The sequence below is a fragment of the Marinobacterium lutimaris genome, from assembly GCF_900108065.1.
GTDB classification, from domain to species: domain Bacteria; phylum Pseudomonadota; class Gammaproteobacteria; order Pseudomonadales; family Balneatricaceae; genus Marinobacterium_D; species Marinobacterium_D lutimaris.
The window spans coordinates 343,485-400,572 of the sequence record NZ_FNVQ01000005.1 but is presented as its reverse complement, the minus strand read 5'-3'; the positions used below and the strand labels follow the sequence as shown (position 1 = coordinate 400,572).

Genomic DNA, 57,088 nt, shown 5'->3' with positions numbered 1-57,088 from the left:
AGGTTGGTCAGCGTTTCATCGTATTGTGCAAGCCATTTGTCCCGGTAGCTCAGGTCCATGCGCAGGAAGAAGTCTTTCTCGGCGCGGCGCAGCTGCAGCATATCGATCAGTTGCTGGGAGCTATAACGGTCGATCGCTTCTTCAAAAGCGTGGATCGAGGCACGCAGGGAACCACGCAGACCGTCGGTGGGTGTCAGGCCGATCTGGGTGCGCAGCCCTACCGACTCGATGAACAGCTCTCTGTATCTCTCCATGTGAGAGACCAGCGTCGTCAATGAGGTGGCATCAATATCCAGGCTTTCCAGCTGGCCCAAAAGCGTTTTTGCCGACTCACCGCCTTCGGCAAAGGCTTTGTTGAACTGTTCGACCGATTCCGGCTTGCCGTATAGAACGAAGTCCTTGGCGTAGCCGCGGATCTGCTGCTTTTTGCCATCGAGGCGGGTGAGGGAGTTCTCCGTTTGCCGTAACTGGTCCAGTTGGCCTATCGAATAATATTGAAAACCGACAAAGCCGAGGATGCCGGCCAGGATGATCGCTCCCAGCATGGCTAGCTTGGATTTGATGGTTAGCATGTTGCGGACACTCCTTCACGGATGGATATAGTTATTGGTATGCAGTTCTATCCATGAACTAAAAGAGCTGATTGCTCTGATCGCTGTTTGCCTCTTTCAATGTAGTGAAGGCTGGGGATCCTTGCGGGGTGTTTTTGTCGTATTTATTGCTATCGGCCGAACTGGAGAAAACTTCAGCCTGAGGGTAGTGCGTGCGAAGAGGTTTAAAAAGGAGTGGCAGGGGATTGGCAGCCTTGGCTGCCCTGCGTTGGTGACCGCTACGGCGAGTAAACCGGCCTGGGGTTAAAGCTCGGCAGCGGGAGCTGATCTCCCGCTGCATCAGACCGGTTTCAGAGTCAGGCTGCCTTGAACTGGGAAACCGCCATCTGCAGGGCCTGTGCCTGCTCCGAGACCATCAGGCTGGCCTCGGCGTTCTGGTCTACCTGAGAGCTGGCCTGTTCGATGATCATGCTGATCGATTCCACGTTCCGCGTAATTTCAGCGGCCACCGAAGCCTGCTCCTCGGTGGCGGATGCGACCTGGGATGTCATATCGACGATGCTTTGGGCGCTGCTGGTGACGCTTTCCAGCGCGGCGACAGTTTCACCGGCGCGGCTGGCGCCGGCTTCGCTCTCGGTCATGGTTTCATCCATCAGAGCGCCGACATTGCGGGTGCGCGAATGCAGCTTGGTGACCAGCTCTTCGATTCTGGCCGCAGACTGGCGTGAACGGGACGCCAGAGCGCGCACCTCATCGGCAACAACGGAAAAACCGCGGCCGTGCTCGCCCGCTCTTGCTGCTTCGATCGAGGCGTTGAGTGCGAGCAGATTGGTCTGTTCGGAGATATCCTTGATCACATCGAGCATGGTGCCGATCTCGTCGCTATCGGCACGCAGGTGAGCCACCGAGTCCGCTGTTTCCCGGGCTTTGCTGGCCATCTGGTTCAACGATTGAATGCTGGCGCCCACGCGGGTGCGGCTGTCCCGGGCGCCATCTTCCGCAACGATGGCTGCGCCGGCGGTCTGTTCGGTGTTGCTGGCGATCTCCTGCATCGCCGCTTCCATCTGCTGGATGGCGGCGGATACCTGGATCACTTCCGAGCGTTGATGCGCCAGGCCTGTGGCGGTCTCCTCGGTGTTGGCGGAGAGCTCCTCAGCGGCGCTGGCCAGCTGGCCGGAGGTCGCGATGACATGATTGATCAGGCTCTGGAAGGCGCTCATCATCTCGTTGTAGTCACGTGCCATCTCACCGATCTCATCCTTTGATTGCGCCTCATAGCGCAGCGTCAGGTCTTTCTCATCCCGTGAGCGACGCATCAGTGCACCCAGGGCCGAGATCGGTTTGATAATGCTGCGCCCGATCAGCACCGTGGGGCTGGTAATCAGCACCAGGATGATCAGAATGCAGATGGCGGTGACTGTCTTGATCTGTTTTTCGGTAGCAGCGAATTCGGTATCGAGCTGGACGAGCATCTCATGGAGGACCGCGCTGGTGGCGTTCAGCTCGGTTTCCATCGCGCCCAGAATTCCCTGGGAATAATCCAACCCCAGTTTCTGCTGTGCCTCTGTCAGTGCGATGAAGGCGCTCTGATACTGCTCCAGATCTTTGCGCAGCGCCGCTTTCGCGCTGACCGGCAGCGTAGCGGCAGCCAGTTCGTTGAGCAGCTGAGACTGTTGTTCCTGCCACTGCTGCAGGTACTGGGTGTCGCGCCGTATCAGAAAGTCCTTCTCAGTGCGGCGAAGTTCCAGCATTTCGATACGCAGCGCTTGTTCGCCCAGGCTGGCAAGACGGGTTTCAACGTCGTGTATGGCGGAGCGCAGCTCGCCCTGCAGTCCCTCTGCTTCACCAAGACCGATCTGTTTTTTAAGGGTAACGACCTCAGCAAAATGGGCGCTGTAGCTTTCAAGGCCAGACACCAGTGCTGCTAGATGCCGGGTATCTATATCGACATGCTCCATATGCTGGCGCAGGGCGGCGAGGTCCTCGAACAGGCTTGTCTGCAGATTGCCGAAGGTCTCGATAAGCTCCAGCTTGCCGCGGCTGACAAAGTCCTTTTCAGTGTTGAGCAGCTTCAGCTTGTCGATGGTGATGTGATCGACATCTTCGCGCACCTCGGTGAGCTCATCGTGAAGCTGAGTCGAGATGTACTGGATCGCCGTCATCACGGCCAGGGAGGTCACGAGCAATCCCACTAGAAGGATCAGTTTGGATTTGATGGTCATGTAAGAGCACTCAGACAAACTAGTTTTATTAATATTAGTTGTGCAGCGCTAAGTGCGGGTGAACCTTACCCTGGCAGGAAGAGTGTGAGCAGGTCGTTAAGGAAAAGACGTCCCTGGGGTGTAGGAACAATCTTAGTGTCGCAATCTTCCAACAATCCCTTGTGTTTAGCTTCGCGTATTATTGGCGAAAAATTAACCAAGTCAATACCCGTACGTTCGATAAGCAGATTCGCATCGACGCCGTCGGTGAGGCGCATGGCGTTGAGCATAAACTCGAAGCCGAGATCCTCATCTTCCACCCGGTTTTCTCCACCCAGACGACGATCAGGATCCATGTAAGCGGCGGGCTGGCGGATCTTGTGGTGGCGCAGGATCTGGATTTCGCCATCTTCCATGCGAGTCAGCTTGCCGTGTGCACCGGCGCCGATCCCGATGTAGTCCCCAAACTGCCAGTAGTTGATGTTATGACGGGCCTGGCAGCCCTGCTGAGCGTAGGCCGAGATCTCATACTGGTGATAGCCGGACCGTTCCAGAAGCTGCTGGCCGCGCTCCTGGATCTCCCACAGCGCTTCGTCCACAGGCAGTTGCGGCGGGCGGGCGTGAAATTCGGTGTTGGGCTCGATGGTGAGCTGGTACCAGGAGAGGTGATCCGGCTTCAGGTCGATCGCCTGCTGCAGATCGGCCAGCGCCTGCTCCGGGCTCTGGCCCGGCAGGCCGTGCATCAGGTCCAGGTTCAGACGCGGGAAAAGATCACGCGCGTAGCGGGCGGCGGTGATCGCTTCATCGCCATTGTGGATGCGGCCCAGGGCCTTGAGTGAATCGGTATTAAAGCTCTGTACCCCGATCGACAGGCGGTTGACGCCGGCATCCCGGTAACCGCGAAAACGCGCCTGCTCGAAGGTGCCGGGGTTGGCCTCCATGGTGATCTCGATAGCGTCCACGAATGGGATGCGCTGCTCTACCTCATGCAGCAGGCGGGCGATCGCCTCCGGGCTGAACAGGCTGGGCGTGCCGCCGCCGATAAAGATCGACTGCAGCGGACGTCCCTGAACTTCGTCCAGCTCGGCATCGAGATCTGCCAGCAGCGCATCGACATACTCCGTTTCCGGCAGTTCGTCGCGCTGGGCGTGGGAATTAAAATCGCAGTAGGGACATTTACGTACACACCAGGGGATGTGTACGTAGAGGCTCAGAGGCGGCAGTGACATAGATCGCTTTACACTTGCGCCAGGTAGGGGGCGATGGAAGCGATCAGCTGGCGCACCGCTTTACCACGGTGGCTGCGTTCATGTTTCTGCTCCGGTGTCAGCTCAGCGCTGGCGCAGCCGAGTTCCGGTACCAGAAACAGGGGATCGTAACCGAAGCCATTCTGCCCCTGGGGTTCACGCAGAATGGAGCCTTCCCAGGTGCCCTGGCAGATCAGCGGTGTCGGATCTTCGGCGTGACGCATGAACACCAGCACGCACTGGAAACGGGCGGTACGCTCACCATCCGGCACGTCGGCCAGCGCGGCGAGCAGTTTGCGGTTGTTTTCCTCGTCGCTGGCGCCTTCGCCGGCGTAGCGGGCCGAGTAGATGCCCGGCGCGCCACGCAGGGCGTCCACTTCCAGGCCGGAATCATCGGCCAGTGATGGCAGCCCGGTGGCGCGGCAGGCGTTGCGCGCCTTCAGAATCGCGTTCTCGACGAAGCTGAGGCCGGTTTCCTCCACATCCCGCACCGAGAAGTCGTGCTGGGGCACAGCACTGAAATTCAGCGGCGCGAGAATCTGGTTAAACTCTTCCAGTTTGCCGCGGTTGCCGCTGGCGAGGACGATGCGGTTGCTCATGGGGCCTCAGTCTACGTAGAAAGTCTGTTCGAATTGGATGTCGTACGGATCGGCGTTGGCGTCCGGCTGAACCTGGAGGTTGATGGTCAGCTTTTCATCCTCGGTAAAGCGAAAACTGCCGATGTAGTACAGCGCCGTGCCTTCGTCGATCTGCTTGAACTCCAGCTGTTGCGCCTGCTGCAGCAGGTTGGCGGCTTCACCGCTGACTTGCGCGCGAACCGGTGTTTTGCTGCCATCCTCTTCCAGTCGCAGCACCGCCACATTGACCAGCGCGCGGTATTGGCTGCGGGTGATGTTGTACTGCTGGGCCACTTCTGGGGTGATGAAGCTGGAGTTGAAGGCGTTGTAATGGATCTCGTACTTGCCGTCGGAGATCTTCTGTTCGGCCTGGGCGATACCAGCGGTCAACACCAGTGTCAGCACGCCGAGCAGGCGGTAAAGATTACGAAACGGGGCCATGGCTATGCTCCTTGTTAGCTTGAATGGTGCCCAGGTTAGCGTGTGATGCGATAGATGGCGATTTCACCAAGCATGTTCGGCCAGAGCCTGATCCACCAGCGGTCGCGCAGCTTGTGGTCGACCACGGTACGGTCGAGGATCCGGATGTTGTGCTCCACGCACAGACGCTCGAAATCGTCGAACGTACAAAAGTGAATATTGGGTGTGTTGTACCAAGTATAGGGCAGGAACTTGGAGACCGGCATTCTGCCTCTGAACGCCAGGTAGAAGCGGGCGCGCCAGTGGGCGAAGTTCGGGAAGGTGACGATGCACTCCTTGCCGATCCTCAGCATCTCTTCCACGGTCTGGTCGGGGCGATGCATGGTCTGCAGCGCCTGGGTCATCACCACGGTGTCAAAGCTGCTGTCACGGATCGAGGCCAGGCCACGGTCGATATCCTGCTCGACCACGCTGACACCCTTTTCGATACAGGTGGTGATGTTGTCCTGGTCGATCTCCAGGCCGTAGCCGCCGACGTTTTTCTGGCTCTTGAGGTTGGCCAGCAGTTCGCCATCGCCGCAGCCAAGGTCAAGCACCTGGGAGCCGGGGCGAATCCACTCCTGAATAATTTCCAGATCAGCTCGCATGATTGCTCTCCTTGTTCGCTAGCGCTTTGCTCTCGGCATCAACCCGGTTCATGTAGGCGGCGAAAATCGCCATGTAGCGCGGGTTGGGGATCAGGAAAGCATCATGGCCGTGGGCCGATTCGATCTCCGCATAGCTGACCTCTTTCTGTGCCGCCACCAGGGCATCTACGGTTTCCCGGGAGCGCTCCGGTGAGAAGCGCCAGTCGGTGGTAAACGAGACCACCAGGAAGCGACAGGTGGCGTGACTCAGCGCTGCCACCAGATCGTGGCCGTACTCCGCCGCCGGATCGAAATAGTCTAGCGCCTTGGTCATCAGCAGATAGGTGTTGGCGTCGAAGCTGGTGGAGAAGCGCTCGCCCTGGTACTGCAGGTAAGACTCCACCTCGAACTGAGGGTTGTTGAAGTCGAAACTGAGCTTGCCGGCGCGCAGCTCGCGGCCAAATTTCTCACGCATGCCGTCGTCGGACAGGTAGGTGATGTGACCGACCATCCGCGCCAGTGCCAGGCCGGTTTTGGGTACCACGCCGTGTTCGTAGTAGTGGCCGCTGTGGAACATCGGATCCTTGCTGATTGCCTGGCGGGCGACCTCGTTGAAGGCGATGTTCTGCGCCGACAGCTTGGGCGCCGCAGCGATCATCAGGCAGTTACGCAGACGGTCCGGGTAGTCGATCGCCCACTGCATCGCCTGCATGCCACCGAGGCTGCCGCCGATGACCGCGGCCCACTGGGAAACGCCGAGACGATCCGCCAGGCGCACCTGGGAGTTAACCCAGTCCTTGACGGTGAAGATCGGGAAATCGGGGCCATAGGGCTTGCCGGTTTCCGGGTTGATGCTTTTCGGGCCGGTGGAGCCATGACAGCCGCCCAGGTTGTTGAGGGCGACGACAAAGAAACGGTTGGTGTCGATCGGCTTGCCGGGGCCGATGGCGGAATCCCACCAGCCGGGTTTGCGGTCTTCCATGCTGTGGTAGCCGGCGGCATGGTGGTGGCCGGACAGCGCATGGCAGATCAGCACGGCGTTGGAGGCATCGGCATTCAGCTTGCCGTAGGTTTCGATGACCAGGTCGTAGCTTTCCAGCACGCGGCCGCAGCTGAGTGCCAGCGGGGTGTCGAAATGCAGGGTCTCGGGGGTCACCAGGCCGATGGAATCGGCAGGAATATCACTGGGCATTGAACGGCTCTCGATCAGGTTGTCGGGCAAAAACAGTCAGGATGTGGATGAACGGGAGCATCACATCTCGTAATAAAGCCCGCGACAATGGATCAGGAACTTGCTCGTATACACCTTAGTCTCTCTCAATCGGAACGCTGTCCGGTAATCGGGTCGGCCGGTCGATGGCGACCCGCTTCTGGCGACCCAGTTCGCCGCTGATTATGGTTACCGCAGTTTTGGACACACCGAAGGTTTTTGCCAGGAACTTGACCAGCTGCGCATTGGCGCGGCCCTCGATGGGTGGTGCGGTGATGCGGATCTTAACACTCTCGCCGTGCAGACCCGAAATCTCATCTTTCGATGCCTTGGGCTGGAGGTGACAGCTGAGTATCAGCCGGTCACCGTCCCAGCGGTAAAACGTGTTTTCTGTCATCGCCTCAGAAGGTAAACGGAGCCAGCTGAGAGCGCACGATCTGAATGATCAAGAAGATCAGGATCGGGGACAGGTCCAGGCCACCCAGTGATGGAATCACCTTGCGGGCCAGTCCGAACAACGGCTCTGTGATCTGCAGAATCAGCTGCGGCGCCGGGTGGTAGCTGTCCGGTGCGATCCAGCTGATGATCACGGCGCCGATGGTGGCCCAGAAATAGATCAGCAGGATGCCATCGATCAGGGTGCCGGCAGCGAGCAGCAGCATCATCGGGATCGGGGCGCTGGCGCCCTGATAGGCGACGATCGCCAGCAGGGTCAGAAAGTTAACGATCAGCGCCAGAATCAGCGGCGATACGTCGAAGCGGCCTGCCCGTGGCAGCACTTTCTGGATCGGCGCCAGCGGTATGCGGGTCACGCGAACCACGGCCTGGGAGATCGGGTTGTAGTAATCGGCGCCGGCAACCTGCAACAGAAAGCGCAGCGTAAGGATGAAAGCGTAGATCTGGCCGATAGTGTGAATAATCAGAAGGATCGGGTCCTGTCCCATGTCGTATCCTGTTGCACTGGTTGTATTAAGCGAACGGCGGTCAGTATAGAGGTTTCAAAGAGGCGGTTGAACCGCGCCTTATTCCTTGTACGGGCGGTCCCTGTGGGGCCACCCTCTAAGGTCAGTCTTTGCAGAGCTCTTCGGTGAGCGCCTCGGCGCGATCGCGGCAAGCGGTCATCGCCTTCAGAACCATCTCGTCGATACCCTGCTGTTGGAAGCTCAGGATCGCCTGCTCGGTGGTACCCTTCGGCGAGGTCACGTTGCGGCGCAGATCGGCTGGCGCCAGATCGCTTTGGCTGGCCATGCGAGCGGCGCCCAGGGCGGTCTGCAGGGTCAGTTTCAGTGCGGTTTCCGCATCCAGACCCAGTTCCTCGCCGGCCTTGGTCATCGCTTCCATAAACAGGAAATAGTACGCAGGTCCTGAGCCCGATACCGCTGTAACCGCGTCAATCTGTGCTTCGTTATCGACCCAGAGGGTAAGACCTACGGCGGCAAGAATTGCTTCGGTCTGCTGGCGCTGCTGCTCGCTGACCAGGGCGTTGGCGTAAAGACCGCTGGCGCCGGTCTGCACCAGTGCCGGCGTATTGGGCATGCAGCGTACGATGGCGACATCACCGCCAAACCATTTGGACAGGGACTCGGCGTCGATACCGGCGGCCACGGATACCAGCAGAGGTTTATGCTGCTGAACCGTATCGCGATGTGCTTCGGCAACGCTTTTCATCACCTGGGGTTTTACCGCCAGCACAGCGATATCGCAGGCGGCCAGCGCCTCATCGTTATTGGTGGTGGCGTTGAGGCCGCGGGCGGCGTAGGGTGCCAGTTTCTCTTCGCTGCGATCGGTCACCCAGATCTGGTCGACCGGGTAGCCGTTGGCAATCAGGCCTTCGAAGATAGCGCTGGCCATGTTGCCGGCGCCGATAAATGCGATTTTTGCAGTCTGTGTCACAGTAAAATCCTGGTTGTCAGTCGATTGTGGTGGCCGGCTTTGGGGCTCTTGGGCCGAACAGTGCCGTGCCGATACGGACGATGGTGGCGCCCTCTTCGATAGCCGGAATCAGATCGCCGGACATGCCCATGGACAGGGTGTCCAGGTCTGGCAGCTCAGTGCGGATCTGCTCCAGCAGCTGGCGCAGATCGGCAAAGGCACGATGTTGTTCAGCCGGATCATCGGTGGCCGCCGGAATCGCCATCAGGCCACGCAGGCGCACGCCGGGCAGTTCGCTCAATGTTTTGGCCAGAGCCGGCGCCTCATCGGGATCGCAGCCGGATTTGCTCTCCTCGCGGGAGATGTTCACCTGCAGGCAGATATTAAGCGGCGCCATCCCGTCCGGGCGCTGCTCCGACAGGCGCTGGCCGATCTTCAGCCGGTCGACACTGTGCACCCAGTCAAAATGCTCGGCGATGGGGCGTGTCTTATTGGATTGGATGGGGCCGATGAAATGCCATTCAAGCTCCAGGTCAGACAGCGCCTCGATTTTATCCAGCGCTTCCTGCAGATAGTTTTCACCGAAATGGGTCAGACCCTGCTCCACCGCGCTGCGCACTTCGTCGGCGGAGCGGGTCTTGCTGACGGCCAGTAACTGTACGCTGTCGCGTGAGCGACCAGCCTGTTCGCAGGCGGCCTCTATCTGTTGATTGACGCTCTGGATACGATCGGAAATATGACTATTCATCTACCTTTGACCAATCTGATTGGCATGTGTGGGCTATTCTGCTAGAACAGGACTCTCAAGATACAAGCCCCGGGCCGCATTATGGATATTACCGAACTTCTCGCCTTTGCCGTACAGCAGGGCGCCTCCGACCTTCACCTGACCGCCGGCATGCCGCCGCTGATTCGTGTCGATGGTGACGTGCGCCGCATCAAATTGCCGGCTATGGACCACAAGCAGGTCCACACGCTTGTCTACGATATTATGAACGACAAGCAGCGCAAGGAATACGAGGAAAACTTCGAGACCGATTTCTCGTTTGAAGTACCCAAGCTGTCACGTTTCCGTGTCAACGCATTCAACCAGCACCGTGGTGCGGCGGCGGTATTTCGTACCGTTCCGAACAAGGTGCTGACGCTGGATGATCTCGGCATGGGTAAGGTGTTCCGCGACCTGTCGGATCAGCCCCGAGGCCTGGTGCTGGTGACCGGCCCGACCGGCTCCGGTAAGAGTACGACACTGGCAGCGATGATGGATTATGTCAACGACACCCGCACCGACCACATCCTGACCATCGAAGACCCGATCGAATTTGTTCACGAGAGCAAAAAGTGCCTGATCAACCAGCGTGAAGTGCACCGCGATACCCACAGTTTCTCCAACGCCCTGCGCTCGGCGCTGCGTGAAGACCCGGATGTCATCCTGGTGGGTGAGATGCGTGACCTGGAAACCATCCGTCTGGCACTGACCGCGGCGGAAACCGGTCACCTGGTGTTCGGTACCCTGCACACCACCTCGGCGGCGAAAACAATTGACCGTATAATTGACGTGTTCCCGGCGGAAGAGAAAGACATGGTTCGCTCCATGCTGTCGGAATCACTGCAGGGCGTTATCTCCCAGACGCTGCTGAAAAAGCCCAAGGGGGGGCGTGTGGCTGCCCATGAGATTATGATCGGTACCCCTGCGATCCGTAACCTGATCCGCGAGGACAAGGTTGCCCAGATGTACTCAGCAATACAGACCGGCGCCGCCTACGGCATGAAAACCCTGGATCAGTCGCTGCTCGAGCTGTGCCAGAAAGGCCTGATCTCGCGCGATACCGCGCGAGAGAAGGCGAAGAACCCCAGCTCGTTCTGATGCGCTGAAGGAGAATAAAGAGTGGATTTTACGCAACTGCTGAAAGTGATGTCGGAACGTGGGGCATCGGATCTGTTCGTCACCGCCGGCGCCGCTCCGTCGATCAAGGTTGATGGCACCATCAAGCCACTGACCCGCGAAACTCTGAAACCTGCGCAGGCCCGGGCGCTGGTTTACAGCACCATGAATGACAAGCAGCTGGCCGAATTCGAAGGCACCAGCGAGTGTAACTTTGCGATCAGCGCGCCGGGCATTGGCCGCTATCGTGTCAGCGCCTATATGCAGCGCAACTCGCCGGCGATGGTGCTGCGTGCGATCAACGACTACATCCCCTCACTGGAAGAGCTGAACCTGCCGCCGGTGTTGAAGGATCTGGCGATGACCAAACGTGGTCTGATCCTGTTTGTGGGTGGTACCTCCACCGGTAAGTCCACCTCTTTGGCGTCGATGATCGATTACCGCAACATGCATCACGCGGGTCACATCATCACCATCGAGGATCCGATCGAGTATATCCACAAGCACAAGAAGAGCATCATCACCCAGCGTGAAGTGGGGATCGATACCGAATCCTTCGAGATTGCGCTGAAAAACACCCTGCGCCAGGCGCCTGACGTCATCCTGATGGGTGAGATCCGTTCCGCGGATACCATGAAATATGCGCTGCAGTTCGCCGAGACCGGTCACCTCTGTCTGGCAACGCTGCACGCCAACAACGCCAACCAGGCGCTGGACCGCATCATCTCCTTCTTCGGACCTGAGCATCACGATCAGATCTGGATGGATCTGTCGTTGAACCTGAAGGCGATCATTGCCCAGCAGCTGCTGCCCACCGTGGACGGAAAGGGCCGCCGTGCGGCGATCGAAGTGCTGATCAACACCCCGCTGATCCAGGACCTGATCCGCAAGGCGGAGGTTCACGAGATCAAGGACGTGGTGAAAAAGTCCACCAACCTGGGGATGCAGACCTTCGACCAGGCGCTCTATATCCTCTACAAGGATGGCATCATCACCTATGAGACCGCCCTCAGCCACGCAGACTCCGCCAACGATCTGCGCCTGATGATCAAGCTGAACTCCGATACCAACCCGGACCTGGAAACCGACGATATGCCGTCGTTTACGCTCCAGGACGAGGACGACAGCATGAACTATCAGGGCGATGTGGATGTGAAAGGGATGTAAGCTCCCGAACTGCCGCTCAGAAAACGAAAAGGCCGCTGAAATTCAGCGGCCTTTTTCTTTGTTTCGCGGGTGATCCTGCGTTCAACGGCGGTAGATGATCTCGCCACCGAGCAGGGTGATCTGCACCCGTCCCTTCAGCATCTTGCCGGCGAAGGGGGTGTTTTTGCCGCCCGAACGCATCTCGTTGGGGTTCAGCACCCACTCTTCATTGGGATCGAAGATGCAGATATCTGCTTGGGTACCTACCTCCAGCGTACCGTCATCCAGACCGAGTATTCTGGCCGGCCCCAGGGTCAGCTTCTCCACCAGCTGGGACAGTTCCAGCAGTTGCTCCTCAACCAGCTGCAGCGACAGCGGCAGCAGGGTTTCCAGGTTGCTCATGCCCGGCTCGGTAGCGGCGAAGGGCGCCTGCTTGGCGATCGCTTCGTGGGGCTGATGGTCGGAGCAGATCGCCTGCAGCGTATCGGTGACCAGGCCCTGGCGCAGACCGGCGCGATCCAGCTGGCCGCGCAACGGCGGCATCAAGTGGTAGTCGGCATCAAAGCCGCTGACCGATTCGTCGATCAGCAGCAGGTTCTGGATCGAGACGTCGGCACTGACTTTCAGGCCACGTTCGCGGGCGGCTTCGATCAGTCGTACCGAGCGCTCGCAGGAGAGCTGGCCGAAGTGCGCGCGCACGCCGGTCTGCTCCACCAGCATCAGGCAACGGGAGACTTCGATGGTCTCTGCCGCTTCGGAGATGCCGTTCAGGCCCAGGCGAGTGCTGGTAGCGCCTTCATGCATACAGCCGCTGGCGCTCAGCGACGGGTCCTGAGCCTGGAAGATCACCAGCAGGTCGTGGGTCGCGGCGTATTCCAGCGCGCGCAGCAGCACCAGCGTGCTGGCCACCGGTTTGCGGGTGTTGGTAAAGGCGATACAGCCCGAGCTGGCCAGGGCGTGCATTGGTGCCAGCTGCTCACCGGACAGTCCCTGAGTCAGTGCGCCCATCGGCAGTACACGGGCAAGGCCCTGTTCGGCGGCGCGATCCTGAATCAACTCGGCCACGGCAGGGGTATCGACCACCGGTTTGGTGGTGGGCGGTGTTACCAGGGTGGTAATACCACCGGCCGCCGCCGCGGCTGTTTCACTGGCAATACTGCCCTTCTGGGTGTAACCGGGCTCGCGCACATGGGCGCAGAGGTCGATAAAGCCGGGGCAGACCACCAGGCCAGCCGCCTCGATCACTTCGTCGGCTTCAAAGCCTTCCGGCGCTTCTTCGATGGCAAGAATCTCTTCGCCGCGGATATAGAGGTCACCCACCTGATCCAGTTGCTGTGCCGGATCGATCAGCCGGCCACCCCGAATAAGAATGTTCATGCGCTGTTCGGTCCTTAAAGGTTGAGGTTGTCGATATCCGGCTGGGCACGGTTTTTCTCGGCGAGCTGGCCGCTCATGGCCATGGACATCACCGCCATACGCACGGCGATACCGTTGGTGACCTGGTCCAGAATCACCGAGCGCTCACCGTCCGCCACGGCGGATTCGATCTCTACACCACGGTTGATCGGGCCCGGGTGCATGACGATGGCATCCGGCTTGGCGAAGGCCAGCTTGTCGCGGGTAAGACCGTAGAGCTTGTAGAACTCGGACTCGCTCGGCAGCAGGGCGCTGTCCATACGCTCTTTCTGCAGGCGCAGCATCATCACCACATCCACGTCGCGAAGGCCCGAATTCATATCGGTGTAGACCTTGGCGCCAAGAGATTCGATATGGCGCGGCAGCAGTGTCTGCGGCGCGATCACGCGGATCTCTTCGGCGCCGAGGATGCGCAGCGCGTGGATCTGAGAGCGCGCCACGCGGGAGTGCAGAATATCACCGACGATAGCCACCTTGAGCCCTTCGAACTGGCCCTTATGGCGGCGGATGGTGAGCATGTCCAGCATCGCCTGGGTCGGATGCGCATGACGGCCGTCGCCGGCGTTGATCACCGCCACGTCCGGTGTGACCTGCTCAGCGATAAAGTGCGCAGCGCCAGAGTCGGAATGGCGCACCACGAACATGTCCGAGTGCATGGCGCGCATGGTCATCAGCGTATCCTTCAGGGTCTCGCCCTTCTTGGTGGAGGAGGTGCTGATGTTCAGGTTGAGCACGTCGGCAGAGAGACGCTTGGCGGCCAGCTCGAAGGTGGAAAGGGTACGGGTGCTGGCCTCGAAAAACAGGTTCACCACGGTTTTACCGCGCAATAGCGGTACCTTCTTGACCTGCTGGGCGCTCATGTCAACGAAGGAGTCGGCGGTGTCGAGAATCTCGGTCAGCAGCTCCCTGGGCAGCCCTTCGGTGGTCAGAAAGTGGCGCAGCTGGCCGTTTTCGGTCAACTGGATGGGGCATCGGTTTATCGGATCGGACATGGTCTGTTCCCGGCTTTAAGTCAGTCGCGCTGGCGAATGGTCAGGGTAAGAGGGTCGGGGCCGCTCAGCTTGATCGACTGATCCGGCCCCAGCGCCAGGGTGCCGCCGACCACATCGGCCTGGATCGGCAGTTCGCGGCGCTGCAGGTCCAGCAGCGTGATCAGCATCACCGATGCCGGGCGGCCGTAGTCGAACAGCTCGTTCAGGGCGGCGCGGATGGTGCGGCCGGTCATCACCACATCATCCACCAGCAGGATATGGCGGCCCTCAACCGGGCAGGGCAGCTGTGACGGCTGCACCTTGGGGTTCAGACCCACCTGGGTAAAGTCATCGCGGTAGAAGGAGATATCCAGCACGCCTAGGGGCGTTTCCAGATCGAGATCCTGGTGCAGCCGCTCGGCGATCCAGGCGCCGCCGGTGCGGATGCCGATCATCAGCGGGTTTTCGATATCGCGTTGAATAATCTGAGCACGCGTTTCGGCGCTGATCTTCTCCAGCAGCGCTTCGACGCTAAGGGTTCCCGATAGCATAGAGGTCCTCCAGTCGGGTATGACTCGGTATGCGGGTATCACTGGCGAACCAGTCTTCCAGCAGCAGGCGGGCGGCGATGCCGTCCACCGACTCCTGTTTGAAATTGGTGCCGCCGCCGGCGTCCAGATGAATACGCTTGGCTTCGGCAGTAGTGAGGCGTTCGTCGATCAGGAAACAGGGGAGCTGGTAGCGGTCCTGGATGCGGTTGGCAAACTTGCGCGCGCGGCGCGCCATATCGCTGATGCTGCCGTCCATATTCAGCGGCAGGCCGACCACCAGGGTGGCGGGTTGCCAGTCTGCGATCAGGTTATCCAGTGCCTGCCAGTCGGGTTTACCGTCGCGGGCGGCCAGGGGATCCAGTGGTGAGGCGGTCGCGGTGATCGACTGACCTATGGCCACGCCGATGCGGCCGGTGCCAAAGTCGAAGCCCATCACCTGCTGATTGTCTGTGCTCATGAATGCTTATATGTGTTCAGGCATGACCGGCGTGAGCCGTCAGTAGATTCAGATTGATTCCGAGCATGGATGCCGCAGCGTTCAGCCGCTCCTCGGCTGGCATCCGGAATATTATATCGAAATTGAAGGGGCAGCTTAACCAGAGGTTGTTGCTCAATTCCTCTTCCAGTTGACCTGGACCCCAGCCAGCGTAACCCAGAGTGACGATAAATTCGTCCGGGCCTTGGCCGGCGGCGATCGCCTCGAGGATATCGAGTGAGCTGGTGACGCCGATTTCGTCGGTGATCTCCTGGGTATTAAGCCAGGTACCTGCGTTTTGCGGATGGAGGACGAAGCCGCGATCCTGGTGCACCGGCCCGCCATCGTAAACCGGGTGCTGCGCCAGTGAGGCGGGGCCAGAGGGCAGATCCAGATGGTTGAGCAGGTCAGGCAACTGCAAGCCACTGCAGCGGTTGATCACCAGTCCCAGCGCGCCGTAGTCGCCATGTTCGCAGATGTAGGTCAGCGTCTGGGCGAAATTAGGGTCGTCCAGGTGTGGCATGGACAGTAGAAACTGGTTGCGCAGGCGGGTGGGAAGGGCCATAGACTGGGCTACCGGGTAGAGTGAGTGAATACCACGAACCTAACAAAAAATTAGTACACCCGGGCCTGTTTCTCAAATTTCCAGGTGCGGATCACCGCGAGCTTGTCGGCACGTTTGCGCATCTCCACCGGGAAGGGCTGGAAGGGGGCGGCGAGCTGCACGATGCGCACGGCGGCATCGTCGAGGATGGCGTGACCTGAGGATTCGAGGATCTGGATGCGGTCTACGCTGCCATCCGGCTGGATCTCCACCAGTACCCTGAGCACGCCGTAGATCTTGTCGCGACGGGCTTTTTCCGGGTAGTTCAGGTTGCCCACGCTCTCGATCTTGCGGCGCCAGTTATCCAGGTATTGGGCATCGTCGTGGGACAGGGTTGAAGCCGCAGTCAGCCGTAGTACCCGCGGTCGCTTGGCGTAGGCCTGGCGCTCGTTCTCGATCTGCGCCTGCAGGCTGGCAATCTCCAGGCTGCGTGCCAGCAGTGAGGTGGAGGTACCCCGAGTGGGTTGGGGCTTTGAAGCGGCCGTCTGCTCCTGGCTTTCTGCCGCCTTGGGCTGGGCCTTGGCCTCGGTGGTGACCACCTGGCGTTCGCCACTTTGCGCCTGTGGCTGCGGCTGTTGTGCCGGTGGCTCGGGCGTGGGTGGCGTCGGCTTTACCGGCTCGGGATCGGGCGAGGGCGGCGTGGGAGCGGCCTGGGCCGATTGTGGCCGGGGTGTTTCGCTGGTGAAGTTGGCCTCATCGGGCGATGAGGGTACCTCTTTCTCTTCGCTACTGCCGCTGCCCTGCTGGTTGGACTGGGCGATAAAGTCGGCGTCTTCCGGCGCCTCCGCCTGCTCGTACTGCGCCAGGGTGATATCCAGGGTCTGCGGTGGAGGCGGAGGGTCCGGGAAGTCGAAGCTGAGCATCAACAGCAGGACGCCATGAAACGCCGCCGCCAGAAACAGCAGGAGGCCGAAGCGCTCCTTGCTGAGATGGCGCCAGTCGTTGTCGTCGCGCAGTGCCCGCCGTCGTTGCATGCAGTTACTTCTGGGCCAGGGTCTGTTCGATGCAATCCATCAGCTGCATGCCGATATCCAGGCCGAACTGGTTATCCAGTTCACGCAGGCAGGTCGGGCTGGTGACATTGATCTCGGTGAGATAGTCACCGATGACGTCGAGACCGACGAAGTACAGCCCTTTCTCTTTCAGAGTGGGGCCGACCTGTGCGCAGATCCAGCGGTCACGGTCCGACAGCGGACGGCCTTCGCCGCGACCACCGGCGGCCAGGTTGCCACGGGTCTCGCCGGCAGACGGAATACGGGCCAGGGCGTAGGGTACGGGTTCACCGTTGATCATCAGGATGCGCTTGTCGCCATCCTTGATCTCCGGCAGGTATTTCTGCGCCATGATCGTCTGCTGGCCGTGTTCGGTCAGGGTCTCGATAATCACGCCCAGGTTTACGCCATCTTCTTTGATTCGGAAGATCGACGAGCCGCCCATGCCATCCAGCGGCTTGAAGATTACGTCCTGGTGCTCGGCGTGGAAATCGCGCAGCAGCTGGGCGTCGCGGGTGACCAGCACCGGCGGGCAGCACTGCGGGAACTGTGTGGCGAACAGCTTCTCGTTGCAGTCGCGTACCGACTGGGTGCGGTTGACCACCAGCACGCCATCGCGCTCGGCCATGGCGAGCAGATGGGTCGTGTAGAGAAATTCGTTGGTAAATGGCGGGTCCTGACGCATCAGGATCACGTCCATGTCAGCCAGAGGGCGCACGGCATACTCGCCACGCTCAAACCAGTTGTCGGGATCCATGGCGACCTTGAGCGGCGCCATCTTGGCCTGGGCTACGCCGTCACGGCTGAACAGGTGGCTCTGCTCCATGTAGTGCAGTTCCCAGCCCTTGCGCTGTGCGGCGTGCAGCAGGCCGAGGGAGGTGTCTTTCTTGAAGGTGATCGACTCGATGGGGTCCATCACGATGCCGACTTTTATGGTCATCTGAAATTCCTGTCTGTCCGAAACGGAGCGACCAGGCCGGTCAGCCGAGGTCGCCCCATAGATACTGCAATATGGCGGCGGCGGCAACGGGGGCGGTTTCCGTGCGCATCACCCTGGGGCCAAAGGCCACGGGTTGGAAACCGGCAGCGATCGCCTGCTCCACCTCTTCTTCAGTGAGGCCGCCCTCCGGTCCGATCAACAGGGCCACGGATTTTGGTGGCTCGATAGAGGCCAGGGGTTGAGCCGTATGATGGTGCATCACCAGTTTGAGTTCCGCGTCGACCCGGCCAATCCAATCGGTCAGGGCGCTGGGCTCTTCGATAGCGGGTACCCGGCAGCGCTGGCTCTGTTCACAGGCGCTGATCGCGACCTGCTGCCAGTGGCGCTGGCGCTTCTCCTGCCGTTCGTTGTTAAGGCGTACCTCGCAACGTTCGGTAAACAGCGGGTGGATGCGTGTAATACCGAGTTCGCTGCTCTTCTGGATGGCGTAATCCATGCGCTCGCCGCGGGAGATCGCCTGGCCCACCTCAATGGTCAACGGCGACTCGCGGCCCGGGTCCTGTGGCGTGCCGATCTGGGCTGCGGCTCGTTTCTTGGCGACATCGCACAGCTCTGCCGGATATTCGAGGCCGTCGCCGTTGAACAGCGTCAGCGGCGCTCCCTCGGCCAGACGCAGTACCTTGATGCAGTGGTTGAAGGCGTTGTCGTCCAGCTCGATGCGGGTACCTTCGCTCAGCGGCAGATCGAGATAGACGCGGGGGACTCGCATAGTCAGTTCGCTACCTGTAAATAGTTGGGATTATGCCATAGATGGCGCGGCTGCAGAGCCCCTGCTAGTCGATCTCCAGATCGATCTCCAGGTCCTGTTGCAGCATCGTCTCGAACTCCCTGCGCTCCAGCGGATGGCTGAGCAGGTAGCCCTGCACCAGATCGCAGCCCATCTGGCGCAGCAGGTGCAGCTGGTCCTCATGTTCCACGCCCTCGGCGATGACCTGCAGGCGCAGACCATGGGCCATCAGCATGATCGCCTCGACGATCTTGGTGCACTGCGGATTGGAGACGATATCTTCAATAAAGCTCTGGTCGATCTTGATGTGATCGATCGGCAGGTTGCGGATCCGGCTCAGCGACGAGTAACCGGTACCGAAGTCATCGATGGCTACCTTGACGCCCAGTTGACGCACCTGCTCAACCTGCAGCTGAATCCGGTCCATATCCTCGATCAGCACTCCCTCGGTCAGCTCCAGCACCAGGTGCGACAGCAGCCCCGTGTCGCCATGGAAGGTGGTTCTCAGATGTTGTTCCAGATCAGCGCGCAGGAAGCTGATACCGGACAGGTTGATCGCCAGCAGCGGCATGGAAAGCCCCTGTTCCTGCCAGCTGCGCAGCTGTCGCGCCACGGCCTCAAGCACCCACTGGTCGATCCGTTTGACGAGCCCGGTCTGCTCGGCAAAGGGGATAAACACGGCTGGCGATATCAGCCCCTTCTCGGGGTGTCGCCAGCGCAGCAGTACCTCGGCGGAGTTGGCCTGGTTGCTCTGCAGGTCGAAAACCGGCTGGAAAACCAGGTAGAACTGGTCCTCCTCCATCGCCACCTGGATTTCGCGCCAGAGTCCCAGACGCTGGTCCACCGGAGCGCTGGCCAGATTATTGAACCAGTACCAGTCGCGCTCAGCGCGGCGTGCCGCACGCAGGGCTTCTTCGGCACGGCCGACAAGCTGGAACTCCTGGTCGCCATCCTCAGGGTATAGGCTGACGCCGATGCGCCCCTGCAGATTGAAAGGCTGGTCGTCGATGGTGATCGGTGCGGAGATCTCTTCCAGCAGCTCGCGCATCAGCGTACGGATGGCATCGTTGTCGCCGGCCTCGGGGCGTACCAGGGTGAGAGTGTCGTCGCCGTGGCGGCCGAGAATATCATCGACGCGCAGATGGTTGCGCAGCCGGTCGACAATGGTGCGCAGCACCTGGTTGCCGCAATCCGGCCCCCAGCGGGTGGTGATATCCCGCAGCAATACCAGGCGGATCACCAGCACCGCAAGCCGGTTGTTCTGACGTTGCTGGCGGGTGATCTCCCGCTCCAGCGCATCGCCCAGCGACTGGCGGTTGTAGAGGCGGGTCACCGGGTCGAACTCTTCCAGGAAGCGCGCATGCTCGCTGAGGTTGCGCAGGCGCCGGTTCTCTTGGGCGTGGTCCCGCAACTGCTGAATCGCTCGGGCGAGGGCGCCGATCTCATCCTGGCGACGACTGTCCTCTACCTCAATTTCGAGGCGGGCGTTGCTGATCTCCTGGGTGGCCTGAGCCAGTCGGCGCAGTGGGTTGGCGATATTGCGGCTGATCGCCAGCGCCACCAGTAGCGTTGCCAGCAGCAACGCCAGCGTCAGGATGGCGAGACTGAGCAGACGCGAGAACAGCTGTGACTGGATATCGTCCAGGTGCACGCCGGAGCCAAGCAGCCAGTTGCTGTCACTGATGCGCATGAAATAGCTGAGTTTGTCGCTGGCGGGGGTGAGGTTGCCGGACTGGTCGAGCTGGGCCCAGCGGTAGCGCCAGAAGGTCTGATCGCGCTCGGAGATCGCCTGCAAGAGTTCGGGCAGCACCGGGTTGCCTTCGGAGTCACGCAGGTCGGAAAAGCTTTTCCCTTCCAGCGAGGGTCGGCCGACGTTGATCAGCATCTTGCCTTCGTCGGTGAGCAGAAACAGGTAGTTGTTATGGCGATAGCGCGCCGGATCGAGCAGTTCATGGGCGCGGACCAGCAGTTGGGCGTCGTCGATAGCGCCGTTCTGATGCTGGGCGTAGACCTCGTTGAGCTGGCCGCCGACTACTTCAACGATGCTGCGCACCTCGCGCTTGCGGGCGTCGATCAGATCGTTGTGGTGCAGAAATGCGGCAAGCAGGGCGGTGGCCAGGATGCAGAAAAGTGAGAGCGTCACCATCAGCAGCAGCTTGCGACGTATGCTGAGGTTACTCAGTGTTGAGATAGGCTCCTTGGGTTGCATCTCTGTTAGGTCCCGATTCCTGCTGGAGTGACTCTCCATTGCGCCTTGTTCAGGCAGCTATCTTGTTGTTCTCAGATGAAAAAGCCCGGCTTTTGGCCGGGCTTCAGTTTCGCAGTCTAGATCTAATTTAGATCAGAGACCAGCGGCTTCGCGCAATGCGTCGGCCTTGTCGGTTTTTTCCCAGGGAAATGCGGTGAAAGTGTCGTCTCCGACTGTCATTTCATAGGGTTGGCGACCGAAGTGACCGTAGGCTGCGGTCTGTTTGTACATCGGGTGCAGCAGGTCGAGCATACGGGTGATCGCGTAGGGGCGCAGATCGAAATTGTCGCGCACCAGCTCGATAATCTTGTGCTCGGCGATCTTGCCGGTACCGAAGGTGTTGATCGACACGGAGGTCGGTTCGGCTACACCGATGGCGTAGGAAACCTGGATCTCACAGCGATCGGCGAGGCCTGCGGCGACGATGTTCTTGGCCACGTAACGGCCAGCGTAGGCTGCGGAACGGTCCACCTTGGAGGGGTCTTTGCCGGAGAACGCGCCGCCACCGTGCCGGGCCATGCCGCCGTAGGTGTCGACGATGATCTTACGACCGGTCAGACCACAGTCGCCGACCGGGCCGCCGATAACGAAGGTGCCGGTGGGGTTGATGTGGTACTGGGTGTCCTTGTGCAGCAGTTCTGCCGGCAGCACGTGCTTGATGATCAGTTCCTGTACCGCTTCATGCAGATCGGCCTGGGAAACGTCGGGGTTGTGCTGGGTAGACAGCACCACGGCATCGATCGCCACCGGCTTGCCGTTTTCATAGCGGCAGGTCACCTGGGATTTGGCATCCGGGCGCAGCCAGGGCAGCAGGCCTGAGCGGCGCGCTTCAGCCTGACGCTCAACCAGGCGGTGAGAGAAGGTGATCGGTGCCGGCATCAGCACTTCGGTCTCGTTGGAGGCGTAGCCGAACATCAGGCCTTGGTCGCCGGCGCCCTGATCTTCAGGTCTGCTGCGGTCCACGCCCTGGGCGATATCCACCGACTGCTTGCCGATGATGTTGATCACGCCGCAGGTTTCGCCGTCGTAGCCGACGTTGGAAGAGGTGTAACCGATATCACAGATAACATCGCGCACCAGTTTTTCCAGGTCGATCCAGGCGCTGGTGCTGATCTCGCCGGAAACGATGGCGACGCCGGTTTTGACCATGGTCTCGCAGGCCACGCGGGCCAGCTTGTCCTCGGCGATGATCGCATCGAGAACAGCGTCGGAGATCTGGTCGGCGATTTTGTCCGGGTGGCCCTCGGAGACGGACTCGGAGGTAAACAGGCTGTATTCGCTCATCGGTACGCGCAATCCTTAAGGCAGTGAAACGGGATAAAACAGTTAGCTGGGGGCGGAACGGCCGGGTTATTGCTGGCCTGCCCGAAAACGACATTTTAGCGGTCTGCCCGTCCGATTGCATGGGCTCTCGGCTCGCCGGGCGTGAAAATTTTGCTGTATCGGCATGAATTTGGCTCAAATTGTGGCAATTGGATTTGAAGACCGGAGTTATCTGCGCGAAAATTGCGCTGCAAAAATTCGAGCTTCTTACCCGCTAATCCGCAAATTGGGCCAGGCCCAGGAGTAGAGTGAATGTCCTCTCGTCGAGAACTTGCCAACGCAATTCGCGCGTTGAGCATGGATGCCGTTCAGAAAGCCAAGTCCGGTCACCCCGGCGCCCCGATGGGCATGGCGGATATCGCCGAAGTGCTGTGGAACGACTTTCTCAAGCATAACCCGAGCAACCCGCACTGGTTCGACCGCGACCGCTTCGTGCTGTCCAACGGTCACGGTTCAATGCTGCTCTACTCCCTGCTGCACCTGAGCGGCTACGATGTCTCCATCGACGACATCAAAAACTTCCGTCAGCTCGACAGCAAAACCGCCGGCCACCCGGAACTGGGCTACTGCCCGGGCGTTGAAACCACTACTGGCCCGCTGGGGCAGGGCATCACCAATGCCGTGGGTATGGCTATCGCTGAGAAGGTTCTGGCAGGCCAGTTCAACCGCGAAGGTCACGAGATCATCAATCACCACACCTACGCCTTCATGGGCGATGGCTGCCTGATGGAAGGTATCTCCCACGAAGCCTGCTCCCTGGCCGGTACTCTGGGCCTGGGCAAGCTGGTCGCTTTCTGGGATGACAACGGCATCTCCATCGATGGCGAAGTGGAAGGCTGGTTCACCGACGACACCCCGGCCCGCTTCGAAGCCTACGGCTGGCAGGTGATCCGTGGCATCGACGGCCACAACCCGGATCAGATCCGCGATGCCATCGAGCAGGCGCGCGAAGAGAGCGACAAGCCGACCCTGATCTGCTGCAAGACCATCATCGGTTTTGGTTCTCCGAACAAGCAGGGTAAAGAAGACTGCCACGGTGCACCGCTGGGCGAAGACGAGATCGTCCTGGCGCGTAAGGAGCTGAACTGGGCTTACCCGGCGTTCGAAGTGCCGGAAGAGATCTACGCCGACTGGAACGCCCAGGAAGCCGGCTCCCACGCGGAAAACGAGTGGAACGAGCGTCTGGCGGCTTACCGTTCAGCTTTCCCTGAACTGGCCGACGAGCTGCTGCGTCGTCTGTCTGGCGATCTGCCGCACGACTTCGTGGCCAAGGCTGATGCCTGGATCAAGGAAGTGGCCGACAAGGGCGAGAACATCGCTTCCCGCAAGGCGTCCCAGAACTCCCTCAACGCATTTGGCCCGATGCTGCCGGAACTGCTTGGCGGCTCTGCTGACCTGGCCGGTTCCAACCTGACTCTCTGGTCCGGCGCCAAGGGCGTGACCCGTGAAGATGCCAGCGGCAACTACCTGTTCTACGGTGTGCGCGAGTTCGGTATGAGCGCCATCATGAACGGTATCGCTCTGCACGGCGGCTTTATCCCTTACGGCGCGACCTTCCTGGTATTCATGGAATACGCCCGTAACGCGGTGCGCATGGCGGCGCTGATGAAGCAGCGTTCTATCTTCGTTTACACCCACGACTCCATCGGTCTGGGCGAAGATGGTCCGACCCACCAGCCGATCGAACAGATTGCCAACCTGCGTTCTACGCCGAACATGAACACCTGGCGTCCCTGCGATGCGGTCGAATCCGCCATCGCCTGGAAGTCTGCCATTCTGCGTGAAGATGGCCCGAGCGCGCTGATCTTCTCCCGTCAGGGTCTGCCGGCCCAGCCGCGCACCGAAGAGCAGTTCGACGACGTTCTGCGTGGTGGCTATGTCCTCAGCGACTGCGACGGCGAGCCGGAAGTGATCCTGATCGCTACGGGTTCCGAAGTAGGCCTGGCGATGGACTCCGCTGAAGCGCTGCGTGCCGAAAAACGCCGCGTGCGCGTGGTTTCCATGCCCTGCACCGAGCGCTTTGACGCTCAGGACAAGAGCTACCGCGACAGCGTGCTGCCGCCGTCCGTCACCGCCCGTATCGCCATCGAAGCGGCTCACGCCGACTTCTGGTACAAGTACGTGGGCCTTGATGGCGCGATTATCGGTATGCGCAGCTTCGGTGAGTCGGCGCCCGCCGGCGAGCTGTTCAAGCACTTCGGCTTCACCGTCGAGAAAGTGATCGCCAAAGCCAAGGCTTTGATCTGATCAGTTAGCGGGGCGGCCCATACCTGGATGGATGGGCCGCCCCGTTTTGCGTTCTCTCTTTTAGCATTCGGTAAAGGTATCGATGGCGTATCGTGTAGCGATCAACGGCTATGGTCGAATCGGGCAGTGTGTACTGCGCGCACTCTATGAGCGTGGTATGACCGACCGGTTTGAGGTGGTTGCGCTTAATGAACTGTCCGATATCGAGACCCTGGCTTACCTGACGCGCTACGACACCACTCACGGGCGTTTTCCGCTGCCGGTGGACAGGGATGGCGAGTATCTGCTGATCGGTGAAGACCGTATCCGCGTGCTCAGCTACGAGGATCCCCGCGAGCTGCCCTGGGATGAACTCGGCATCGATCTGATCCTGGAATGCTCCGGTTCGTTCAAGAGCCGCGAGATCGCGGAGCAGCATCTGTCGGCCGGCGCCGGTCGACTGCTGTTCTCCCAGCCGGCGCTGCCGGAAGTGGATGCCACCGTGGTGTTCGGGGTAAATCAGGACTCGCTGAAAGCGGAACATCGCATCGTTTCTGCGGCGTCCTGCACCACCAACTGCGTGATTCCGGTGCTGGACCTGCTGGACCGTCACTTCGGTATCGAGTACGGACTGACCACCACCATCCACTCGGCGATGAACGACCAGCCGGTGATCGATGCTTATCATCGCACCGACCTGCGCCTGACGCGCAGTGCGCTGCAGTCGATCATCCCGGTCGATACCGGTTTGGACCGCGGCATAGACCGTCTGCTGCCGCACCTGGCGGGGCGTTTCAGTTGCCGTCATGTGCGGGTGCCGACGATCAATGTCTCGCTGATGGATATGTCGATCAACCTGAAGCGCGATACCAGCGTGGATGAGGTTAATGCCATGCTGCGCAGCGCCACCCGTGAAGGGCCGCTGGCGGGGATTCTGGGCTACACGGACGAGCCGCACGCCTCGGTGGATTTTAATCGTGATCCGCGCTCGGGTGTGGTCGACAGCACCCAGACCTGCCTCGCCGGAGGGCGGATGCTGAAGCTGCTATGCTGGTTCGACAACGAGTGGGCTTTTGCCAACCGCATGCTGGACGTGGCGCAACACTGGATGGATCTGCGCTGAGCTGGCGGTGCTGGCTCAGGGCAAAAATAGAACAACATCTATAAGACTTAATTGACTTAAATTACAGGAATCTGGAATGAGCGTACTGAAAATGGCGGATCTGGATCTGGCAGGCAAGCGCGTGCTGATCCGTGAAGATCTCAACGTACCGGTCAAGGATGGACAGGTAACCTCGGACGCGCGCATCCGCGCCTCGCTGCCAACCATCGAGATGGCACTGAAGGCGGGCGCCAAGGTCATGGTGATGTCTCACCTGGGTCGCCCCACCGAAGGTCAGTACGAAGAGCAGTACTCCCTGGCGCCGGTCGCCAGCCATATCGGCAAAATGCTGGGGCGCGAAGTGCCGCTGGTCAAAGATTGGCTGGATGGCGGTTTCGACCTGGAAGAGGGGGAACTGGTACTGCTGGAAAATGTCCGTTTTAACAACGGCGAAAAGAAAGATGACGAAGCTCTGAGCCAGAAGATGGCGGCGCTGTGCGACATCTACGTGATGGATGCCTTTGGTACCGCTCACCGCGCCCAGGCTTCCACCCACGGTGTCGGCAAGTTCGCACCCGTGGCCTGCGCAGGTCCGCTGCTGGCCAATGAGCTGGATGCCCTGGGCAAGGCGCTGGATAAGCCGGCACGCCCGATGGCCGCCATCGTCGGTGGTTCCAAGGTGTCCACCAAGCTGGAAGTGCTTAACGCTCTGTCCGAGAAGTGCGATCAGCTGATCGTCGGCGGTGGTATCGCCAACACCTTCCTCGCCGCTGCGGGTAAGCCGGTTGGCAAGTCCCTGTGCGAGCATGATCTGATCGATACCGCCAAGGCGCTGATGGAAAAGGTCAGCATCCCGCTGCCGGTGGATGTGGTCGTGGCAACCGAGTTTGCTGAAACCGCGGTCGCGACCATCAAGTCGGTTGATGACGTGGCCGAGGACGATATGATTCTCGATATCGGTCCCCAGTCTGCCGCTAACCTGGCAGAGCTGCTGAAGGAAGCGGGCACCATCATCTGGAACGGCCCGGTTGGCGTATTTGAGTTTGACCAGTTTGGCGAAGGCACCAAAACCCTGTCGCTGGCGATCGCCGGCAGCGCGGGTTTCTCCATCGCTGGCGGTGGCGATACACTGGCGGCCGTGGATAAATACGGCATCGCCGAGCAGGTTTCCTACATCTCCACCGGGGGCGGCGCGTTCCTCGAGTTTGTAGAGGGTAAGGTGCTGCCGGCAGTAGCCATGCTTGAGCAGCGTGCGGCGCAGTAAGGCTGCATTAAGGGCCAGGGCCGCGATAGCGGCCCACCAACGATTTACACGATTTCAAAAGATTAAGGGTGAAATAACATGGCACTGATCTCTATGCGTCAGCTGCTGGACCACGCCGCCGAGTACGGTTATGGCATTCCGGCATTTAACGTCAACAACCTGGAACAGATGCGCGCCATCATGGAAGCCGCATCCAAGACCAACTCTCCGGTGATCGTGCAGGCATCCGCAGGCGCACGTAAGTACGCGGGCTCCAACTTCCTCAAGCACATGATCCTGGCGGCTATCGAAGAGTTTCCTGATGTGCCTGTCTGCATGCACCAGGACCACGGCACCAGCCCGGCGGTCTGCCAGCGCTCCATCGCCCTGGGCTTCTCGTCCGTCATGATGGATGGTTCTCTGGGCACCGACGGTAAAACCCCGACCTCCTACGAGTACAACGTGGACGTGACCCGTCGTACCGTCGAAATGGCGCACGCCTGCGGTGTTTCCGTTGAAGGCGAACTGGGTTGCCTGGGTTCCCTGGAAACCGGTATGGCCGGTGAAGAAGACGGTATCGGCGCCGAGGGCGTACTGTCCCACGACCAGATGCTGACCGACCCGGACGAAGCCGCTGAGTTCGTTAAGGCCACCAACGTGGACGCCCTGGCGATCGCCTGCGGTACCTCCCACGGTGCCTACAAGTTCACCAAGCCGCCCACCGGCGATACCCTGTCCATCGGCCGTATCAAAGAGATCCACGCCCGTATCCCGAACACCCACCTGGTAATGCACGGTTCTTCCTCCGTTCCTCAGGAGTGGCTGGCGATCATCAACGAATACGGTGGTGAGATTCCGGAAACCTACGGTGTACCGGTCGAGCAGATCGTTGAAGGGATCAAGCACGGCGTGCGCAAGGTCAACATCGATACCGACCTGCGTCTGGCCTCTACCGGCGCGGTGCGTCGTTTCATGGCGCAGAACCCGTCCGAGTTCGACCCGCGTAAATTCCTCAAGGAAACCATCGGCGCCATGCGCGATATCTGTATCGACCGCTACGAAGCCTTTGGTACCGCAGGTCACGCCGACAAGATCAAGGCGATTCCGCTGGAAACCATGGCCGAGCATTATGATGCCGGCAAGCTGGACGCCAAGATCAACTGATCGTTGATCGACGCATGATCTCAAGGGCGGCCTCAGGCCGCCCTTTTTCGTCCCCTCATTTCGATTCGTAAAGGAAGCAGCCGTGCGTTACCTGGTGTTTGTGACCCTGCTCTGGGCGTTCTCATTCAGCCTGATTGGCGAATATCTCGCCGGGCGGGTGGACAGTTATTTTGCGGTGCTGACGCGCATACTGCTGGCGGGGGCGCTGTTTCTGCCGCTGCTGCGTCTCAAGGGACTCTCCAATGGATTGATCGCCGGTATCGCGGTCTGCGGCGCGCTGCAGTTTGGCGTCACTTACGTCTGCCTTTACCAGTCGTTCGAGTACCTGAGCGTACCTGAGGTGCTGCTGTTTACCATCACCACGCCGCTCTATGTGGCGTTGATCGACGAGGGGCTGAAAGGGCGGTTTACGGCAGGTCCTTTGATCTCCACAGCCATGGCGGTAGTGGGCGCGGCGATCATCCGTTACGACAATATCTCCAGTGAATTTCTCACCGGCTTCCTGATTCTGCAGCTAGCCAACCTGGCGTTTGCGGCGGGGCAGGTGGGCTATGCCCATCTGGTGAAGCGCTATGCCGTGGAGGGGCCGCTGTACCGCAGTTTTGGTCTGTTCTTTATCGGTGCGCTGATGGTGGTGCTGCCGGCGTTTCTGCTGCTGGGGAACCCGGAGAAACTGCCGCAGACCTCGCTGCAATGGGGAGTGCTGGCCTGGCTGGGGCTGCTGGCCTCGGGGCTGGGCTTCTATCTCTGGAACAAGGGCGCAACGCTGGTGGATGGTGGCACTCTGGGGATCATGAACAATGCGTTGATCCCGGCCGGTCTACTGGTGAATTTAATCATCTGGAACAGGGATGCCGACCTGTTCCGTCTGGCGTTGGGCGGTGCGGTGATTCTGCTGTCGCTCTGGGTCAACCGCTGGTGGAAGCGCCGGTTGCCGGCGCCCGGTATCGCCTGATCTGCTGAACCGCGCCCGCCTAACTCAGGGGCGCGGGTTTACCCAGTGCGAAGCCCTGCAGGTAATCCACGCCCAGCCAGCGCAGTGACTCGGCGAGTTCGTCACTGGAGACGAACTCCGCCACCACCTTGGCACCGGTTTTGTGAGCCAGATCGATGATGCTCTGGGTCACCACCATGCTTTTTTCATCCTCCAGAATGCCGGAGATGATCGAACCGTCGATCTTGATAAAGTCCGGTTGCAGCTCCACCAGGTAGGAAAAGTTGGAGTAGCCGCTGCCAAAGTCATCGATGGCGATGCGGGTATCATAGCGGCGTACCTGGCGGATGAAATCCCGGACTTCGGCGAAGTCCGACAGTGACTCACTTTCGGTGATCTCCAGAGCGATCGGCGGGCCTTCGTATTTGGCCAGGCGCTCCAGGATGTAGCTTCGGGTTGCCTGGTTTTCTATATCCTCGGCGGACAGGTTCACCGATATGCGAAGCTGATGACGACGCGCGGTGCTCAGCACTATATCCAGCATCCGCCGGGTGATAGCGGCGTAATGGCGGGTCTGCTTGATCGTATCGAGGAAGTGGAACGGAGACACAGGCGTGCCGTTGGTATCGATCATGCGAAGCAGCGCCTCGTAGCGGATATCGCTGGCGTCGACGCTGGAAACTATGGGTTGGAAATAGGCGGTGATGCGATCTTCCGCCAGTGCATCCTTGACCTCGTTGATCCAGAACAGGCGGTTCAGGTGCTCTTGCTCGTGATCACTGATGGTGATGATCTGCTCGCGCGCCTTTTCCTGTTTGGCTTTCTGGATTGCGGTTTCAGCCAGAGCCAGCAGGTGATTGTTTCCCCTCGCCATGCCAAAGGAGAGTTCGATATCGATCTCTTCGCCGTTGGCGTTGAATCGGTGTGACTGAATGTCCGTCCGTGCCGCCAGCAGCTGCGCCTCGAAGGCTTCCTGCCGCATTCCGGAGGGCGGTAGGAAGGCAAAGCTGGCGCCATAGAGCCGGTAGCAGCGGATCTCATTTCTGCCCAGAATCTGGGTGAACTGCTCAGCGATTTCGGCGATGAGCCGATCGCCGTGATCGATGCCGTAGTAATCGTTGATCGATTTAAAGTTGCGCAGGTCGGTCAGGGCCAGCAGCTCGGAGTGATCGTTTTCGATATCCTCCAGCAGCTTGGTACGACTCGGCAGGCCGGTCAGTTTGTCGGTACGTTGCTGGGCGACCAGCGCCTTGTTCTCCATCACCTGGGTGATGTCGTTACGGATGCTGATATATTCGTTGATCTCGCCGTGCTCATCCAGAATTGGCACGAGCGTGCTCTGCACGTAATAGCTGCCACCACATTTCTTGCGGTTCTTGATCACCCCGGTCCAAACCTGCTTGGCGCGGATGGTGCGCCAGAGATCTTCAAACAGCGAATCCGGCATATCCGGGTGGCGAAGCACCGCATGGGTTTTGCCAAGTACATCTTCACGCGAATAGCCGCTGATCTGCTCAAACAGATTATTGATATAGGTGATCTTGCCAGAGGAGTCCGTTTTCGAAACGATGGCGGTCTTATCCAGGGCGCTTTTGTACTGTTCGAGCTGTTTCATCGACTGGCGCAGTTCATCCGCCGTGGTGTTGGCCAGGTGGGTCAGCGAGCGTAGGGTGGAGATTTCTCGGGGCGGCGGTTCCCGCAGCGGTGAGCTAGGGAGGACTGTCTCGTCGCTCTCTGATATGGCTACCAGGGTTGTGGTGGAGTTCTGCAGTCGGTTCATGCCCGGCGCATGGAAATACTCACCCTGGGTGACAAATCCGATGGAGGGGGCGGCGTGAGACAGTATCTCCATTTCCGCTCGGCTGCTCTCTTCTGAGAGTTGGCGCCGGCTATGGCAGGTGTAGATATACAGCGCCTCCAGTGGTGCATCGCAGCTAAGCTCGCGGGCCGTGTTGTGTGCGCTGCGCAGTATCTGATCGGCTATCGCTACGGCAAAGCGAACCGTCTGCGAGAAGCGGAATTCACCAGCAAACACCAAGCCGCCGTCATCATCCAGACGTACCGGGGTGCGTGCGATATCGACACCGCTTTCCCGGCTGATCAGCGGGAATACCGTGACGCTGCCGGGCAGAGCTGCGGCTACCTCGTCACCGAGATAGTGGCGATAGGTTTCCAGCACAGGTCTGCCATCCAGTGCATAGATCTTGTTCCCGACGCTGTGGTTTACCTCCATCTCCATGCCGATCGGCGTCCAGTTCAGCAGTTGCCTGGGCGTTACCTGCAGGCTGTTGCCGCGCAACAGGGCGATCACCATGCCCCGGTCGTGGATGCGGTTATCGCAAACGACGAAGGTCTCCTGATAGCGCTGGTTGTCGGCGGCGTTGCCGCCGGTGATCAGCAGCTCGGGAGCAGCTTCCCCTATCCCTTCCAGGAAAGGCTCGGGGTTATCGTTGAGGGCGTTGCCATAAGCGATGAGCAGCTTGGCATCACTGCCATGGAGCTCTTCTCCGAGGAGTCGTCCCTGTTCCTGAGTGATATAGGGCAGATAACGCACATCGACACGCGTGCGTTCGAAACTGGAGAAGGATATCAGCAGTACATCGTCTTCAATGCTGCCGTTGCTGATGCCGCCAGCGGTGGAGGAGCCAATGACCTTGAAGCCGTCGAGCTTTGCCAGCAGGCTGAGCACCGGGGTAAGCCTTTCGCGGTTCAGGGTACCGCAGAACAGCTGGATCAGCCCGCCGGCTTCATAAAGCCTGTGTCGCTCTATAAAGAGTGTCAGCGAGCGGATATCCGAGTAGGTGTGATTCAGAAGAATCATTCAGTGCTTCCATGCAAACGGTAACTCTGCGGAAAGAGGGTGAAGAGTGTAATGAGATCAGGCATTTATAGAACGTTTTCCGCAGTAATTGATAGATCACTTATATGCGATAGAGCAGACTGGTGCAATCGAGACACCTGGAGGGTATCGGCACGAAGCGGGCGATCTGTATAAAAAACACAACGGAAAAGGGCTTTATTTTGCCGCTAGGAGCCGCAATAGCGAGATAACTGAGCGTAGAAAAGAAAAGTGTAGAAAAGAAAGGCGTCTGGGAGGATTCCCAGAATTATTATGGAATTTTCGCCGGTATTTCAGATTGGCAGAGGACCCGCCGGGAGATAGATCGCGAAAGAGCGCGAGACGCTGGTCAGTCGACCAGGCTCGCAATCACGGGCTTAGTGAGCCGGTGATTGCTGGAGCTTGTAAGAAACGCGAGCCTTGCCGCTTTTGTCAGAGGTTTTAAAGAAAGCTTTGCGGAACAGGTTGGCTACGTAAGTTGCACGTTCAGCGCGGGCGCGTTCGATGTAGTAGTCCACGTCGATCATGTCGAGTTCGTTGTATTTCAGTTCGAATTCAGGGTTTGAATTGCTCATTTAATGTCTCCGATTTTCGTCTTCGGGTTGATCAATTTTCAACCGCAATACTAAAGTCGAAGGTGGCTGTGGGCAAACGACCCTTTTTCAGTCTATAGTTGAGAAAATCTAATTTGTCGCAAGGAGCTGATCATCAGACGCCTGCCCCCACTCAATGCCCTGCGCGTTTTCGAAGCGGCCGCCAGACACGGCAGTTTTAACAAAGCGGCGGAGGAACTTTGCGTAACGCCCTCGGCGGTCAGCCATCAGCTCAAGTCGCTTGAGGAATTCTTGGGCCAGAAGCTGTTTCGTCGGGAAAAACGCCAGGTCTACCTGACCGGCGCCGGCGAGCGTTATCTCGGCTCGGTACAGCTGGCGCTGGACGAGGTGGAGAGCGCCACCCGGCGGCTCATGACCGCGACTAATACGTCTGCCGTCAATATCAGCGTGGCGCCTTTCTTCCTGACCCGCTGGCTGGTGCCGCGTATTACCCGTTTCCAGCAGCGCTTCCCCGATGTGGAGCTGCGCTTCAGCTCCACCATGGGCTATATCGACTTTGAGCACTCCGATACTGATATGGCGGTTTATTACGGCCGTGGTAACTGGGAAGGGGTCGAGTCGCACCTGCTGCGTAATATCGTGCAGACGCCGGTGTTTGCACCCTCGTTTCTGGAGGGAGATAAAGCGATCAACACGCCGGAGGATATGGTCAACCACACCTTGATCTATATTTCAGGTCGACGTCATGAGTGGAACCGGGCGCTGCGTGAGATTGGCGTCAGTCTGTCTGCCGCTACGCGCACCATGTCATTCTCCAGCACCTCGCTGGCGGTATCCGCGGCGATTGAAGGTATAGGCATCGCCCTGGCTGACCGGGTACTGGTAGAACGTGAGATCGAAACCGGTAAGCTGGCGGCGCCGTTTGAGCTGGCTTTCGATACCCAGAATGCCTTCTATCTTGTCTATAAAGAAAAACGGGCTCTCACTTACGGCATGCGCGCGTTTCGTGACTGGATCATGGAGGAGATGCAGAACGATATTGCGGACCGTAATATGGCTTCGGGCCAGGACGGGGAGGGCTGATCTCCGTCAGCATTGAATCGGGCTGACATCGTGCCAGGGAATCAAGGTTGATACTTTAGCAGGCGCATATGGGGCCGCGTGATTGAAGCGGCGAGCGCTTTATTCGGGGTGTTCAGGTATAACGCTTTCTAACAGTATCGGGTAAACAGCATGGATGGACGCCGGTTTCATTTTCCGCTTCAGGTGCTTGTCAGTGGCACCATCGTGGTCAGCATGTTCGTGCTGGCGCTGGTTCTGATAGGGGGCTCCTATTACGGTCAGCGCGAGACATTGCTCAACGAGTCGGGCACGCGCGCCGAGCAACTGGCGGAGAGTCTCGATACCCATATCGATGCCCTGCTCAGCCCGGTGAAGAGTACGGTGCAGATGCTCTCCCGGGATCCCATTGCCGAAGCGCCGAATCTGGCCGCGCGGCGTGCCCGTCTTCCGGTGCTGGTTACCGCGCTTGGCACCAGCTCGCTGCTAAGTTCCGTCTATGTAGGCTACAGTGACGGCAGTTTTGTGCTACTGAGGCGCCTGCGTTATACCCCGGTGAAAGAGTCGGTATCGGCGCCAAAAGACGCAGCCTACCTCCTGCAGAGCATCGAAAGGGGGGCGTTCAATCAGATCGATAACGCTCTCTGGGAATTTTACGACGCTGACCTGAAGCTGCTCGAAACCCGCGACAAACCCGACTACGACTACGATCCCCGCAGCCGCCCCTGGTACGCCAGTGCTGCTGTCACCACAGACACGGTTCTGACCAGCCCCTATATCTTTTATACCACCGCCGAGATCGGCGTGACGCTTGCCCAGCGCAGTGAGAGCGGTGCCGCGGTGATCGGTGTGGATGCCTCGGTGAATGATTTCTCCTCCGTTATTGGTCTGCTCAGGGGGCAGAGTCAGGCCGAGATCGCCATCGTGACGCCCAATGACCAGGTGGTGGCCTACTCGGATATTCTTCGCGTCGTGCGGGACGATCCGGATGATGGGCTGCGTCTTGCCTATATCGATGAGGTTGGCGTACCGATACTGACCCGCCTGTCCGACTACGGTATCGGCTCCGGCATGCAGCGGCTGGATATCGATGGTCGGCGCTGGTTGGGCTTCGTCGAGGAGATGCGCACCGGCGGGGAAGGCATCACCCGTCTGTTGTTTGCTATCCCCGCCGATGCGTTGCTGGCGGATGCGAAGAAGCAGAGTCTTCAGCTGATCCTGTGGTCGGTACTGGTGATGCTGGTGTTGCTGCTGCTCGGTTCCTGGGGTGGTCGCCTGGTCACCAAGCCGCTGAAACGCCTGTCGGAACAGGTCAGCGCGCTGGCGCAGTTCGATTTCAGCAAGGGCGTGCCGAAAAAGTCCCGTGTCGATGAAGTCAGGCGGCTTTCGGAGCTGATCGGACAGATGTCCGGTGCGATCAACGGCTTCCAGAAAATATCCCACCTGCTCGCTCATGAGCGCGATCTTGAGAAGATGCTGCATCGTGTAACCAGAGAACTGGTCACCATCACATCCGCCGCATCAGGTGCCGTCTACCTCTATGACGAGGATGAGAAGATACTGCAGCGTGCCACCAACAGTGGTTTGCGCAGTGCACCGGAACAGCTGTCGGCCGGCGATGCGGGGCCCGAGGAGCTGCGGGCCCGGTTGAGAGAGCAGCTGGCACGCCAGGGCGAGGCGGTGATGACAACCCTGCTGCGTGACCGTAATGGGGACCTGCTGGGTATTTTGGCGCTGGTACTGCTGCCGGAGCACGCGGAGTATGAAGACAGCTACCAGAAATTTGTCGATGAGGTATCGGGCTCTGCCGCCACGGCGATAGATACCCAGCGTCAGGTGGACGCACAGAACGAGCTGATCGAATCGATCATCCGCCTGCTCGCTGATGCGATCGATGCCAAGTCGGCTTATACCAGCGGCCACTGTGATCGGGTGCCGCAACTGGCGGAGATGCTGGTGGATGCAGCCGAAGCCTCGGACGACAAAGCCTTCGCAGCCTTTCGCATGAACGAACAGCAACGTCGCGAGTTTCGGATCGCCGCCTGGCTGCATGACTGCGGCAAGGTCACCAGTCCCGAATATGTGGTCGACAAGGCGACGAAACTGGAGACCCAGTACGATCGTATCCATGAGATCCGTACCCGCTTCGAAGTGCTTTGGCGCGATGCCGAAATCGCCTACCTGCGCGGTATTGTTAAAGGTGGCGTTGAGGCCGATCTGCGAGCCCAGCGTGACCAGCTGCGTAAAAAGCTCCGCCAGGAGTTCGCCCTGGTGGCCAAATCCAACGTCGGTGGCGAATTTATGCCGGATGAGGATATCGAAAAGCTGCAGCAGATCGGCAGGCGGCGCTGGAAGCGCTACTTTGACAAGCGCCTGGGTATCTCCCGCGATGAACTGGAGCGTCTGCCGGAGGAGCTTGAAGAGCTGCCGGTCATCGAATACCTGCTTGCCGACCGGCCGGAACACCTGATCCCTTGGGGAGATCGGCGACCGCCCGTGGAAAACGGGGATCCGAATAACACCTGGGGCTTCGATATGACCCTGCCGGATTACGCGGCCAATCACGGTGAGCTGTATAACCTGTCGATTCAAAAGGGCACGCTCACCGATGAGGAGCGTTTCGCCATCAATGACCACATAGTGCAGACTATCCGCATGCTGACCTCTCTGCCGCTGCCCAAAGAGCTCAGACGCATCCCGGATATCGCCGGTAACCACCATGAGAAGATCGACGGCACCGGTTATCCGCGTGGCCTGGCGGCCGGCAAACTCAGCGTAGAGGAGCGGATCATGGCGGTGGCGGATGTGTTCGAAGCGCTCACCGCGGCGGATCGGCCCTACAAGGATGCCAAGACGCTGTCCGAATCCCTGCGGATTCTCGCTTTCATGGTTAAGGACCGGCACCTGGATGCGGATCTGTTCCGGCTGTTTCTGGAGTCCGGCATCTATCTTCGCTACGCTGAAAGATTCCTGAAACCGGAACAGATCGACAAGGTGGATCGGCGTCAGCTGCTGACGCTGGCAGGACTGGGTTGATCTGCCTCTAGGAGAGCGAATGCAGAACAATCCGCTGCTGGCCCCTATCGCCCGGCTGCTGCATGAACATCCGCAGGGCCTGAGCGAATATGCCCTGATGAAGCAGCTGGAGTTCAACGGGCTGGCGCTGGATCAGGAGCTGGATGCGTCGCCGGAGCTGCTGCTGTTTCGCAAGCACTTTCTGATCATGAATGCTCTCTACCGCCTGCAGCCCGTGCTGGCGGGGGAGGGTTTTGATATCTCCATATCTGCACTGCATATCCAGCTGCACCCGCTGGATTCTTCACAAGCCTCGGCGGAAACCGCTATCATCGCCAACGATCAGCCGCTGCGGGACTATTATCTGGACTGGAGCGAGTTTGAAAAAAGCAGCAGCGATTACGTGCGTGCACTGCTGGACGGCTTCTGGCAGCGCTATATGAACAGCGACCGGCGCAGCGAAGCGGCCCAGGTGCTGGGGCTGGAAGAGGGGGCCAGCACGGAGCAGATTCGTATCGCCTACCGGCGCCTGGCGTCGCGGCATCATCCGGATCGAGGCGGTGACGCCGACCAGTTCCGGCGTGTGCGTGAGGCGTACGAGCTGCTGATGGTGTAGAGCGGCTGATATTTCTGTTTTAACGCCGGGGCAGCGCTTCCGGCATGGTTTAGCGACGCGGCCCTGATCCAGATATCGAGCCCGCGACCAGGGTGATAGGAACGCCGGCCCATGCTCAGGCTCTTTCGACCGATTTTCTTCGTTTGTGGCGTGCTTGCGCTGATCATGACCGGCCTGCTGCTGGCGCCGATGATCTACGGCTACCTGATCGGGGATCCCGAGTACCGTGCCTTTCTGGAATCGGCGATCATCTCGCTGCTGTTTGGCATCCTGCTGATCTTCTGGGGCCGGGAGCGGCGTTTCCGGCTTACCTCCCGCCAGCTTTACCTGCTGACCAGCATGAGCTGGCTGCAGCTCTCCTTTGTCGGTGCCCTGCCGCTGATGCTTACCGACCATCCGTTGACGCTGTCCGAGGCGGTGTTCGAAGCGGTCTCCGGCATTACCACCACCGGTTCCACGGTGATCTCCGGGATCAATACGCTGCCGCCGTCGATTCTGCTCTGGCGCTCGCTGCTGCAGTGGGTGGGTGGTCTCGGCGTGATCGGCATGGCGGTGACTATACTGCCGTTTCTGCGCGTCGGTGGTATGCGCCTGTTCCAGACCGAGTCATCGGATTGGTCGGAAAAATCCCTGCCGCGTTTCCACGAAATGGCGCATCGGCTGCTGTTTATCTATGTGATGATTACGCTGGCCTGCGGCCTCTGCTACTGGGTCGCCGGGATGAGCCCGTTCGATGCGGTGAATCACGCCATGACCACGGTTTCTACCGGCGGCTACGCCACGGATGACGCCTCCATGGGCCGCTTCAGTGATTCCATCCTCTGGATCGCCGTGGTGTTCATGATGATCGGCGGCATGCCGTTTATGCTCTATATTCGCTTTCTCTCCCAGCGGCGTCTGTCGGTGCTGGCGGATCAGCAGGCGAAAGGCTTTATCCTGATCGTGCTGTTCCTGGTCGCCATACTGACATTTGAACAGGTGGTGATGGATGGCGAGCCGTTTCTGCGCACGCTGACCCATGCCGCGTTCAATATCGTCTCGATCATTACCACCACCGGTTACGCCTCGGCGGACTATACCCTCTGGGGTGAATTCAGCATCGGCCTGTTCTTTATCGCCACCTTTATCGGTGGTTGCTCCGGCTCAACCAGTGGCGGCATGAAGGTGTTCCGCTTCCAGCTTTCCTACCAGTTCCTGTCGGACCAGATGCATAAGTTGGTACACCCGCGCAGCATCACCTCGATCCGCTATAACGGCAAGCCGATCCCCGACGATATCGTCGCTTCGGCGGTGGCCTTCTCCTTCCTGTTCTTTATCGTGCTGGCTGCCACCACCCTGATTCTTACCGCCCTTGGCGTGGACTTTATCACCGCGTTTACCGGCGCCATTACGGCGCTGACCAACGTGGGACCGGGCCTCGGCGATACCATTGGTCCGGCGGGTAACTTCCATACCTTACCCGACACGGCAAAATGGCTGCTCAGCCTGGCGATGATCCTCGGCCGGCTTGAACTGCTCACGGTGATGGTGCTGCTCTCCCCGGTCTTCTGGCGCGGCTGAGCCGACGCAGAAAGACCGCTTTCGCCCCGAACGGAATAGAAGTTGCTTCACTCCCTGGCAAGATCAGAAGCCAAGGGGGATGGGAATGGACAATCTCGACGAACTGAGCGGCCTGATGCTGCCAGACTGGGTGATCGCGACTGGGCTGCCGCTGCTGTCGATGTTGCTGATGTGGATGCTCGCCCAGCTGGTATTGGGGCATCTGGGCAGGCTCACCGGACGCACCTCCTTTTTCGTCGATGGCCTGATGGTCTCTGCCCTGCGGCTGCCTGTCGCGGTGCTGATTCTGGCGCTGAACCTGATCTTTCTCGAACGCCTGTTGTGCTACTACGATATTGCTCCGGATATGCTCGAATCGCTCACCGACAATGGTGCCCGTATTCTGCTGATACTGGCCCTGGTGATTCTATTCGACCGGATCGTCAAAGGGTGCATTGATCATTATTCGCGCACTCTGCCGGTGCTGCGCAACAGTCGCGGCATCGCCATGATCCTGACCCGCGCGCTGGTGCTTGGCGTCGGTGTGCTGATTCTGCTGGGTACCCTGGGGATCTCGATCACGCCGCTGATCGCTTCTCTCGGTATCACCTCTCTGGCGGTGGCGCTGGCGCTGCAGCCGACGCTGGAGAACTTCTTTTCCGGCGTACAGATTCTGATCGACAAGCCGATCCAGGTAGGGGACTACATTGAGCTGGAGTCCGGCGAGCAGGGCTTTGTGGAGAAGATCGGCTGGCGCTCCACCTGGATCAAGATGCTGCCCAACAACACCGTGATCATGCCCAACAGCCGTATCTCCGCCTCCAAGCTGATCAACTATGACTATCCGCAGAAAGAGCTGTCGGTGCTGGTCGAGGTGGGCGTGCACTACGACTCCGATCTGGAGCACGTGGAACAGGTAACCACCGAGGTGGCCAAGCAGGTGCTGCGCAACAGTGAGCAGGGGGTGTCGGATTTCGGCACCTTTATGGTCTATCACTCCTTCGACAGCTCTAGCATCAACTTTACGGTGATCCTGCGTGGCCACCAGTTCACCGACAGCTTTGTGCTCAAGCATCTCTTTATCAAGGCGCTGCACGCCCGCTACCGGGAAGAGGGGATCACCATTCCCTATCCGATCCGCGCACTTAACACTTCCCAGGAGGGCGCGGTGCTAGCCGCAGCCGCCATGGGCACAGCCGATAGCTGACCGGCCAATGGACGGTCGCCCTGCGCGGCTGTCCTACTCTCATACCGACGTACCCGGAAGACGGATTGCGACAACTTAATGTCGCGAGCAGTCGGTCATCAATTTTTGTCGCTTCCTATGATGGATCGACCGTCCGTACGGCCGCTGGTTGGGGTTCGGACTTCCTTGTTTGGCTAGGAGCGACAATATTATGAATTTTCGCAAGACAATGATTTCAAGCGCTGTCGTCATGGCAGGTGCATTCATGGCTGGCAGCGTCCTGGCTGACGATGTCCGCGTGCTCAAGTTTCACAGTGGCCTGGCACAGTCCCGCCCTGAAGCCGCACACATCGAAAAATTCGCCGAGCGCGTTAAAGAAAAGAGCGGCGGTTCCCTTCAGGTTGACGTCTATCACGCCGGTTCTCTGGGCCTGAAAGAGGCTGACATGCTGCGTATTCTCAAGGGCGGCATGGTGGATATGGCGCTGATGTACGGTGAGTACTACAAGCGCGACGCACCGGCACTGGCTTCCGTTTACGCCCAGGGCGCCATCACCGAGTCCTCCCAGCACCTGGAGCTGCTGCCGACCCTGCGCAGCATCTACAAGGACGCCTATGCCAACTGGGATATCCATACCATCGGCGGGGTCGTTGCCCCGGTATTCGATGTGGGCCTGCACTGCAAAGAGCCGGTCAACACCCTGGAAGACCTGAAGGACAAGAAGGTCCGCGTATGGTCCGGCCACCTGGTCGATACCTTCAAGAAGCTGGATATCTCCGCACAGGTGATTGGCCAGAACGATATGTACCTTGCACTGCAGACCGGCGTCGTGGATTGCGCTTACTACCTGTCCACCGTTGCCAAGACCGTGTCGCTGCAGGAAGTGACCAAGTATGAAGCCTATCTGCATCCCTGGGCGGCTTCTCCCTGGATGTTCGGCGTCAGCGACAAGACCTGGGATTCTCTGACCGAAGAGCAGCAGGCTGCGCTGGCTGAAGCCGGTGAAGAGACCTGGGCGGAAACCCGCGAACTGGCGGTGGACCCCGCCCGTGAAGAAGCTGCCCGTGAAGAGCGCAAGGAGCTGGGCATCACCGTGCTGGATCCGTTCAGCGAAGCCGACGTGAACACCTTCGTAGACGCCGCTATGGCAGCCTGGAAAGAGATGGCTGAAAGCGCCGGTGAAGAAGGCGTTGGCTACTACGAAACCGTTTCCGCGCTGGCTCGCGAGCAGCAGAAGTAATTCATCGACGGCGCTTGCGCCGTCGGCATTGTAAAGGAGGGGATGATGGCCTTGCTGCTGTCTAAAACCTTGGATCGGGTCACGCATGCACTGTTCTTCATTGGTGTCTGCGCCGGTATTCTTATGGCGTTGATGATTTTGAGCAGTGCGCTGCTGCGGTACCTGGCCGGGGCACCCCTCTCATTTTCGGATGAACTGGCAGGGTTGCTCTTTGTAACCCTGGCGTTCACCACGTTTCCTGAAGTCATGCTCAGATCCGAGCATATCAAGCTGTCGGTACTGACCGACCGCTTTGGCCCGGTTCTGCAGCGTGTCTGCCGCTTTGCGGCCGCTATTATCTTTATCACCTTCGCGGTGGTCTTTATCTACGAATCCTGGAATTTCACCGACTTTTCCCGGCAGATCAGTTCACGTACCGATGTCAGCGGATTGTTGCTCTGGCCCTGGATGGCGCTGATGCCGGCATCCCTGGGGCTGTGCCTGCTGATCGAGCTGCGTGTGTTGTTCCGTGGCCTGCGCGGAGACTGGGCCGGACTGATGGGAGGTGAGCAATGAGCTGGCTGATTCTGAGCGGTTCGCTCATCGTATTGCTGGGTACCGGAGCGTTGCTGGGCGCCGCCCTGGGCCTGACCGGATTTATCCTGCTGCACTTTCAGGCCAATGGCGCTACGGCGCTGGCGATCAACTCGGCCTGGAACCTGCTGACCGAGTTCACCCTGAGCGCGGTGCCGCTGTTCATCATGCTGGGTGATATCCTGCTGGCCAGCGGCGTCTCCACGCGTGTCTATAACGGCCTGACACCGCTGTTCCGCTGCATGCCGGGCCAGCTGCTACACACCAATATTGCGGTATGTACGCTGTTCGGCGCGGTTAGCGGATCAAGCACCTCCACCGCGGCTGCTATCGGTTCGGTCAGCTATCCAGAGCTGAAAAAGCGCGGTTATGACCCCGCTGCTGTGGTTGGGTCTCTGGCTGCCGGTGGCACGCTGGGGCTGCTGATTCCGCCGAGCCTGTCGCTGCTGATCTATGGCGCGACCCAGGATGTCTCCATCGGTCGTCTGTTCCTGGCGGGGCTGCTGCCCGGCCTGATGATCTCTTCCGGCTTCCTGCTCTGGATCTACCTGCGTTCTCGCTTTGGCTCGTCGCATATCGCGCCCGAGCATGGCGAAGGCTTCAGCTGGCGCGATACCGGTGCGGGGCTGCTGCAGATCTGGCCGCTGCCGATTCTGATCTTCTTCGTACTGGGCACCATCTACATGGGGATCGCCACGCCCACCGAAGCGGCGGCCATGGGTGTGGGCGTCTCGATCGTGATCGGTTTCCTCTGGGGCGATCTGACCTGGCGCGAGCTGTGGAATGCGTTCAAACGCTCCTCCATCATGTTCAGCTGTATCGCGATGATCCTGGTCGGCACGGTGATCCTGGCACAGGCGGTAAGCCTGCTGGGCCTGCCGCGCGGCGCGGTTGATATGATTGCTGAGCTGGGCCTCGGTCGCTACGGCGTGCTGCTGATGGTGGTGCTGGTGTACCTGGTGCTGGGCTGCTTCTTCGACGGCATCTCCCTGCTGTTGATGACCTTGCCGATCACCTTCCCGATGGTGGTGAGCCTCGGCTTCGACCCGGTCTGGTTCGGTATCATCGTGACGCTGCTGATGGAGGTTGGCATGATCACGCCGCCGGTGGGATTGAACCTCTTCGTACTCAGCTCAATTACCAAGGGCGAGGTGGGAGTACCCAGTGCAGCCTATGCCGCCATGCCTTATTGGGTGATCCTGCTGGTTGCGGTTGGATTGCTGACCCTGTTCCCGCAGATCGCGCTCTGGCTGCCTGAGGTTTTCTCCTAGGCGTTCAGGTGCTGCTTTTGAAACAGAAAAAGAAACACCCCGGTCGAGCGATCTTCCGGGGTGTTTCTTTTTGAGGCCTGGCTGGGGAGCTTGGGCTATGCAGGGGTTATTCGCGACCGCGACGCACATCCGTGGGCGGGTAGCCGAACAGGCGGCGGTAGCTGCGGCTGAAGTGGGTGGAGCTGACAAAGCCACAGGCCACTGATACGTCGGTGATGCTCAGGTTTGATTGCAGCAGCAGTTGACGGGCATGGGTCAGACGACACTCCAGGTAGTAGCGCGCCGGGGATGAACCCACATGGCGGTTGAACATGCGCTCGATCTGGCGCCTGGAGATGCCGACCAGGGCGGCGATCTCGTTCACCGGCAGCGGCTCATCGATATTCTTTTCCATCAGCATGATCGAGTCCTTCAACGCCTGGGGCGCCTGGGGATCTGACAACATCAGCGAGCTGGAACACTCGCCCTCGGTGCTATTCCTGTCACGGCCGATCACCTCCTCAATGGATTGCGCACAGGCGCCGCCCTGCTGGTCGCTGATCAGGTCCAGCATCATATCGAGGACGCTGTTGGGACCTGCGCAGGTGTAGCGTCCGGGGGCTGCGCTATAGGAGGCGTAGGAAAGCTCCTGACCGGGAAAACACTCCCGCATCAGTGCGCGGTTATCCTGGTGAATCGATATCGGCACCTCGTCCACGGTACCTGCAGCGGCCAGGTAGTAACTGCCGTTCCAGACGCCGCAGAGAGTAACGCCGCGTTGCGCTGCTTCGCACAGTCTGGCGGCCAGCTTGGGCAGGGGCCCCAGTTCGTTACGATAGCCGCCGCAGACCACAAGCACCGAGTTCGCATCCAGCTCAAGATCATCGAGGATGCCATCCGTAGGTATAGCGATACCGAGATCCGAGAGCGCTTTAGGTTGATCGATACCGCAGGTCTGCATCTGATACAGCTTGCGTGAGTAGATCAGGTTTGCCGTTACGCAGGCATCCAAAGCCACGGAAAATGTCGACATGGAAAAATGATCGAGCAGGAGAAACACCACCTTTCTGGGTGGCTGTTCAAGCCTGGGTGAGGGCTTCTGCTGCAAAAAAGCGCGGTTAACATTCTGAAAATGGGGCGAAAACGCGGAGGCTGGGCTGGTGGAGAGTATATTTTTCATAGACGGTACGCTGAACTCCGCGATCTGGGCATCGACTGATTGTTTGTGATCACAAAGCAGTATTCATGCCACGAAAATCGGCGAAATCCGGCCCTTTTTTGTTTTAGTTATATTTTTTATGCATCTTTTAGTGCCTGATTAATATGGGAGTTGAGGGCTGATGTCAAAATCTGAGCCCAGAATGATGCACCTAATCGGTGCGTGTGTTGCCCGGTTTTAGAGCTTTGGAAAGGCCGGGCGGCCGGAAATCAGCCGCCCAGGTTAGGTAGCACCAGCACGATCTGCGGGAAAATCGAGATCAGCAGTGCTGCGACACACATCAGGATAAAGAAGGGGAAAGCCGCCAGCGCGATGGCGCCGAGTTTTTCACCGGTCAGCCCCTGCAGGACAAACAGGTTAAAGCCGACCGGCGGGGTGATCTGTCCGAGTTCCACCATGATCACCAGGAAAACGCCGAACCAGAGCGGGTCGAAGCCAGCCTGAACCACCAGCGGCAGAGTGATCGGCAGGCTCATGACGGTGATGGAGATGCCGTCGAGGAAGAGACCGAGGATCACGTAGAAGAGCGCCAGGATCAGCAGCAGCGCGGGCGCCGAAAGCTCCAGGGAACCGATGAATCCGGCCAGGTCGCGCGGGATATGCAGATAGCCCACGGCGGTGGAAAGCAGTGCCGCACAGACCAGGATCGAGCACACCATGACGCTGCTGAGAATGGTTGCCTGCACCGCATCGGTAAACAGCTTCCAGCTCAGCTGGCGCTCAAACAGCAGCATCAGCACCACGGCGCCGACACCAACAGCAGCCGCCTCTGAGGGCGTGGCGATACCGCTGTAGATCGAGCCGATAACGATAAAGATCAGCGTCAGCACCGGTGCCAGCAGAGCGGCGCTCTCTCTCATGCTCACCTTGGAGTTGACCTCCCGCGGCGCTTTATGAGGAAAGCGAATCGCTTGGTAAAACAGGTAGCCGGAATAGAGGCAGGCGATCAACAGACCCGGCAGCACGCCGGCCATGAACAGCTTGCTGATCGATACCTCGGCCTGTACGCCATAGACGATCATGACGATCGAAGGCGGAATCAGCAGGCCCAGGCTGCCGGCACCGGCCAGGGAGCCGATCGACAGGCGACGGTCATAGCCACGGATCTCCAGCTCACGGGTGGTGATCTTACCTACGGTCGCCGTGGTGGCGGAGCTGGAGCCACTGACCGCTGCGAACAGCGTACAGCCGAAGATATTGGTGTGCAGGATGCCACCGGGAATACGCGCGGTGATCGGCTCCAGGCCACGGAACAGCCGTTCCGATATATCCGAACGGAAGATCATCTCCCCCATCAGGATGAACATCGGTATCGCCGAAAGCTCCCAGGAGCTTCCGGCGCGAAACAGGATGCGGCTCAGGGTCACGCCGACGCGGTGCAGGCTGAAATCCGCCATCAGCAGCAGCGACAGAACAGATACGGTCACCAGGCCGGCGAACACCCAGGTGCCAAGCCCCAGCACGATAAACACCATCGCGATGACGCCGAAGGTCGTTAACAGAATCTCCATCAGCGCGGCTCCAGATCGATCGGGGTTTTACGAAAAACGAGCAGACTCAACACCCGCGAGGAGAGCGTCAGGCAAAGCAGAACCAGGCCCAGCAGTACCGCGCCTTCAGGGATCCACAGCGGCGTATCGGCCAGGGATTCGCTGGTGATGCCGCGGGAGTAGCTGCGATTCACGTTGATGCCCCAGTACCAGCTGAGCCAGCCGAACAGGGCCAGCATGGCGCTCGATATGGCCAGATCCAGCCACATGGCTGCATTCGGGCTGAGCCGGTTAATCACCAGACCTACACGGATCAGGCCGCCTCGCTCCAGGGCAAAGCCCAGGCCCATGAAGGTCATGGTGGCGACGGCATAGCCGATGAACTCGTTGAGTACGTAGGTGGAGGTGTTGAACAGGCGCAGCACGATCTCGAGCAGAATATGGGCCGCCATATAGACGATCAGGGTGCCGCAGAGAATGCCGGCCCCCTGATTCAGTCGTTTCACTAACCCAATATAAAAACGGGCCAACATCATCGGCTTATTCCGCCTTCAGCGCGTCGAGAATCTCCTGGCCGGTGCTGCCGGTGTTTTCCAGCCATTCCTTCACCGCCGGTTCTGCTGCGGCTTTCAGTGTGGCGGCCATGCCCGGGTCTACATCGGTGTAGATGTTGACGTCGTGGCTTTTCAGCTCGGCATAGTTTTCTTCAAGGCGTGAGCGCACGGTTTCCCAGTTATGTTCATCGGTGCGTTTAGCCGCTTCCAGGATCGCTGCCTGTTCCTCGTCGGAGAGATCCTCAAAGGCGTTGCGGTTCATATGCACCATATTCAGCGGCACCGCGTAGCGGATTTCGGTGTAGTGGTTCAGGTGTTCCCAGAAGCTGCCGTTGGCGCCGGATTCGGCCGAGGTCAGTACCGCGGAGATACCGCCGGTGGAGAGCTGCGGGACCACATCAGCCCAGGAGAGCAGCACCGGTGCGGCGCCCGCTTCCTTGAATGCGATGGTGCCGTTCTTGTCGTAGGTACGGATCTTCAGGTTGGTCAGCGCATCGGTGGAGTTGACCATCTCTTCTGACCAGATACCGCTGGCCGGCCAGGGGGAGGCGTAGAGAAGAATCTGATCGTTATCTTCAAACACCTTCGCATACTGCGGGCGGGCGATCTCGTAAAGCTTCTGTGCTTCATCGACGCTGTCGGCGACAAAAGGCAGGGAGGAGAGCAGGAAAATCGGGTCGATACCGCCGATGGTGCCGGCCAGGGTATCGGCAATCTGTACCGCGTTGTCGGCCACCGCATAGAAGTGGTCGGCAGACTTGAAGCCCAGGGAGCCGCTGGTGTGGAGCGCGATATCGACGCTGCCGCCGGTCAGTTCTTTGACCTGCTCAATGAAGTAGGCATCGCCCTGTGCGTGGATCGATTTGTCATTGTACTCGTTGGAAAAGTCCAGAGTGGCGGCGTTACCCAGCATTGAAACGCCAAGTGATGCGGCAGCCAGAATCTTGTATGCGCTCGACATGTAGATCTCCTGAAAGGCTTATCGGAACTGGTAAGAGTCTAAGGAAATACGATTTACCGGGTCTGCATCTGTCTATCTCCGGTTATAACCTGCCTATTTGCGCCAAGTACAACCGTTTTGACCACTGTTTATAAAATATTCAGTTCCCAGTGTCAGAAAGCGTAGGCGATAAGCCGCGTATTGGCATCGGCAGGTGGCGTTTTCGGCGGTGGTGCTGGACGCGAAGATTTGAAGGTGTGGCGATGTCAGCGATCACTCGCCCAGTTATGGCACCAGGGGCTACAATGCCCGCTGAAACCTGATAGCGGTGCCCTATGACAGACAATCTCAGCCAGCCTTTTTACCAGCTAATGCCGGACACGGTGATCGATGCGGTGGAGTCGCGCGGTTATCTCAGCGATGGCCGTATCCTCGCGTTGAACAGCTATGAGAACCGGGTGTACCAGGTGGGTATCGATGAGGCGGAGCCGCTGATCGCCAAGTTCTATCGCCCGGCGCGCTGGAGCGATGAGCAGATCCGCGAGGAACATGAGTTCTGCTTCGAGATGGTGGAGCAGGAACTGCCGGTGGTGGCGCCGCTACGCGATGACAACGGTGAGAGCCTGTTTCGCTTCGGCGATTATCGGTTTTCGCTTTATCCCCGCCGCGGCGGGCGCGCGCCGGAACTGTCGGACCCTGATCATCTCTATCGCCTGGGACAGACGTTGGGCCGCATTCACCTGGTTGGCGCCGCGCGGGATTTTCAGCACCGACCGGCGCTGACGATTAAAAGCTACGGTTACGACAGCGTTGAGCTGATTGGGGAATCCTTCATCCCGGCAACGCTGAAGGAGGCCTACACCAGCTTGACGCGGGACCTGTTGAACGAGGTGGAGTCTGCCTTCCACCGGGCAGGGCAGGTAAAGCTGATCCGGGCCCATGGCGACTGCCACGGTGGCAATATCCTCTGGCGTGACGATACGCCGAACTTTGTCGATTTCGACGATGCCCGCATGGCGCCGGCGATCCAGGATCTGTGGATGCTGCTCACCGGGGATGACCGTAACGAGCTGCAGTTACAGCTAAACGAGGTGGTCGAGGGCTATAACGAATTCGCCGACTTTGATCCCCGTGAGCTGCACCTGGTGGAGGCGCTGAGGACGCTGCGGATGCTGCACTACAGCGCCTGGCTGGGCCGCCGCTGGGACGACCCGGCCTTTCCCCACAACTTCTCCTGGTTCAATACCGAGCGTTACTGGGGCGAGCACCTGCTGCAGCTGCGCGAGCAGTTTGCCAAGCTGCGCGAGGCGCCGCTGGAATTGCTGTAGCAGGAACTCTTGTAGGAGGTACGCCCTCGTGCCGATTGAAGCTGGCACAGCAGTGATTCAAAACCACGGTGGTTAATCGCGACGAGGGCGTCGCTCCTACGCGAAATAACCGCCAGGGTGCCATCTGGAGACACGCCCCCGTGCCGATTGAATCCGGCACGGGCTGTTTCTGATTGTGGAAGAAGCGTTCAGCGCACCAGTCCCGACACCGCCTCCAATACAGAGGTCTCACCATCGGTCAGTTCGATGATCTCGCGATTGATCGCCGGCGTTTCAATCAGCTCGGCCAGAAACGCCGCTACGTTGCCGCGTTTTACTGTGCCGTAGGGGATCGCCAGTCCCGCATTGACCTTGCCGTCGCTCTCTTCATGTAACAGGGTTCCAGGTCGCAGGATCACCCAGTCGAGGTCCGAGGCGACCACATCGGTGTCCGCCTGTTTTTTCATCTTCATATAGTGTTCAAAGCCCGGCTTGGGCTCCTTGCCGCGCCCGGCTTCGGGGAAGGCGCTGACCAGATAGAAGCGGCGGATATCCTGCTGCTTCATCGCCTGCATCACCTTGGCCGGTCCCTCGCCGTCGATGGCGGTGGCACGGTCCATGCCGCTGCCGGCGGCGCCTGCCGAAAACACGACGATATCGGCGCCGCTCATCGCATTGGCCAGATCGTCGGCGCTCATATCGATAAAGTCGCCCTGTACCGGTGTCACGCCGGATTCGCGCAGCACCTCGGCCTGCTCAGGCTTGCGATGCAGGCCGGTGACCTTGTAGCTCGCGTCAATCAGCTTGGGGGTGAGGCGATGACCGACACCGCCGGTGGCGCCAATGATAAAGATCGTAGACATGGATCCTCCTTGTTCACGTTTTCTGATAACCGAGGGGCACTAACGAAAAAGGCCTGATAAATCAGACCTTTTGGGTGTTTCTGCTATGTCAGACGCCGGTTCTCGGCGCGGGTTCAGCCGGAATTCGGATCTCAGAGTTTACGCACGCGGAACGACTTGCCCTTAATAGTGCGTGACTTGATCTTTTCCAGTGCGGTTTCGGCATGTTCCCGTTTCACTGCCACGTAGGTGACGAAGTCGTGCACCTCGATATTGCCGATATCATCCCCGCTAAGCTCGCCGCCGGCGGTCAGGGTGCCGACGATATCCCCCGGGCGCAGCTTGTGCTTGCGACCGCCGGCGATCGCCAGGGTGCGCATGGGCGCGCGCGGTGGCTTGGCGCCGAAGTCCGGTGTCGGCAGTTGCTCGATTACCTCGATGGGCTTGTGCTGCTCGCTGTTGATGCGTTCGAGCTTGAGTGTCTCTTTCGGGCCAACCAGGCTCAGCGCGGTGCCGCTGCGACCGGCGCGTCCGGTACGGCCGATACGGTGGGTGTAAACCGCGGCTTCGCGCGGCAGATCCACGTTGACCACCAGGTCCACCGCATCGATATCCAGACCGCGGGCGGCCACATCGGTGGCGACCAGCAGGGTCAGGCTGCGGTTGCTGAACAGGGTGATGCGCTGGTCGCGCTCGCGCTGTTCCATATCGCCATGCAGAACGCCGACGGAAAATCCGGCGCTCTTCACCGCCTGGGCGTACTCTTCGCAGCGGGCGCGGGTGTTACAGAAGATCACCGCCGCATCCGGCTGTTGCTGCTGCAGCAGTGCGATCAGCGTGTCGGCTTTCTGCGGCTCGTCGCAGAGGTAGGCGCGCTGGGCGATATCGGCCGGTGCTTCCTTGTCCGGCGCGGTCACGCGCTCAGGGTTACGCTGATAGCTGGCGGAAAGCTGCTCGATATCCTTCGGATAAGTGGCGGAAAACAGCAACGTCTGGCGGCTTGCCGGTGTGGTCTCGATGATGGCGCCGATATCCTCGGCAAAGCCCATGTCGAGCATCCGGTCCGCTTCATCCAGCACCAGGGTGTCTACCTTATCCAGGGTCAGCGTGCGCTTGCGCAGGTGATCCTTGATACGGCCCGGCGTACCTACAACGACGTGTGCACCGTGCTCCAGGGAGCCGATCTGCGGCCCGATCGGCGTACCGCCGCAGAGCGTGATGATCTTGATGTTTTCCTGGTAACGCGCCAGTCGACGCAGCTCCTTGGCTACCTGGGTCGCCAGCTCCCGGGTGGGGCAGAGCACCAGCCCCTGTACCGCGAACAGCCGGGGTTTGAGCTTGTTCAGCAGGCCGATGCCGAAGGCGGCGGTTTTGCCGCTGCCGGTTTTCGCCTGGGCGATCAGATCGTGGCCGCTGAGGGCGACGGGCAGGCTCAGGGCCTGGATCGGTGTCATCTCGGCGTAGCCGATGCTGGCAAGGTTGTTGAGCTGCGCCTGGGGCAGTTTGAGGCTGCTGAAACGGGTATCGGTCACGGGCGGGTCCGTAGGGGATGGAGTGGTCGGGATAGAAAGTCGCCAGTATAGCAGAGCGATGATCTGTTTTAGACAACTGTGCTGCCGCAGAAATGGAACCAGTTCGTCCCCAAGGGTTGTTCAGTTTATGTTAAGGTTTTCGGCATTTGTTCTGCTGGGAAACTTGTGATGAAAAAGTCGTTGATAAATAAGCCGATGTTGGCTGTTGCCCTGTTGCTGAGCTCTGCCTCACCGCTGTTGCACGCCGCTTCACCGGAGGATGCGGTGGAGTTTCGCCAGGGTGTGTTCCGGGCCATGGGCTGGAACTTCGGCCCCATGGGCGCGATGATCCAGGGCCGCAAGCCGTTTGATGCCGAGGCCTTTGCGCAGGGTGCGGAGCGCGTGGCGGTGCTGGCCAATATGGTGGCGGAAGGCTTTATCGAGGGTACCGGTCGAAGCGATGGCATGGATACGCGTCTCAAGGAGGAGTACTGGTATCAGCAGGCCAACTTCGACAAGCTGATGCAGCGTATGGTGGCCAACGCTGATACGTTGGCGCAGGCGGTGGCGTCGGGTAAGGATCGCGAGGAGCTGCGTCCAGTTTTGGCTCAGCTGGCGGGAAGCTGCAAGAACTGCCACGAAGAGTATCGGGGTAGAGATTAAACGCCGTGGCAGGGATTGATCAGCGTGGCGGATCGATCTGGTTGCCAAGGCTAGCGTTGACGCGGAACCAGCCGGCGATGCTGTAGCGATCAGCCTTGGCCGGCAGCACTTCATGGGGGAAGCGGTCGCTGAGGAAGATCACCAGCGTACCTGCCTGCGGTGCTACCCGCTCAATCGGCTCATCGCCGCTCTCGGCGTAGATCAGCAGCTCGCCACCATCCTCTTTTTTCCACTCTTCGTTTAGGTAATAGACCGTGGTCAGCACCCGGTTGGTCTGGCCACGAAACGCATCCAGGTGACGCTTGTAGAAAGCCCCCGGGGCGTAGTGAGCGAAGTGGCATTCATAGTCGAACAGCCCCATGAAGAGGCGGCGGTTGATCGCCTCGCGCAGTGTCTCCATCCATTCCAGGTAAGCGGCTTCGCTGGCATCGCCCTGGTTTAGCCAGTGAATCTCATCCTGGCGGATCTGGCTGTTGAGGTGCTGATCCTGTTCCCGGCCGACGCCGGCACGACGGAAAGCGTGGCTCAGCTCCTGGGTGCGCTCGAAGAGTGCCTGGGTAATGGCAGCGTCCGGGCCGTCATCCAGCAGAATATAGCCGTGATCGACCAGCGCATCGGCGATGCGGTCAAATACCGATTCGGTGGCGGCGGTGAGGATGCTGGTCATAGGGAGTCTCCGTCAGGGGCGCTCTGTATAAACCGATTTTCGCTATTAGTCACGGTAAATGTTGTTAATAGATACTAAAAAGAGCGAAATTCTGAGATTGATCAGGGCTATCACTATTGGGTATCATTTGACCAATCAATCGTTCGCCCTGGAGACAGGTTATCAAACATTCGGTTCTCATTAGGCTGGCTTGTGCAGTGTCACTGACGTGGCTGCTGACCCCATCGCTCGCCTACAGCTCAGAGAGCAGTCAGGTCCTGCAGGTTAAAGCCTCGGCCTACAACTCTGTTGCTGAACAGACGAATGAGCAACCGGCTATTGCCGCCTGGGGAGATGAACTTCGCCCGGGCATGAAGGTGGTGGCAGTCTCCCGTGACCTGCTGCGCGACGGTCTCACCTACGGTACCAAGGTGAGGATCGAGGGGCTCAAGGGCCTTTACGTGGTGATGGACAAGATGAACAAGCGCTGGTCGCGCAAGATCGATATCTACATGGGTGAAAACGTGGAGGCCGCACTGGAGTGGGGTGTTCGCGATGTCACCATCTCCTGGCAGGACCCTGCCTCCGAAAGCTGAGTTTCTGTTTTCCTCCGCTCTACTTCTTCCCCGATATACAGCATCGAGCCCTGAGTGCTAAGATCCCGAGTGAATTAGTCAACAATTTGCCGTACACAGGGAGAAAAAGCATGGCTATTCAGGTAGGTGACAAACTTCCATCCGTTGAATTCAAGGTGATGGGTGAAAAAGGCCCTGAGTCTTTCAGCACCGATGATCTGTTTGCAGGTAAAAAGGTTGTTCTGTTTGCGGTACCGGGCGCGTTCACGCCGGGCTGCTCCATGACACATCTGCCGGGCTTCGTGGTCAAGGCTGACGAGATCAAGGCCAAGGGCGTCGACAGCATCATCTGCACCGCGGTTAACGATGCTTTCGTTATGGATGCCTGGGGCAAGGCTCAGAATGCCGAAGAGATCATCATGGCCGGTGACGGTAACGGCGCATTCGCCAAGGCGGCCGGGCTGGAGCTGGATCTGACCGCTGGCGGCCTGGGTGTGCGCAGTAAGCGCTACGCGATGATCGTCAACGACGGTACCGTAGAACTGCTGAACATCGATGACAAGGGCATCGACAAGAGCAGCGCAGAGACTATCCTCGCCGCGCTTTAATCAGGCCAGCGAACAAGAAAAAGGGCGGGTATATCCCGCCCTTTTTGCGTTTACGCTTACTTGCTTACTTCAGGCCGAGAGCCTTGGCGTGGTGCTCAAGGTGATCGCCGATAAAGGTGGCGATAAAGAAGTAGCTGTGGTCGTAGCCAGGCTGCATGCGCAGCTCCAGCGGATGACCGGCCGCTTCACAGGCCTGCTTCAGTGCTTCAGGCTTTAGCTGTTCGGACAGGAAGTTGTCCGCTTCACCCTGATCCACCAGCAGTGGCAGACGCTCGCTGGCAGTGGCGATCAGTTCACAGCTGTCCCAGGCTTTCCAGCTTTCACGATCATCACCCAGGTAACCGCCCAGGGCTTTTTCACCCCAGGGGCAGTTGATCGGGTTGCTGATCGGAGCGAAGGCGGAAACGGACTGGTAACGACCCGGATTCTTCAGTGCGCAGATCAGCGCGCCGTGGCCGCCCATGGAGTGGCCGCTGATGGAGCGCTGATCGGTGACCGGGAAGTTCTCCTCGATCAGAGTCGGCAGCTCATCCACCACATAGTCGTACATGCGGTAGTTTTCGGCCCAGGGTGCCTGAGTGGCGTTGACGTAGAAACCGGCAGCGGAACCGAAGTCGTAGCTGTCGTGCTCGCCGGGATGATCCGTGCCACGCGGGCTGGTATCCGGGCAGACAATCGCCATACCCAGCTCGGCCGCGAGACGCTGGGCGCCGGCCTTCTGGGTGAAGTTTTCGTCGGTGCAGGTCAGGCCTGACAGCCAGTAGAGCACCGGTACGGGTTTGCTCTGCGCCTGTGGCGGCAGGTAGATCGCAAACACCATCTCGGTGCCAGTGCTGGCGGACTGATGCTTGTAACGCTTGAGCCAACCGCCGAAGCATTTGTTGCTGGCGATCAGTTCAGGTGCTGTGGATAACTCGGACATGGGAGTCTCCTCAAGGTCGCGGGAACAGATAGGACTATCGCGACGGGCATCGCTCCTACGCTACAGCTAGGAGCGGCGCCTCGCAGCGATGATGTTCCGGGTAACGATCAGAACAGGATGACGGAGCGGATGCTCTTGCCTTCGTGCATCAGATCGAACGCCTTGTTGATGTCTTCCAGACCCATGGTGTGGGTGATGAACGGATCGATCTCGATCTTGCCGTTCATGTAATCTTCAACGTAGCCCGGCAGCTGGCTGCGGCCCTTAACGCCACCGAAGGCGGAGCCTTTCCAGACGCGACCGGTAACCAGCTGGAACGGACGGGTAGAGATCTCCTGACCGGCACCGGCAACACCGATGATGACAGACTCACCCCAGCCCTTGTGGCAGCACTCCAGTGCGGAACGCATAACGTCTACGTTACCGATACACTCGAAGGAGTAATCAACACCGCCGTCGGTCATGTCGACGATGACCTGCTGGATCGGATCGGAGAAGTCTTTCGGGTTGATGCAGTCGGTCGCACCGAACTGGCGAGCCATCTCGAACTTATCTTCGTTGATGTCGATGGCTATGATGCGCTCGGCACCAGCCATGCGCGCACCCTGGATGCAGGACAGGCCGATGCCGCCCATGCCGAAGATCGCAACGGTGGAGCCCGGCTCAACCTTGGCGGTGTTCAGTACAGCACCGATACCGGTGGTGATGCCGCAACCCAGCAGGCAGACTTTTTCCAGCGGCGCATCGATCTGGATCTTGGCCAGGGAGATCTCCGGAACAACGGTGTACTCGGAGAAAGTGGAAGTACCCATGTAGTGGTAGATGGTTTCGCCGTTCAGGGAGAAGCGGCTGGTGCCATCCGGCATCAGGCCCTTGCCCTGAGTCGCGCGAACCGCCTGACACAGGTTGGTTTTGCCAGACAGGCAGAACTTACACTTGCCGCACTCGGCGGTGTACAGAGGAATAACGTGGTCGCCCGGCTTCAGGGTAGTAACGCCCGGGCCGACTTCTTCAACGACGCCCGCGCCTTCGTGGCCCAGGATCGACGGGAAAATACCTTCCGGGTCAGCGCCGGACAGTGTGAAAGCGTCAGTGTGGCAGACACCGGTCGCAACGATGCGCACCAGGACTTCACCGGCCTTCGGGCCCTGAACATCTACTTCTTCGATAGTAAGCGGGTCGCCAGCTTTCCAGGCAACGGCAGCGCGTGATTTCATGATTAACTCCTGTTCAGGATGGATTGATATCAGCGCGTAGTTTAGTCGAGCCTGTCGCTTTCATCTCTGCACAGATGGAAAATGATTTTTGCTGTGTAACAATAATGCTGGCATATAGATTTCCAGACAGCAGATTCAGGAGCAGGCAGTGCGGCGTTGGGATGCGATAGAAGCCTTTGTGGCGGTGGTGCGTGAAGGCAGTTTTTCCGCGGCGGCGGAGCGCCTTGGCGTGTCGGCCTCCCATATCAGCCGACGCGTGGCAGAGCTGGAAACCCATCTCGGCACCCCGCTGATCTACCGCACCACCCGTTCGATCCGCCTCAGTGAAGCCGGCGAACAGTATTTCGAGGAGTGCCACCGTCTGCTCGAGGGCTTTATCAGCGCTGAGGAGCAGATCAGCCGTCAGCAGGAGGAACCCAGCGGACGCCTTAAACTGACCTGTGCGGCTACCTTTGGCGAGCGTTTTATTGCGCCGCTGCTGCCGGCGTTTATGCGCCGCTACCCGCGCCTGGAGATCGATCTGCACCTGAGTAACCGACGCGTGGATCTGATTCGGGAGGGCTTCGATCTGGCGATTCGCCTGGGCACGCTTGAGGATTCCAGCCTGCTGGCGCGGCGCCTCTGCGATCGTCGAGAGTATCTGGTGGCTTCACCCGATTATCTCGAGCGCCATGGTGCGCCGCATACCCTCAGTGAGCTGGCGCACCACAACTGCCTGCTGGGCACCAGCTCCACCTGGCTGTTCCAGGACAGAGGCCAGCGCCGCGAGCTGCGGGTCAGCGGTAACTGGCACAGCAACTCGGGGCCTGCGGTACTGGCGGCGGCACGGGCCGGGCTCGGTATTGCCCAGCTGCCTGACTATTACGTCACGCCGCTGATGGAGAGTGGCGAGCTGCTGCCGCTGCTGGAGAACAACCGCTACCGTCACTCCGGCGTCTGGCTGGTCTATCCCAAGGTGCGGCAACAGCTGCCGCGCCTGAAACTGCTGTGCGATTACCTGATCGACCGCTTCGAAGATGGTATCCCCTGGCACTCGGGTGCCTGAGGCGGTCGGCTAGAGCCTTTAGCTGGGAGAGCCCTCAGCCGAAAGAGGGCTCTCAGCTGAATGGGGAGCCTTCAGCTAAATAATAAAGAGCCTCTAGCTGAAATCGGGTTGTTTCACGTAGATCAGCTCATCCACAGGAAAGCCCTCTTCCCTGGCTTTATCGAGCAGCTTGCTCAGCACCTCATCCGGCAGCGTCGGCGTGCGTGAAAGTATCCACAGGTAGTCGCGGTCAGGCCCGCTGACCAGCGAATACTGGTAGTTATCCTTGTCCAGCGACATGATCACGTAGGCGCCGTAAAACGGCCCGAAGAATGAGACCTTCAGGTGGCCGGTATCGGGAGCGTCGACAAAGTAAGCCTTGCCCTCTGCTTCCTCCCAGCGCTCTTCGCTGGCGGAATAACCGCGATTGATCACTTTAACGCCACCATCATCGCGCAGGCTGTATTCCGCCGTTACATTGTCCAAACCACGTTCAAACGAGTGGTCCAGCCGGGCGATCTCGTACCAGGTGCCGAGATAACGTTGCAGCTCAAATCCACTGACGGGCTCGACCCCCTTGGGTGTGCCGGCGCATCCGGCGATTGTCAGCATCATAAGACCCAGTAATAGCGTGCGCATCATCCTGTCTCCGCATTGAGTGGTATCTGTCATACGTAAGCTGTAGCGATTGGATTGTCTCCGATCATCTACTAAGAGATTCATGTTGACCTGAGTCAACTGAGTTTGACCGCGTATCAACCCCTCCCTAAAATTAGCGTTCTGCTTACGGTGTGCCAGGCTTTTGCTGCAAATAAGGTCTGGAACTTAATCGGGAAGCTGGTGCGTACCGCGGATCATCCCGCATGCAATGCCAGCGCTGCCCCCGCAACGGTAGAGGAGCAAGAAGCGGCGAGCGCCACTGTATCCACGGATATGGGAAGGTGTCGCTTC

53 protein-coding genes and 1 riboswitch (2 of these 54 only partly in view) are annotated in these 57,088 nt (G+C 59.4%); of the genes, 20 read left to right on the top strand and 33 right to left on the bottom strand.

What is annotated here, in order from left to right:
• The 11 genes from C4S72_RS21195 to C4S72_RS21145 form a co-directional block, all read right to left on the bottom strand.
• A protein-coding gene (locus C4S72_RS21195; RefSeq protein WP_104005178.1) for a methyl-accepting chemotaxis protein crosses the window boundary here: on the bottom strand, positions 1-572 show its 5' end (the start). 1,294 nt of this gene lie to the left of the window's left edge; only the first 572 of its 1,866 coding nucleotides appear in the window; it begins with the start codon at positions 570-572; its stop codon lies off the left edge, out of view.
• Between the two features lie 335 nt (positions 573-907).
• Positions 908-2,773 (bottom strand): methyl-accepting chemotaxis protein, encoded by a 1,866-nt coding sequence (locus tag C4S72_RS21190; protein ID WP_104005177.1) that lies wholly within the window; start codon positions 2,771-2,773, stop codon positions 908-910.
• A gap of 65 nt (positions 2,774-2,838) precedes the next feature.
• Complete coding sequence (gene hemW / locus C4S72_RS21185) at positions 2,839-3,981, bottom strand: radical SAM family heme chaperone HemW (protein WP_104005176.1); 1,143 nt, start codon at positions 3,979-3,981, stop codon at positions 2,839-2,841.
• An 8-nt stretch (positions 3,982-3,989) separates the two neighbouring features.
• On the bottom strand, positions 3,990-4,598 hold the full coding sequence (gene rdgB / locus C4S72_RS21180) for an RdgB/HAM1 family non-canonical purine NTP pyrophosphatase (protein WP_104005175.1): 609 nt from the start codon (positions 4,596-4,598) through the stop codon (positions 3,990-3,992).
• Positions 4,599-4,604: 6 nt separating this feature from the next.
• Positions 4,605-5,057, bottom strand: coding sequence for a DUF4426 domain-containing protein (locus tag C4S72_RS21175; protein ID WP_104005174.1), 453 nt, complete (start codon positions 5,055-5,057; stop codon positions 4,605-4,607).
• Between the two features lie 35 nt (positions 5,058-5,092).
• The gene (metW, locus tag C4S72_RS21170; RefSeq protein WP_104005173.1) at positions 5,093-5,683 is read right to left on the bottom strand and encodes a methionine biosynthesis protein MetW; all 591 of its coding nucleotides are present in this window, start codon (positions 5,681-5,683) and stop codon (positions 5,093-5,095) included.
• Positions 5,673-6,854, bottom strand: a complete 1,182-nt coding sequence (metX, locus tag C4S72_RS21165) for a homoserine O-succinyltransferase MetX (protein ID WP_104005172.1) — start codon at positions 6,852-6,854, stop codon at positions 5,673-5,675. Before metX ends, metW begins: the two co-directional genes overlap by 11 nt.
• 115 nt (positions 6,855-6,969) lie before the next feature.
• The gene (locus tag C4S72_RS21160; RefSeq protein WP_104005171.1) at positions 6,970-7,269 is read right to left on the bottom strand and encodes a DUF167 family protein; all 300 of its coding nucleotides are present in this window, start codon (positions 7,267-7,269) and stop codon (positions 6,970-6,972) included.
• Between the two features lie 4 nt (positions 7,270-7,273).
• Positions 7,274-7,816 (bottom strand): YggT family protein, encoded by a 543-nt coding sequence (locus C4S72_RS21155; RefSeq protein WP_104005170.1) that lies wholly within the window; start codon positions 7,814-7,816, stop codon positions 7,274-7,276.
• Between the two features lie 121 nt (positions 7,817-7,937).
• A complete protein-coding gene (gene proC, locus C4S72_RS21150) occupies positions 7,938-8,765 on the bottom strand; it encodes a pyrroline-5-carboxylate reductase (protein ID WP_104005169.1) in 828 nt (275 codons plus the stop codon).
• 16 nt (positions 8,766-8,781) lie between these two features.
• Positions 8,782-9,492 (bottom strand): YggS family pyridoxal phosphate-dependent enzyme, encoded by a 711-nt coding sequence (locus C4S72_RS21145; protein WP_104005168.1) that lies wholly within the window; start codon positions 9,490-9,492, stop codon positions 8,782-8,784.
• An 81-nt stretch (positions 9,493-9,573) separates the two neighbouring features.
• On the opposite strand from C4S72_RS21145, the gene C4S72_RS21140 reads away from it, so the two are divergent.
• Positions 9,574-10,608 (top strand): type IV pilus twitching motility protein PilT, encoded by a 1,035-nt coding sequence (locus tag C4S72_RS21140; protein WP_104005167.1) that lies wholly within the window; start codon positions 9,574-9,576, stop codon positions 10,606-10,608.
• Positions 10,609-10,629: 21 nt separating this feature from the next.
• Positions 10,630-11,793, top strand: coding sequence for a PilT/PilU family type 4a pilus ATPase (locus tag C4S72_RS21135; protein ID WP_104005166.1), 1,164 nt, complete (start codon positions 10,630-10,632; stop codon positions 11,791-11,793).
• Between the two features lie 81 nt (positions 11,794-11,874).
• Here the strand turns inward: C4S72_RS21135 and C4S72_RS21130 are convergent, their stop codons facing one another.
• From C4S72_RS21130 to metK, 10 genes are all read right to left on the bottom strand, one after another.
• Entirely contained in the window at positions 11,875-13,149 is a 1,275-nt protein-coding gene (locus tag C4S72_RS21130; protein ID WP_104005165.1) for a dihydroorotase, read from the bottom strand.
• A gap of 14 nt (positions 13,150-13,163) precedes the next feature.
• Positions 13,164-14,180, bottom strand: coding sequence for an aspartate carbamoyltransferase catalytic subunit (locus tag C4S72_RS21125; RefSeq protein ID WP_104005164.1), 1,017 nt, complete (start codon positions 14,178-14,180; stop codon positions 13,164-13,166).
• 20 nt (positions 14,181-14,200) lie between these two features.
• Positions 14,201-14,710 carry a bifunctional pyr operon transcriptional regulator/uracil phosphoribosyltransferase PyrR gene (gene pyrR, locus C4S72_RS21120; RefSeq protein WP_104005163.1) on the bottom strand — a complete coding sequence of 170 codons (510 nt, stop codon included), beginning with the start codon at positions 14,708-14,710 and terminating at the stop codon, positions 14,201-14,203.
• Positions 14,691-15,167 carry a Holliday junction resolvase RuvX gene (ruvX, locus tag C4S72_RS21115; RefSeq protein ID WP_104005162.1) on the bottom strand — a complete coding sequence of 159 codons (477 nt, stop codon included), beginning with the start codon at positions 15,165-15,167 and terminating at the stop codon, positions 14,691-14,693. The genes pyrR and ruvX overlap by 20 nt, the downstream gene beginning before the upstream one ends.
• A 16-nt stretch (positions 15,168-15,183) precedes the next feature.
• Positions 15,184-15,750, bottom strand: a complete 567-nt coding sequence (locus tag C4S72_RS21110; protein ID WP_104005161.1) for a YqgE/AlgH family protein — start codon at positions 15,748-15,750, stop codon at positions 15,184-15,186.
• Positions 15,751-15,800: 50 nt separating this feature from the next.
• Positions 15,801-16,763 (bottom strand): energy transducer TonB, encoded by a 963-nt coding sequence (locus tag C4S72_RS21105; protein ID WP_104005160.1) that lies wholly within the window; start codon positions 16,761-16,763, stop codon positions 15,801-15,803.
• 4 nt (positions 16,764-16,767) lie between these two features.
• Positions 16,768-17,721: a glutathione synthase gene (gshB, locus tag C4S72_RS21100; RefSeq protein ID WP_104005159.1), complete on the bottom strand. Its 954-nt coding sequence runs from the start codon at positions 17,719-17,721 to the stop codon at positions 16,768-16,770.
• Positions 17,722-17,761: 40 nt separating this feature from the next.
• On the bottom strand, positions 17,762-18,490 hold the full coding sequence (locus C4S72_RS21095; protein ID WP_104005158.1) for a 16S rRNA (uracil(1498)-N(3))-methyltransferase: 729 nt from the start codon (positions 18,488-18,490) through the stop codon (positions 17,762-17,764).
• Positions 18,491-18,554: 64 nt separating this feature from the next.
• The gene (locus C4S72_RS21090; RefSeq protein ID WP_160115562.1) at positions 18,555-20,717 is read right to left on the bottom strand and encodes a putative bifunctional diguanylate cyclase/phosphodiesterase; all 2,163 of its coding nucleotides are present in this window, start codon (positions 20,715-20,717) and stop codon (positions 18,555-18,557) included.
• Positions 20,718-20,849: 132 nt separating this feature from the next.
• A complete protein-coding gene (metK, locus tag C4S72_RS21085; RefSeq protein ID WP_104005156.1) occupies positions 20,850-22,040 on the bottom strand; it encodes a methionine adenosyltransferase in 1,191 nt (396 codons plus the stop codon).
• A gap of 291 nt (positions 22,041-22,331) precedes the next feature.
• Here metK and tkt point away from each other — a divergent pair, with 291 nt between their 5' ends.
• From tkt to C4S72_RS21060, 5 genes are all read left to right on the top strand, one after another.
• On the top strand, positions 22,332-24,326 hold the full coding sequence (tkt, locus tag C4S72_RS21080; protein WP_104005155.1) for a transketolase: 1,995 nt from the start codon (positions 22,332-22,334) through the stop codon (positions 24,324-24,326).
• 82 nt (positions 24,327-24,408) lie between these two features.
• The gene (locus C4S72_RS21075; protein ID WP_104005154.1) at positions 24,409-25,428 is read left to right on the top strand and encodes a type I glyceraldehyde-3-phosphate dehydrogenase; all 1,020 of its coding nucleotides are present in this window, start codon (positions 24,409-24,411) and stop codon (positions 25,426-25,428) included.
• Between the two features lie 76 nt (positions 25,429-25,504).
• Positions 25,505-26,671, top strand: a complete 1,167-nt coding sequence (locus C4S72_RS21070) for a phosphoglycerate kinase (RefSeq protein ID WP_104005153.1) — start codon at positions 25,505-25,507, stop codon at positions 26,669-26,671.
• A gap of 78 nt (positions 26,672-26,749) precedes the next feature.
• Positions 26,750-27,814: a class II fructose-bisphosphate aldolase gene (gene fba / locus C4S72_RS21065; RefSeq protein ID WP_104005152.1), complete on the top strand. Its 1,065-nt coding sequence runs from the start codon at positions 26,750-26,752 to the stop codon at positions 27,812-27,814.
• 82 nt (positions 27,815-27,896) lie between these two features.
• Positions 27,897-28,769: a carboxylate/amino acid/amine transporter gene (locus C4S72_RS21060; RefSeq protein WP_104005151.1), complete on the top strand. Its 873-nt coding sequence runs from the start codon at positions 27,897-27,899 to the stop codon at positions 28,767-28,769.
• 19 nt (positions 28,770-28,788) lie between these two features.
• Here C4S72_RS21060 and C4S72_RS21055 read toward each other — a convergent pair whose 3' ends face one another.
• Both C4S72_RS21055 and C4S72_RS21050 read right to left on the bottom strand, forming a co-directional pair.
• Entirely contained in the window at positions 28,789-31,569 is a 2,781-nt protein-coding gene (locus C4S72_RS21055; RefSeq protein ID WP_104005150.1) for a bifunctional diguanylate cyclase/phosphodiesterase, read from the bottom strand.
• Positions 31,570-31,964: 395 nt separating this feature from the next.
• Positions 31,965-32,162 carry an RSP_7527 family protein gene (locus C4S72_RS21050; RefSeq protein ID WP_104005149.1) on the bottom strand — a complete coding sequence of 66 codons (198 nt, stop codon included), beginning with the start codon at positions 32,160-32,162 and terminating at the stop codon, positions 31,965-31,967.
• 111 nt (positions 32,163-32,273) lie between these two features.
• Between C4S72_RS21050 and gcvA the strand changes: the two genes are divergently transcribed.
• The 8 genes from gcvA (at position 32,274) to C4S72_RS21010 (ending at position 42,640) form a co-directional block, all read left to right on the top strand.
• Positions 32,274-33,224: a transcriptional regulator GcvA gene (gene gcvA, locus C4S72_RS21045; protein WP_327332987.1), complete on the top strand. Its 951-nt coding sequence runs from the start codon at positions 32,274-32,276 to the stop codon at positions 33,222-33,224.
• A gap of 150 nt (positions 33,225-33,374) precedes the next feature.
• Positions 33,375-36,236: an HD domain-containing phosphohydrolase gene (locus C4S72_RS26075; protein WP_104005147.1), complete on the top strand. Its 2,862-nt coding sequence runs from the start codon at positions 33,375-33,377 to the stop codon at positions 36,234-36,236.
• Positions 36,237-36,255: 19 nt separating this feature from the next.
• Entirely contained in the window at positions 36,256-36,831 is a 576-nt protein-coding gene (locus tag C4S72_RS21035; protein WP_104005146.1) for a DNA-J related domain-containing protein, read from the top strand.
• A 111-nt stretch (positions 36,832-36,942) separates the two neighbouring features.
• On the top strand, positions 36,943-38,391 hold the full coding sequence (locus C4S72_RS21030; RefSeq protein WP_104005145.1) for a TrkH family potassium uptake protein: 1,449 nt from the start codon (positions 36,943-36,945) through the stop codon (positions 38,389-38,391).
• Positions 38,392-38,476: 85 nt separating this feature from the next.
• Entirely contained in the window at positions 38,477-39,577 is a 1,101-nt protein-coding gene (locus C4S72_RS21025; RefSeq protein WP_200826848.1) for a mechanosensitive ion channel family protein, read from the top strand.
• A 244-nt stretch (positions 39,578-39,821) separates the two neighbouring features.
• The gene (locus C4S72_RS21020; RefSeq protein ID WP_235009225.1) at positions 39,822-40,796 is read left to right on the top strand and encodes a TRAP transporter substrate-binding protein; all 975 of its coding nucleotides are present in this window, start codon (positions 39,822-39,824) and stop codon (positions 40,794-40,796) included.
• Between the two features lie 45 nt (positions 40,797-40,841).
• Complete coding sequence (locus C4S72_RS21015; protein WP_235009224.1) at positions 40,842-41,351, top strand: TRAP transporter small permease; 510 nt, start codon at positions 40,842-40,844, stop codon at positions 41,349-41,351.
• On the top strand, positions 41,348-42,640 hold the full coding sequence (locus C4S72_RS21010; protein ID WP_104005142.1) for a TRAP transporter large permease: 1,293 nt from the start codon (positions 41,348-41,350) through the stop codon (positions 42,638-42,640). The genes C4S72_RS21015 and C4S72_RS21010 overlap by 4 nt, the downstream gene beginning before the upstream one ends.
• A gap of 106 nt (positions 42,641-42,746) precedes the next feature.
• On the opposite strand, the gene C4S72_RS21005 is transcribed toward C4S72_RS21010, so the two are convergent.
• The 4 genes from C4S72_RS21005 to C4S72_RS20990 form a co-directional block, all read right to left on the bottom strand.
• Positions 42,747-43,652, bottom strand: a complete 906-nt coding sequence (locus tag C4S72_RS21005) for a GlxA family transcriptional regulator (RefSeq protein WP_160115561.1) — start codon at positions 43,650-43,652, stop codon at positions 42,747-42,749.
• Between the two features lie 395 nt (positions 43,653-44,047).
• Positions 44,048-45,349 (bottom strand): TRAP transporter large permease, encoded by a 1,302-nt coding sequence (locus C4S72_RS21000; RefSeq protein WP_104005140.1) that lies wholly within the window; start codon positions 45,347-45,349, stop codon positions 44,048-44,050.
• Positions 45,349-45,864: a TRAP transporter small permease gene (locus C4S72_RS20995; protein WP_235009223.1), complete on the bottom strand. Its 516-nt coding sequence runs from the start codon at positions 45,862-45,864 to the stop codon at positions 45,349-45,351. The genes C4S72_RS21000 and C4S72_RS20995 overlap by 1 nt, the downstream gene beginning before the upstream one ends.
• A gap of 4 nt (positions 45,865-45,868) precedes the next feature.
• Positions 45,869-46,843: a TRAP transporter substrate-binding protein gene (locus C4S72_RS20990; RefSeq protein WP_104005139.1), complete on the bottom strand. Its 975-nt coding sequence runs from the start codon at positions 46,841-46,843 to the stop codon at positions 45,869-45,871.
• Between the two features lie 314 nt (positions 46,844-47,157).
• Here C4S72_RS20990 and C4S72_RS20985 point away from each other — a divergent pair, with 314 nt between their 5' ends.
• Complete coding sequence (locus C4S72_RS20985; RefSeq protein ID WP_104005138.1) at positions 47,158-48,150, top strand: serine/threonine protein kinase; 993 nt, start codon at positions 47,158-47,160, stop codon at positions 48,148-48,150.
• A 188-nt stretch (positions 48,151-48,338) separates the two neighbouring features.
• Here the strand turns inward: C4S72_RS20985 and C4S72_RS20980 are convergent, their stop codons facing one another.
• Positions 48,339-48,992 carry an SDR family oxidoreductase gene (locus C4S72_RS20980; RefSeq protein ID WP_104005137.1) on the bottom strand — a complete coding sequence of 218 codons (654 nt, stop codon included), beginning with the start codon at positions 48,990-48,992 and terminating at the stop codon, positions 48,339-48,341.
• Positions 48,993-49,123: 131 nt separating this feature from the next.
• A complete protein-coding gene (dbpA, locus tag C4S72_RS20975; protein WP_104005136.1) occupies positions 49,124-50,503 on the bottom strand; it encodes an ATP-dependent RNA helicase DbpA in 1,380 nt (459 codons plus the stop codon).
• Positions 50,504-50,671: 168 nt separating this feature from the next.
• Here dbpA and C4S72_RS20970 point away from each other — a divergent pair, with 168 nt between their 5' ends.
• Positions 50,672-51,145, top strand: coding sequence for a c-type cytochrome (locus C4S72_RS20970; protein ID WP_104005135.1), 474 nt, complete (start codon positions 50,672-50,674; stop codon positions 51,143-51,145).
• A gap of 19 nt (positions 51,146-51,164) precedes the next feature.
• Here C4S72_RS20970 and C4S72_RS20965 read toward each other — a convergent pair whose 3' ends face one another.
• Positions 51,165-51,812, bottom strand: coding sequence for a 2OG-Fe(II) oxygenase (locus C4S72_RS20965; RefSeq protein ID WP_104005134.1), 648 nt, complete (start codon positions 51,810-51,812; stop codon positions 51,165-51,167).
• A gap of 197 nt (positions 51,813-52,009) precedes the next feature.
• Between C4S72_RS20965 and C4S72_RS20960 the strand changes: the two genes are divergently transcribed.
• On the top strand, positions 52,010-52,387 hold the full coding sequence (locus C4S72_RS20960) for a 3D domain-containing protein (protein WP_235009222.1): 378 nt from the start codon (positions 52,010-52,012) through the stop codon (positions 52,385-52,387).
• Positions 52,388-52,497: 110 nt separating this feature from the next.
• Positions 52,498-52,974 (top strand): peroxiredoxin, encoded by a 477-nt coding sequence (locus tag C4S72_RS20955; protein ID WP_104005133.1) that lies wholly within the window; start codon positions 52,498-52,500, stop codon positions 52,972-52,974.
• Positions 52,975-53,038: 64 nt separating this feature from the next.
• Here the strand turns inward: C4S72_RS20955 and fghA are convergent, their stop codons facing one another.
• The gene (gene fghA, locus C4S72_RS20950) at positions 53,039-53,896 is read right to left on the bottom strand and encodes an S-formylglutathione hydrolase (RefSeq protein WP_104005132.1); all 858 of its coding nucleotides are present in this window, start codon (positions 53,894-53,896) and stop codon (positions 53,039-53,041) included.
• A 107-nt stretch (positions 53,897-54,003) separates the two neighbouring features.
• Entirely contained in the window at positions 54,004-55,113 is a 1,110-nt protein-coding gene (locus C4S72_RS20945; protein WP_104005131.1) for an S-(hydroxymethyl)glutathione dehydrogenase/class III alcohol dehydrogenase, read from the bottom strand.
• A gap of 148 nt (positions 55,114-55,261) precedes the next feature.
• Between C4S72_RS20945 and C4S72_RS20940 the strand changes: the two genes are divergently transcribed.
• The gene (locus tag C4S72_RS20940; protein WP_104005130.1) at positions 55,262-56,158 is read left to right on the top strand and encodes a LysR family transcriptional regulator; all 897 of its coding nucleotides are present in this window, start codon (positions 55,262-55,264) and stop codon (positions 56,156-56,158) included.
• Positions 56,159-56,251: 93 nt separating this feature from the next.
• Here the strand turns inward: C4S72_RS20940 and C4S72_RS20935 are convergent, their stop codons facing one another.
• Entirely contained in the window at positions 56,252-56,779 is a 528-nt protein-coding gene (locus C4S72_RS20935; RefSeq protein WP_456085547.1) for a lipocalin family protein, read from the bottom strand.
• 128 nt (positions 56,780-56,907) lie between these two features.
• Positions 56,908-57,088, top strand: a riboswitch (cobalamin riboswitch); it runs 60 nt beyond the window's last position.

Coding starts and splice junctions, on each gene's coding strand:
- C4S72_RS21190 (WP_104005177.1), bottom strand. CDS start 2,773: ATGACCATCAAATCCAAACTGATCCTTCTAGTGGGATTGCTCGTGACC.
- hemW (WP_104005176.1), bottom strand. CDS start 3,981: ATGTCACTGCCGCCTCTGAGCCTCTACGTACACATCCCCTGGTGTGTA.
- rdgB (WP_104005175.1), bottom strand. CDS start 4,598: ATGAGCAACCGCATCGTCCTCGCCAGCGGCAACCGCGGCAAACTGGAA.
- C4S72_RS21175 (WP_104005174.1), bottom strand. CDS start 5,057: ATGGCCCCGTTTCGTAATCTTTACCGCCTGCTCGGCGTGCTGACACTG.
- metW (WP_104005173.1), bottom strand. CDS start 5,683: ATGCGAGCTGATCTGGAAATTATTCAGGAGTGGATTCGCCCCGGCTCC.
- metX (WP_104005172.1), bottom strand. CDS start 6,854: ATGCCCAGTGATATTCCTGCCGATTCCATCGGCCTGGTGACCCCCGAG.
- C4S72_RS21160 (WP_104005171.1), bottom strand. CDS start 7,269: ATGACAGAAAACACGTTTTACCGCTGGGACGGTGACCGGCTGATACTC.
- C4S72_RS21155 (WP_104005170.1), bottom strand. CDS start 7,816: ATGGGACAGGACCCGATCCTTCTGATTATTCACACTATCGGCCAGATC.
- C4S72_RS21145 (WP_104005168.1), bottom strand. CDS start 9,492: ATGAATAGTCATATTTCCGATCGTATCCAGAGCGTCAATCAACAGATA.
- C4S72_RS21140 (WP_104005167.1), top strand. CDS start 9,574: ATGGATATTACCGAACTTCTCGCCTTTGCCGTACAGCAGGGCGCCTCC.
- C4S72_RS21130 (WP_104005165.1), bottom strand. CDS start 13,149: ATGAACATTCTTATTCGGGGTGGCCGGCTGATCGATCCGGCACAGCAA.
- C4S72_RS21125 (WP_104005164.1), bottom strand. CDS start 14,180: ATGTCCGATCCGATAAACCGATGCCCCATCCAGTTGACCGAAAACGGC.
- pyrR (WP_104005163.1), bottom strand. CDS start 14,710: ATGCTATCGGGAACCCTTAGCGTCGAAGCGCTGCTGGAGAAGATCAGC.
- ruvX (WP_104005162.1), bottom strand. CDS start 15,167: ATGAGCACAGACAATCAGCAGGTGATGGGCTTCGACTTTGGCACCGGC.
- C4S72_RS21110 (WP_104005161.1), bottom strand. CDS start 15,750: ATGGCCCTTCCCACCCGCCTGCGCAACCAGTTTCTACTGTCCATGCCA.
- C4S72_RS21105 (WP_104005160.1), bottom strand. CDS start 16,763: ATGCAACGACGGCGGGCACTGCGCGACGACAACGACTGGCGCCATCTC.
- gshB (WP_104005159.1), bottom strand. CDS start 17,721: ATGACCATAAAAGTCGGCATCGTGATGGACCCCATCGAGTCGATCACC.
- C4S72_RS21095 (WP_104005158.1), bottom strand. CDS start 18,490: ATGCGAGTCCCCCGCGTCTATCTCGATCTGCCGCTGAGCGAAGGTACC.
- C4S72_RS21090 (WP_160115562.1), bottom strand. CDS start 20,717: ATGCAACCCAAGGAGCCTATCTCAACACTGAGTAACCTCAGCATACGT.
- metK (WP_104005156.1), bottom strand. CDS start 22,040: ATGAGCGAATACAGCCTGTTTACCTCCGAGTCCGTCTCCGAGGGCCAC.
- tkt (WP_104005155.1), top strand. CDS start 22,332: ATGTCCTCTCGTCGAGAACTTGCCAACGCAATTCGCGCGTTGAGCATG.
- C4S72_RS21075 (WP_104005154.1), top strand. CDS start 24,409: ATGGCGTATCGTGTAGCGATCAACGGCTATGGTCGAATCGGGCAGTGT.
- C4S72_RS21070 (WP_104005153.1), top strand. CDS start 25,505: ATGAGCGTACTGAAAATGGCGGATCTGGATCTGGCAGGCAAGCGCGTG.
- fba (WP_104005152.1), top strand. CDS start 26,750: ATGGCACTGATCTCTATGCGTCAGCTGCTGGACCACGCCGCCGAGTAC.
- C4S72_RS21055 (WP_104005150.1), bottom strand. CDS start 31,569: ATGATTCTTCTGAATCACACCTACTCGGATATCCGCTCGCTGACACTC.
- C4S72_RS21050 (WP_104005149.1), bottom strand. CDS start 32,162: ATGAGCAATTCAAACCCTGAATTCGAACTGAAATACAACGAACTCGAC.
- C4S72_RS26075 (WP_104005147.1), top strand. CDS start 33,375: ATGGATGGACGCCGGTTTCATTTTCCGCTTCAGGTGCTTGTCAGTGGC.
- C4S72_RS21035 (WP_104005146.1), top strand. CDS start 36,256: ATGCAGAACAATCCGCTGCTGGCCCCTATCGCCCGGCTGCTGCATGAA.
- C4S72_RS21030 (WP_104005145.1), top strand. CDS start 36,943: ATGCTCAGGCTCTTTCGACCGATTTTCTTCGTTTGTGGCGTGCTTGCG.
- C4S72_RS21025 (WP_200826848.1), top strand. CDS start 38,477: ATGGACAATCTCGACGAACTGAGCGGCCTGATGCTGCCAGACTGGGTG.
- C4S72_RS21020 (WP_235009225.1), top strand. CDS start 39,822: ATGGCTGGCAGCGTCCTGGCTGACGATGTCCGCGTGCTCAAGTTTCAC.
- C4S72_RS21015 (WP_235009224.1), top strand. CDS start 40,842: ATGGCCTTGCTGCTGTCTAAAACCTTGGATCGGGTCACGCATGCACTG.
- C4S72_RS21010 (WP_104005142.1), top strand. CDS start 41,348: ATGAGCTGGCTGATTCTGAGCGGTTCGCTCATCGTATTGCTGGGTACC.
- C4S72_RS21005 (WP_160115561.1), bottom strand. CDS start 43,652: ATGTCGACATTTTCCGTGGCTTTGGATGCCTGCGTAACGGCAAACCTG.
- C4S72_RS21000 (WP_104005140.1), bottom strand. CDS start 45,349: ATGGAGATTCTGTTAACGACCTTCGGCGTCATCGCGATGGTGTTTATC.
- C4S72_RS20995 (WP_235009223.1), bottom strand. CDS start 45,864: ATGATGTTGGCCCGTTTTTATATTGGGTTAGTGAAACGACTGAATCAG.
- C4S72_RS20990 (WP_104005139.1), bottom strand. CDS start 46,843: ATGTCGAGCGCATACAAGATTCTGGCTGCCGCATCACTTGGCGTTTCA.
- C4S72_RS20985 (WP_104005138.1), top strand. CDS start 47,158: ATGACAGACAATCTCAGCCAGCCTTTTTACCAGCTAATGCCGGACACG.
- C4S72_RS20980 (WP_104005137.1), bottom strand. CDS start 48,992: ATGTCTACGATCTTTATCATTGGCGCCACCGGCGGTGTCGGTCATCGC.
- C4S72_RS20970 (WP_104005135.1), top strand. CDS start 50,672: ATGAAAAAGTCGTTGATAAATAAGCCGATGTTGGCTGTTGCCCTGTTG.
- C4S72_RS20965 (WP_104005134.1), bottom strand. CDS start 51,812: ATGACCAGCATCCTCACCGCCGCCACCGAATCGGTATTTGACCGCATC.
- C4S72_RS20955 (WP_104005133.1), top strand. CDS start 52,498: ATGGCTATTCAGGTAGGTGACAAACTTCCATCCGTTGAATTCAAGGTG.
- fghA (WP_104005132.1), bottom strand. CDS start 53,896: ATGTCCGAGTTATCCACAGCACCTGAACTGATCGCCAGCAACAAATGC.
- C4S72_RS20945 (WP_104005131.1), bottom strand. CDS start 55,113: ATGAAATCACGCGCTGCCGTTGCCTGGAAAGCTGGCGACCCGCTTACT.
- C4S72_RS20935 (WP_456085547.1), bottom strand. CDS start 56,779: ATGATGCGCACGCTATTACTGGGTCTTATGATGCTGACAATCGCCGGA.